This window comes from Arthrobacter sp. 05L44 (assembly GCF_056397605.1).
In genome coordinates, this window is the sequence record NZ_JBFTNS010000002.1 from 226282 (window position 1) to 283952 (window position 57671).

At 67.8% G+C, this 57671-nt stretch carries 49 protein-coding genes (2 of these 49 only partly in view); 40 read left to right on the top strand and 9 right to left on the bottom strand.

The genetic code is table 11. The annotated features are described in order from the left end of the window. From ruvB to AC1DHY_RS06350, 5 genes are all read left to right on the top strand, one after another. On the top strand, window positions 1-574 hold the 3' portion of the coding sequence (gene ruvB / locus AC1DHY_RS06330) for a Holliday junction branch migration DNA helicase RuvB (RefSeq protein WP_476903338.1). The gene continues 548 nt to the left of window position 1, outside the view; 574 of the gene's 1122 nt are visible here — the last part of the coding sequence; its start codon lies off the left edge, out of view; it ends in the stop codon at window positions 572-574. A 213-nt stretch (window positions 575-787) separates the two neighbouring features. After that, window positions 788-1222 (top strand): preprotein translocase subunit YajC, encoded by a 435-nt coding sequence (yajC, locus tag AC1DHY_RS06335; RefSeq protein ID WP_476903339.1) that lies wholly within the window; start codon window positions 788-790, stop codon window positions 1220-1222. A gap of 107 nt (window positions 1223-1329) precedes the next feature. Further along, the gene (secD, locus tag AC1DHY_RS06340; RefSeq protein ID WP_476879266.1) at window positions 1330-3090 is read left to right on the top strand and encodes a protein translocase subunit SecD; all 1761 of its coding nucleotides are present in this window, start codon (window positions 1330-1332) and stop codon (window positions 3088-3090) included. Beyond that, a complete protein-coding gene (secF, locus tag AC1DHY_RS06345) occupies window positions 3091-4098 on the top strand; it encodes a protein translocase subunit SecF (protein ID WP_476879265.1) in 1008 nt (335 codons plus the stop codon). A 142-nt stretch (window positions 4099-4240) separates the two neighbouring features. After that, window positions 4241-6634, top strand: coding sequence for a RelA/SpoT family protein (locus AC1DHY_RS06350; protein WP_476903340.1), 2394 nt, complete (start codon window positions 4241-4243; stop codon window positions 6632-6634). 68 nt (window positions 6635-6702) lie between these two features. Here the strand turns inward: AC1DHY_RS06350 and AC1DHY_RS06355 are convergent, their stop codons facing one another. From AC1DHY_RS06355 to AC1DHY_RS06365, 3 genes are all read right to left on the bottom strand, one after another. Beyond that, window positions 6703-7374, bottom strand: coding sequence for a hypothetical protein (locus AC1DHY_RS06355; protein WP_476879263.1), 672 nt, complete (start codon window positions 7372-7374; stop codon window positions 6703-6705). Window positions 7375-7489: 115 nt separating this feature from the next. Then, complete coding sequence (locus tag AC1DHY_RS06360) at window positions 7490-9118, bottom strand: DUF349 domain-containing protein (RefSeq protein ID WP_476903341.1); 1629 nt, start codon at window positions 9116-9118, stop codon at window positions 7490-7492. A 61-nt stretch (window positions 9119-9179) separates the two neighbouring features. After that, entirely contained in the window at window positions 9180-9986 is an 807-nt protein-coding gene (locus AC1DHY_RS06365; protein WP_476880548.1) for a peptidylprolyl isomerase, read from the bottom strand. A gap of 221 nt (window positions 9987-10207) precedes the next feature. Between AC1DHY_RS06365 and hisS the strand changes: the two genes are divergently transcribed. The 3 genes from hisS to AC1DHY_RS06380 all read left to right on the top strand — a co-directional run bounded on the left by hisS (window position 10208) and on the right by AC1DHY_RS06380 (window position 14418). After that, the gene (gene hisS, locus AC1DHY_RS06370) at window positions 10208-11554 is read left to right on the top strand and encodes a histidine--tRNA ligase (RefSeq protein ID WP_476903342.1); all 1347 of its coding nucleotides are present in this window, start codon (window positions 10208-10210) and stop codon (window positions 11552-11554) included. A 162-nt stretch (window positions 11555-11716) separates the two neighbouring features. Then, window positions 11717-13498 (top strand): aspartate--tRNA ligase, encoded by a 1782-nt coding sequence (gene aspS / locus AC1DHY_RS06375; protein WP_476879930.1) that lies wholly within the window; start codon window positions 11717-11719, stop codon window positions 13496-13498. Window positions 13499-13584: 86 nt separating this feature from the next. Further along, window positions 13585-14418: a GNAT family N-acetyltransferase gene (locus tag AC1DHY_RS06380; RefSeq protein ID WP_476903343.1), complete on the top strand. Its 834-nt coding sequence runs from the start codon at window positions 13585-13587 to the stop codon at window positions 14416-14418. A 163-nt stretch (window positions 14419-14581) separates the two neighbouring features. Here the strand turns inward: AC1DHY_RS06380 and AC1DHY_RS06385 are convergent, their stop codons facing one another. Further along, window positions 14582-15229 (bottom strand): acVLRF1 family peptidyl-tRNA hydrolase, encoded by a 648-nt coding sequence (locus AC1DHY_RS06385; protein WP_476879932.1) that lies wholly within the window; start codon window positions 15227-15229, stop codon window positions 14582-14584. 76 nt (window positions 15230-15305) lie between these two features. On the opposite strand from AC1DHY_RS06385, the gene AC1DHY_RS06390 reads away from it, so the two are divergent. From AC1DHY_RS06390 to nusB, 14 genes are all read left to right on the top strand, one after another. Further along, window positions 15306-16730 carry a replication-associated recombination protein A gene (locus AC1DHY_RS06390; RefSeq protein ID WP_476903344.1) on the top strand — a complete coding sequence of 475 codons (1425 nt, stop codon included), beginning with the start codon at window positions 15306-15308 and terminating at the stop codon, window positions 16728-16730. 182 nt (window positions 16731-16912) lie between these two features. Then, window positions 16913-17539, top strand: coding sequence for a 30S ribosomal protein S4 (gene rpsD / locus AC1DHY_RS06395; protein WP_091251848.1), 627 nt, complete (start codon window positions 16913-16915; stop codon window positions 17537-17539). Between the two features lie 145 nt (window positions 17540-17684). Further along, window positions 17685-18059 carry a DUF948 domain-containing protein gene (locus AC1DHY_RS06400; protein ID WP_476879934.1) on the top strand — a complete coding sequence of 125 codons (375 nt, stop codon included), beginning with the start codon at window positions 17685-17687 and terminating at the stop codon, window positions 18057-18059. 25 nt (window positions 18060-18084) lie between these two features. Further along, complete coding sequence (locus tag AC1DHY_RS06405) at window positions 18085-18372, top strand: DUF6167 family protein (protein WP_476879935.1); 288 nt, start codon at window positions 18085-18087, stop codon at window positions 18370-18372. Window positions 18373-18540: 168 nt separating this feature from the next. Further along, window positions 18541-21219, top strand: a complete 2679-nt coding sequence (gene alaS / locus AC1DHY_RS06410) for an alanine--tRNA ligase (RefSeq protein ID WP_476903345.1) — start codon at window positions 18541-18543, stop codon at window positions 21217-21219. A 13-nt stretch (window positions 21220-21232) separates the two neighbouring features. Continuing rightward, window positions 21233-21844, top strand: coding sequence for a Holliday junction resolvase RuvX (gene ruvX / locus AC1DHY_RS06415; RefSeq protein WP_476903346.1), 612 nt, complete (start codon window positions 21233-21235; stop codon window positions 21842-21844). Then, window positions 21828-23543, top strand: a complete 1716-nt coding sequence (mltG, locus tag AC1DHY_RS06420) for an endolytic transglycosylase MltG (protein ID WP_476903347.1) — start codon at window positions 21828-21830, stop codon at window positions 23541-23543. Before ruvX ends, mltG begins: the two co-directional genes overlap by 17 nt. Continuing rightward, window positions 23540-24418 carry a shikimate dehydrogenase gene (locus AC1DHY_RS06425; protein WP_476880217.1) on the top strand — a complete coding sequence of 293 codons (879 nt, stop codon included), beginning with the start codon at window positions 23540-23542 and terminating at the stop codon, window positions 24416-24418. Before mltG ends, AC1DHY_RS06425 begins: the two co-directional genes overlap by 4 nt. Before the next feature lie 26 nt (window positions 24419-24444). Beyond that, on the top strand, window positions 24445-25644 hold the full coding sequence (gene aroC, locus AC1DHY_RS06430) for a chorismate synthase (RefSeq protein ID WP_476880218.1): 1200 nt from the start codon (window positions 24445-24447) through the stop codon (window positions 25642-25644). A gap of 56 nt (window positions 25645-25700) precedes the next feature. Beyond that, entirely contained in the window at window positions 25701-26240 is a 540-nt protein-coding gene (locus AC1DHY_RS06435) for a shikimate kinase (RefSeq protein WP_476880219.1), read from the top strand. Next, a complete protein-coding gene (aroB, locus tag AC1DHY_RS06440) occupies window positions 26237-27328 on the top strand; it encodes a 3-dehydroquinate synthase (protein WP_476880220.1) in 1092 nt (363 codons plus the stop codon). Before AC1DHY_RS06435 ends, aroB begins: the two co-directional genes overlap by 4 nt. Beyond that, window positions 27328-27846 carry a tetratricopeptide repeat protein gene (locus tag AC1DHY_RS06445; RefSeq protein WP_476903348.1) on the top strand — a complete coding sequence of 173 codons (519 nt, stop codon included), beginning with the start codon at window positions 27328-27330 and terminating at the stop codon, window positions 27844-27846. The genes aroB and AC1DHY_RS06445 overlap by 1 nt, the downstream gene beginning before the upstream one ends. 144 nt (window positions 27847-27990) lie before the next feature. Beyond that, window positions 27991-28554, top strand: coding sequence for an elongation factor P (gene efp, locus AC1DHY_RS06450; protein WP_018773146.1), 564 nt, complete (start codon window positions 27991-27993; stop codon window positions 28552-28554). Next, on the top strand, window positions 28554-28964 hold the full coding sequence (gene nusB, locus AC1DHY_RS06455) for a transcription antitermination factor NusB (RefSeq protein WP_476880677.1): 411 nt from the start codon (window positions 28554-28556) through the stop codon (window positions 28962-28964). Before efp ends, nusB begins: the two co-directional genes overlap by 1 nt. Before the next feature lie 71 nt (window positions 28965-29035). Here the strand turns inward: nusB and AC1DHY_RS06460 are convergent, their stop codons facing one another. Then, entirely contained in the window at window positions 29036-30298 is a 1263-nt protein-coding gene (locus tag AC1DHY_RS06460) for a PrsW family intramembrane metalloprotease (RefSeq protein WP_476903349.1), read from the bottom strand. A gap of 166 nt (window positions 30299-30464) precedes the next feature. Between AC1DHY_RS06460 and pyrR the strand changes: the two genes are divergently transcribed. The 14 genes from pyrR (at window position 30465) to AC1DHY_RS06530 (ending at window position 46574) form a co-directional block, all read left to right on the top strand. Next, a complete protein-coding gene (gene pyrR, locus AC1DHY_RS06465) occupies window positions 30465-31067 on the top strand; it encodes a bifunctional pyr operon transcriptional regulator/uracil phosphoribosyltransferase PyrR (protein WP_476880657.1) in 603 nt (200 codons plus the stop codon). Beyond that, window positions 31064-32071 (top strand): aspartate carbamoyltransferase catalytic subunit, encoded by a 1008-nt coding sequence (locus AC1DHY_RS06470; RefSeq protein ID WP_476903350.1) that lies wholly within the window; start codon window positions 31064-31066, stop codon window positions 32069-32071. The genes pyrR and AC1DHY_RS06470 overlap by 4 nt, the downstream gene beginning before the upstream one ends. Then, complete coding sequence (locus tag AC1DHY_RS06475) at window positions 32071-33456, top strand: dihydroorotase (RefSeq protein ID WP_476879865.1); 1386 nt, start codon at window positions 32071-32073, stop codon at window positions 33454-33456. The genes AC1DHY_RS06470 and AC1DHY_RS06475 overlap by 1 nt, the downstream gene beginning before the upstream one ends. Beyond that, entirely contained in the window at window positions 33456-33974 is a 519-nt protein-coding gene (locus AC1DHY_RS06480; protein WP_476879864.1) for a PH-like domain-containing protein, read from the top strand. Before AC1DHY_RS06475 ends, AC1DHY_RS06480 begins: the two co-directional genes overlap by 1 nt. Before the next feature lie 34 nt (window positions 33975-34008). Then, window positions 34009-35250, top strand: coding sequence for a glutamine-hydrolyzing carbamoyl-phosphate synthase small subunit (carA, locus tag AC1DHY_RS06485; RefSeq protein ID WP_476879863.1), 1242 nt, complete (start codon window positions 34009-34011; stop codon window positions 35248-35250). After that, the gene (gene carB / locus AC1DHY_RS06490) at window positions 35250-38600 is read left to right on the top strand and encodes a carbamoyl-phosphate synthase large subunit (protein WP_476903351.1); all 3351 of its coding nucleotides are present in this window, start codon (window positions 35250-35252) and stop codon (window positions 38598-38600) included. Before carA ends, carB begins: the two co-directional genes overlap by 1 nt. Beyond that, a complete protein-coding gene (gene pyrF, locus AC1DHY_RS06495; RefSeq protein WP_476879861.1) occupies window positions 38593-39471 on the top strand; it encodes an orotidine-5'-phosphate decarboxylase in 879 nt (292 codons plus the stop codon). The genes carB and pyrF overlap by 8 nt, the downstream gene beginning before the upstream one ends. A gap of 281 nt (window positions 39472-39752) precedes the next feature. After that, window positions 39753-40070: an integration host factor, actinobacterial type gene (gene mihF / locus AC1DHY_RS06500; protein ID WP_476880617.1), complete on the top strand. Its 318-nt coding sequence runs from the start codon at window positions 39753-39755 to the stop codon at window positions 40068-40070. Between the two features lie 39 nt (window positions 40071-40109). Continuing rightward, entirely contained in the window at window positions 40110-40679 is a 570-nt protein-coding gene (gene gmk, locus AC1DHY_RS06505) for a guanylate kinase (RefSeq protein ID WP_476880618.1), read from the top strand. 44 nt (window positions 40680-40723) lie between these two features. Then, the gene (gene rpoZ / locus AC1DHY_RS06510) at window positions 40724-40987 is read left to right on the top strand and encodes a DNA-directed RNA polymerase subunit omega (protein WP_138769242.1); all 264 of its coding nucleotides are present in this window, start codon (window positions 40724-40726) and stop codon (window positions 40985-40987) included. A 26-nt stretch (window positions 40988-41013) separates the two neighbouring features. Continuing rightward, window positions 41014-42303 carry a bifunctional phosphopantothenoylcysteine decarboxylase/phosphopantothenate synthase gene (locus AC1DHY_RS06515; RefSeq protein ID WP_476903352.1) on the top strand — a complete coding sequence of 430 codons (1290 nt, stop codon included), beginning with the start codon at window positions 41014-41016 and terminating at the stop codon, window positions 42301-42303. Window positions 42304-42382: 79 nt separating this feature from the next. Next, window positions 42383-43618: a methionine adenosyltransferase gene (gene metK, locus AC1DHY_RS06520; protein WP_476903353.1), complete on the top strand. Its 1236-nt coding sequence runs from the start codon at window positions 42383-42385 to the stop codon at window positions 43616-43618. A 147-nt stretch (window positions 43619-43765) separates the two neighbouring features. Beyond that, complete coding sequence (locus AC1DHY_RS06525; RefSeq protein ID WP_476903354.1) at window positions 43766-45913, top strand: primosomal protein N'; 2148 nt, start codon at window positions 43766-43768, stop codon at window positions 45911-45913. 55 nt (window positions 45914-45968) lie between these two features. Then, complete coding sequence (locus tag AC1DHY_RS06530) at window positions 45969-46574, top strand: NUDIX domain-containing protein (RefSeq protein ID WP_476878911.1); 606 nt, start codon at window positions 45969-45971, stop codon at window positions 46572-46574. Here the strand turns inward: AC1DHY_RS06530 and AC1DHY_RS06535 are convergent. The 4 genes from AC1DHY_RS06535 to AC1DHY_RS06550 are packed head-to-tail and all read right to left on the bottom strand — an operon-like array spanning window position 46551 to window position 50464. Continuing rightward, window positions 46551-47636 (bottom strand): glycosyltransferase family 4 protein, encoded by a 1086-nt coding sequence (locus tag AC1DHY_RS06535; RefSeq protein ID WP_476878910.1) that lies wholly within the window; start codon window positions 47634-47636, stop codon window positions 46551-46553. The two genes, AC1DHY_RS06530 and AC1DHY_RS06535, sit on opposite strands and share 24 nt — an antisense overlap. Next, window positions 47633-48562, bottom strand: a complete 930-nt coding sequence (locus tag AC1DHY_RS06540) for an alpha/beta fold hydrolase (protein WP_476878909.1) — start codon at window positions 48560-48562, stop codon at window positions 47633-47635. Before AC1DHY_RS06540 ends, AC1DHY_RS06535 begins: the two co-directional genes overlap by 4 nt. 11 nt (window positions 48563-48573) lie before the next feature. Continuing rightward, window positions 48574-49443 (bottom strand): aldo/keto reductase, encoded by an 870-nt coding sequence (locus tag AC1DHY_RS06545; protein ID WP_476878908.1) that lies wholly within the window; start codon window positions 49441-49443, stop codon window positions 48574-48576. A gap of 58 nt (window positions 49444-49501) precedes the next feature. Beyond that, the gene (locus AC1DHY_RS06550; protein ID WP_476878907.1) at window positions 49502-50464 is read right to left on the bottom strand and encodes a sugar-binding transcriptional regulator; all 963 of its coding nucleotides are present in this window, start codon (window positions 50462-50464) and stop codon (window positions 49502-49504) included. Between the two features lie 125 nt (window positions 50465-50589). Between AC1DHY_RS06550 and AC1DHY_RS06555 the strand changes: the two genes are divergently transcribed. From AC1DHY_RS06555 to leuS, 4 genes are all read left to right on the top strand, one after another. Continuing rightward, window positions 50590-52374, top strand: coding sequence for a glycerol-3-phosphate dehydrogenase/oxidase (locus AC1DHY_RS06555; protein ID WP_476903355.1), 1785 nt, complete (start codon window positions 50590-50592; stop codon window positions 52372-52374). Window positions 52375-52526: 152 nt separating this feature from the next. Then, window positions 52527-53276 (top strand): MIP/aquaporin family protein, encoded by a 750-nt coding sequence (locus AC1DHY_RS06560; protein WP_476878905.1) that lies wholly within the window; start codon window positions 52527-52529, stop codon window positions 53274-53276. 77 nt (window positions 53277-53353) lie between these two features. Beyond that, window positions 53354-54868, top strand: a complete 1515-nt coding sequence (gene glpK / locus AC1DHY_RS06565) for a glycerol kinase GlpK (RefSeq protein WP_476878904.1) — start codon at window positions 53354-53356, stop codon at window positions 54866-54868. Window positions 54869-55212: 344 nt separating this feature from the next. Further along, on the top strand, window positions 55213-57671 hold the 5' portion of the coding sequence (gene leuS / locus AC1DHY_RS06570; RefSeq protein WP_476878903.1) for a leucine--tRNA ligase. The gene runs 76 nt beyond the window's last position; only the first 2459 of its 2535 coding nucleotides appear in the window; its start codon is at window positions 55213-55215; its stop codon lies off the right edge, out of view.

Below are 57671 nucleotides of genomic sequence, written 5' to 3' on the forward strand. Positions count from 1 at the left end.
CTCCGTCGAGGAACTCGAACTGGTGCTCCGGCGTTCGGCCGGCCTGCTGGACCTGAAGGTGAACTCCGCAGGTTTCAGCGAGATCGCCGGCCGGTCCCGGGGCACACCCCGCATCGCCAACCGCCTTCTGCGCCGCGTCCGGGACTGGGCGCTGGTGCACGGTGTCGACCAGATTGACGCCCGTTCCGCCTCCGCAGCCCTGGACATGTACGAGGTCGACAAGCGCGGCCTGGACCGCCTGGACCGGGCAGTGCTTGAGGCGCTGATCACCAAGTTCGGCGGTGGCCCGGTGGGGCTGTCCACCCTGGCGATCGCCGTTGGCGAAGAAACCGAAACCGTGGAAACCGTCGCCGAGCCCTACCTCGTCCGCGAGGGCCTGCTGGGCCGGACGCCACGGGGCCGGATCGCGCTGGCGCCGGCATGGACCCATCTTGGATTCGCTGTCCCCGCCGGTGTCTTCGGGCAGGACCCGCTGGACCTGTTCCAGGCCGGCGAGCCGGACAGCGGGCCGGCCGGAAGCGGGGAGTACGCTGCGCCCGCCGCGGACCCGGAATGGATCCGTAATAGTCAATAGCACTCGCTCGTGACCTTTTCCCTTTAGACTGGTATGACGCTCGGCACGTTCGGGCCTTCGTTTCCGTGTGCGGCTACCACTAGCCGCTGCTGGCAGGGCATGGTCTTTCTGCCCCGCCAACTGCCGGGTCCCTACCGGGCGGTTCCGGAACGAGGCGGACGTTGCTGTGAAACCAGCTTGCAAGTACAGAACGGAACTTTCCCCTTGGATCCAATGACAATTCTCCTGTTCGTCATGCTCGGCGTGTTCGTCTTTATGATGTTCCGCCGCAACAAGAAGACGCAGCAGCAGCAGGCGGAGCTCCAGTCGAAGTTCAGCCCCGGTGTTGAGGTAATGACCAGCTTTGGCCTCTTCGGCCGCATCGTCCAGATCGACGACGCCGAGAACAAGGTTGTCCTGGAGCTCTCCCCGGGCAACACCGCCACCGTGCACCGCCAGGCCGTGACCAAGGTCGTCGAGCCGGTAGTTGCTGCCGAGGAGCCCACGGTCGTTCCCGACGACGCTTCCTCGCTGACCCACGAGCCCGCCGAGACCGTGAGCCCGGTTGACAACGTCGACGGCGCCGCCGTCGCCGGCGACCCGCTCCGCAACGAAACGCCGGATGAAACCCTGCGCCGCCTCAACGACGAAGGCAAAAAAGACAGCTAGTCTGCCTCCTGAGCTAACCCGCGGCGCTACGGTGCGCGGGCATCCGCCGGTGCAGGCCTGAGAGCCCGCACCGGCGGTTTCCTCCGTAAACAATAGAAAGATCGACAATGGCACGAACTGGCCCCAAAAACTCAGCCCTCCGGGTGCTGGTCTGGCTTGGCGTTATTCTCGCCGTCTTGACTGCCGTCCTGGCCGGCGGCAACATCGCCGGGCAGGCGAGCTGGGCTCCGAAGCTGGCCCTGGACCTTGAAGGCGGCACCCAGATGATCCTGGCGCCCAAGGTGGAGGGCGGTTCTGGCATCAACGAAGAACAGCTCAACCAGGCCGTCGCGATCATCCGCCAGCGTGTTGACGGTTCCGGCGTCGCCGAAGCCGAGATCAGCACCCAGTCCGGCCGCAACGTGGTGGTCAGCCTTCCGGGTACCCCGTCGAAGGAAACCCGTGCCTTGATCCAGGCCTCGGCCGATATGAACTTCCGTCCGGTGATCCAGGCCGGGGCCGGAGCAGCCGTTCCGGTCGCCTCCCGTACCCCGGCGAACAAGCTGCCCAAACCTACCGCGGCCCCCGCGAACAGCAGCGACGAGAACTGGATAACCGCCGACGTCTACGAAAAGTACGAGGCGCTGGACTGCGACAACCCCTCCCAGGAAAAGCAGGAGCGCTCCGACCCTGCCAAGCCCCTGGTCACCTGCGAACCGGCTGCCGATGGCAGGCCCGCGGTGAAGTACATCCTGGGTCCGGTTGAGGTTAAGGGATCCAACATCAAGACCTCGTCCTTCCAGCTCCAGCGCGGCGCCCAGGGTGCCGTCACTAACGAGTGGGCCGTCGACATCCAGTTCGATGAGCAGGGCACCGCGAAGTTCAAGACAATCACCGAGCGCCTGAACAAGTTCTACGTCGCCGCCGGCGGCACCACGGGTTCGGACCCGAAGGCCCAGTTCGCCATCGTCCTGGACGACCGCGTCATCTCAGCACCGCGGTCCCAGGCGGTCATCACCGACGGCCGCCCGCAGATCACGGGCAACTTCACGGAGCAGTCGGCCAAGGCCCTGTCGGACCAGTTGCGCTTCGGCGCCCTGCCGATCAGCTTCGAGATCCAGAGCGACCAGCAGATTTCCGCCACCCTCGGCGGGGAGCAGCTGCGTATGGGTATGCTGGCCGGCCTGATCGGCCTGCTGCTGGTGGTTGTCTACTCCCTGTTCCAGTACCGTGCCCTGGGCCTTGTCACCGTTGCGTCCCTGGTGGTCGCCGGTGCCCTGACCTACCTCGCCATCGCCATCCTCGGCTGGACCGAAAACTACCGCCTGTCGCTGGCAGGCGTGGCCGGTATCATCGTGGCCATCGGCCAGACGGCGGACTCGTTCATCGTCTACTTCGAACGTATCCGTGACGAACTGCGCGAAGGCCGGGGCCTGGTTTCCGCCGTCGAGAACGGCTGGAAGCGGGCCAAGCGGACTGTGCTTGCCTCGAAGGCCGTCAACCTGCTCGCAGCCCTCGTGCTCTACTTCGTGGCGGTCGGCAACGTCCGAGGCTTCGCCTTCACCCTGGGCCTGACCGCCATTGCCGACCTGATCGTGGTCTTTATGTTCACGCACCCGACGCTGCAGGTCCTGGCCCGCACCAAGTTCTTTGGCGAAGGCCACAAGTTCTCCGGCCTCGACCCGAAGCGCCTCGGCGCAGTGCCACTGTACCGCGGCGCCGGCCGGATCCGCACACCGGATGACAAGCCGGTGGCGACTCCGCGCGCCAAGAACACCGGTGCCACGGCCGAAGCCGAACGCCGTATGACAATTGCAGAACGACGCCTCGCCGAAAGGCAGGACCAGCTCGCCGGGTCCGCCAAGAGTGCGTCCAAGGAGGGCAAGTAAATGGCAAGCTTCGCCACATTCGGTAACGAGCTTTACACCGGCAAGCGTTCGTACGACTTCGTCGGTTCCAAGAAGATCTGGTTCCTCATCGCCCTGGTCGGCGTCGCGCTGTCCATCCTGCTGCCGGTCGCCAAGGGCGGCTTCAACCTCGGCATCGAGTTCCGCGGCGGCTCGGAATTCACGGTCTCCAACGTCAAGGACCGCGACGCCGGGCTCGGCGAAAAGGCTGTCCAGCAGGTCGTTGCCGGCAGCCTCCCGCGGGTTGCCAACGTCGCCGGCAACACAATGCGGATCCAGACGGACAAGCTCAACGACGACGAGGTCCTCAAGGTCAAGGACGGCCTGACCAAGGCCTACGGCGTGACCGACAACGAGGTGACCTCCACGTTCGTGGGTCCCACCTGGGGCGCCGACGTGACCAAGCAGGCGCTGTTGGGCCTCGCGGTCTTCGTTGGCCTCGCCGCCGTCCTGATGGCCCTGTATTTCCGGACCTGGAAGATGTCGCTCTCGGCCCTGGCGGGTATGGCCGTGACCATGTTCATCACGGCCGGCATCTATTCTCTGAGTGATTTCGAAGTGACCCCCTCGGCCATCATCGGGTTCCTGACCGTGCTCAGCTACTCGCTGTACGACACCGTGGTGGTCTTCGACAAGATCCGCGAAAACACCGCCGACCTGCAGGCCTCCACCCGGCGCACGTTCGCCGAGGAGGTCAACCTCGCCGTCAACCAGACCCTGGTCCGTTCCATCAACACCATGATGGTGGCCATCCTTCCGGTCGGCGCCATCCTCTTCATCGGTGCGGGACTCTTGGGCGCGGGAACACTGCGGGACCTCTCCCTGGCCCTGTTCGTCGGTATCCTGATCGGCACCGCGGCGACCATCTTCGTCGCCGCTCCGCTCTACGCCTGGCTGCGCCAAGGCGAGCCGGACCTGGTCAAGCAGGCCAAGCGGGTGCAGCAGCGCCGTGCGGAGAACGCCGCGAAACCGGCGCCTGCCACGGCCTAGCCGGCAACCCGCCGAACACCGCCCCACGGGCCGGAGAGCGTCCCCGCGACGCCCTCCGGCCCGTGGCCGTTCGTCCCGGTTATCGACGTAACCCGCTGCGGGAATAGACTTGAATAATTAACGGGTTGTGAGAGGTGCTTCATTGGAAGAACGTGCGACGCCGGCGCCAGTAGCGCCAGCGGATCAGGGTGCCGGCCAGGGTAGCCAGACTGGCGTGGTTGCTGCCGGACGCCCGGATACGGCCGTCCCGGTCGACAACTCGGGAACCCGGCCCACGTTCCCCGGCCGGCGTGAGCGCACCCGCTCCCGGCTGGCGCGCCTGACCGGCCGCGGCACGCCGTCTTACTCGCCCATCCTGGAGCCGCTGCTGCGCACCGTCAGGGCGAACAACCCCAAGGACGACTTCGAGCTCATCCAGCGCGCTTTCGTTGTGGCGGAACGCTGCCACCGCGGGCAGAAGCGCAAGAGCGGCGATCCCTACATCACCCACCCGGTAGCCGTCGCCACCATCCTCGCCGAGCTGGGACTAAGCGGGACCACCCTGGCTGCCGCCCTGCTGCACGACACCGTGGAGGACACCTCCTACACACTGGAGGACCTGAAGGGCGAGTTCGGCCCCGAGGTTGCCATGCTGGTGGACGGCGTTACCAAGCTCGACAAGGTCAGCTTCGGCGAAGCCGCCCAGTCCGAGACCGTCCGCAAGATGGTCGTGGCCATGGCCAAGGACATCCGCGTGCTCATGATCAAGCTCGCGGACCGCCTGCACAACGCCCGGACCTGGCGTTTCGTGTCGGCCGAGTCGTCCGCCCGCAAGGCGCGCGAAACCCTGGAGATCTTCGCCCCGCTGGCCCACCGGCTGGGCATGAACACGATCAAGTGGGAACTGGAGGACCTCTCCTTCGCGGCCCTGTATCCCAAGGTCTACGAGGAAATCGTCCGGATGGTGGGGGACCGCACCCCGGAGCGCGAGAAGAGCCTCGCCGTCATCCGCAACCAGATCACCGAGGACCTGCGCACCGCCAAGATCAAGGCCACGATCACCGGCCGGCCCAAGCACTATTACTCGATTTACCAAAAGATGATCGTCCGGGACAAGGACTTCGACGACATCAACGACCTCATGGGCGTCCGCGTCCTGGTCGACTCCGTGCGGGACTGTTATGCGGCGCTCGGCGCCATGCATTCGCGCTGGAACCCGCTTCCGGGCCGGTTCAAGGACTACATCGCGATGCCCAAGTTCAACATGTACCAGTCACTGCACACCACGGTGATCGGCCCGGGCGGCAAACCGGTCGAGATCCAGATCCGCACCCACGAGATGCACCGCCGCGCCGAGTACGGCGTCGCGGCGCACTGGAAATACAAAGACCAGCCCAACCGCACCGCTGCCGGACCCGGGAGCCCCCGCGACGGCGACATGGGCTGGCTCCGGTCCCTGGTTGACTGGCAGCAGGAAACGTCCGACCCGGGTGAGTTCCTCGATTCCCTGCGGTTCGAGATCAACGCCCGCGAGGTGTTCGTTTTCACCCCCAAGGGCGAGGTCATGGCCCTCCCCGCAGGTTCGACCCCGGTCGACTTCGCCTACGCCGTCCACACCGAGGTGGGCCACCGCACCATCGGCGCGCGGGTCAACGGCAAGCTGGTCCCGCTCAACAGCGAACTGAACCACGGCGACTGGGTGGAGATCTTCACCTCCAAGGCCGAAGGCGCCGGGCCGAGCCAGGACTGGCAGCATTTCGTCAAGAGCGCCCGCGCCCGGAACAAGATCCGGCAGTGGTTCAGCAAGGAACGCCGCGAAGAGGCGATCGACCGCGGCAAGGACCTGCTCACCAAGGCGATGCGCAAGCAGAACCTGCCCCTGCAGCGCCTGATGACCCACGACGCCCTGGCCGCCATCGCGGAGGACTTCAAGTACACCGACATCTCCGGGCTGTACGCGGGAGTCGGCGACGGCCACACCTCGGCGCAATCCGTGATGGAGCGGCTCGTTGAAAGCCTCGGCGGCAACGACACACCCGAGGATGACCTCACCGAGGTCTCCATCCCCACCCAGGTCACCAAGGCCCGCTACTCGGACTCCGGTGTGGTGGTCCGCGGGGTCGACGACGTCTGGGTGAAGCTGGCACGGTGCTGCACCCCGGTGCCACCGGACCCCATCCTGGGCTTCGTCACACGAGGCTCCGGCGTGTCCGTGCACCGGACGGACTGCACCAACGTCTCCGGCCTGATGGACCAGCCGGACCGGATCGTCGAGGTGGAGTGGGCACCGACCCAGTCCAGTGTCTTCCTGGTGGAGATCCAGGTTGAGGCGCTGGACCGCAAATCGCTGCTGTCCGACGTCACGCGCATCCTCTCGGAGAACCACGTCAACATCCTCGCCGCCAGCGTTCACACCTCCACCGACCGGGTGGCGATCTCCAAGTTCGCCTTCGAGATGGGGGACCCGAAGTACCTCAGCCACGTCCTCAGCGCCGTCCGTCGCATCGACGGGGTCTTCGACGTCTACCGCACCACGGGTAACCGCCGCCGCAGCTGACCGCGGTACAGGGGTCCGGTAACGAGGGTCTCGTGCCCGGATAGGCGGCACCCGGACAGGCTGTGACGTTATGGACCGCGGGCCGTGCGGCCGCCCTGATCGGCCTGCAATTGCGCCAGCGTGGCCAGCGCCGACTTCTTGTGGGGCACCCGCGGCGTGGACTCCACCGCGCGGATCAGCAGCCGAAGCCGGACCCCCAGGCCCGGCGCTGAGACCAATGCTGCCAGGGCCGGCAGTGCGCGTTCGGCCTCCACATGCATGGCGATGTCCACCGCGGTCCGCAGCGGGCTGGTGACCATCAGGCCGCCGAGGCTGACGACGTCGAACGGGCCGAGCCGCACCTCGTGGAAAGTGCACCCGCGCAGGGCCCGCAGGCTGGAAACCCGCCGGTTGGCATCGACCAGCAAGGCCAGTCGGTCCGGTTCCGGGCTGCAGCCGTAGATCCAAGCCGCCGTCATCCGCCCCGCCACTACCCGTTGCCGGACAGGCCCGGGAACGGCGCAGGCCGCCGCCCGCGCACGCAACTGGGGACTCGGCGCGGCCCCGGGCGGCAGGTAGCCGCGCTGGGAGAGCCGCGTCAGCACGCCGTCGGACGCCATCGCCTGCAGCTCGGACCAGGAGAAGAGGGTACCGGGGGAGTAGAGCACCGTAGGCGCGCCCGGAGCGCCCGCACCAGGCGGGCCGGTGCCGGGGGCGGCGGGCGTGAAGCCTGTGGCGGTGCGGCCGGGCGTCTGCGTCATTCAGCCATCGTGCCGTCCAGTCACGGACATGGAACAGGCCCCGCCGCGGTCATGTGGATAACCGCGGCGGGGCCTGTCGGGCCGCTTGGGGCCGGCCGATGCTACGTGGTGCTGCCTAGGACAGTTCGCTCGCTGAGCGCTCCAGCTGCTCCAGCCAGGCCTGCCGTGCCTCCAGCGCTTCGCGGGCGGCCTTGATCTTCCGCTCGTCCCCGGCCTTCTCGGCCTTGGCAAGGTCTTCCTTGAGGCCGGCGATGGCCGACTCAAGCTGCGAGAGGGCGCTGTTGGTGCGGGCCTTCGTTTCCGGGTTGGACCGCTTCCAGTTCTCGTCCTCCGCGTGGCGGACGGCGTCCTCGACCTTCCGCAGCCCGGCTTCGATCCGGCCCATGTCCGCACGGGGAACCTTGCCGGCTTCCTCCCAGCGGTCCCGGATGGACTGCAGGGCCTTCTTGGCCGCTGCGAGGTCCTTGATCGGCAGGAGTTCGTTGGCCTCCACCAGCAGGGCCTCCTTGACCACGAGGTTCGCACCGTATTCCTGGTCGATTTCCTCGTTGGCGGCCTGGCGGTTCGTGAAGAAGACGTCCTGCGCGGCACGGAAACGCGCCCACAGGGCGTCGTCGTCCTTGCGGCTGGCGCGGGGGGAGGCCTTCCACTGGTCCATGAGGCGGCGGTACTCGCCGGCCACAAAGCCCCAGTCGGTGGAGGACGAGAGCGCCTCGGCCTCCGTGATCAGCTTTTCCTTCGCGGCCTTGGCCGCCGAGTTGTTGCTGTCGAGCTGGGAGAAGTACGCCCGGCGGTGCCGGTCGAACACGGTGCGGGCGGCGCGGAACCGCTTCCAGAGCGCATCCTCGTTGCTGCGGCCCAGCCGGACACCACTCTTCTGGGCGGTCTTCCAGCTCTCGAAGAGTTCGTTCATCCGGGCGCTGGAGGTCTTCCACTGGACCTGGGCCGGGTCGTGACCGGCGATGGTCTCGGCTTCGGCGACGATGGCCTCACGGGCGGCGAGTTCAGCGGCGCGGACGGCGTCGTGCTCGGCCTTCTCGGTCTTCTCGAGCTCGGTGATCTGTCCGGAGAGCGTATCGAGGCGTCCTTCAGCGGCGCGGAGGTCACCCACCATGTTCTTCTCTGCCAGGATTTCGCGCAGGTGCGTGACGGTCTTCTGCATGTCCGTGGCGGGAGCCTTGGAGGCTACGCGCTGTTCGAGCAGGACGATCTGGGCGACGACGTCATCGTACTTCCGGGCGAAGTAGCCCAGCGCTTCCTCGTCACTGACGCCCGGATACTGGCCGACAGAGTGTTCCTCGCCATCAATGGTCAGGTAGACGTGACCGTCGCCCTCGACGCGGCCCCAGCGGGCGGCCTCGGCAAGCGAAGCGGCACTGGAGGCGGGCGCGGCGGCCGGTGCCGCAGGCGTCGGCGTTGCCTTGGGGCGTGCCGCGAAGGCGGCAGGCGACGGCGCGGGGCGCGGTGCGGGCGCAGGGGCGGCGGGCGCGGCGGCGGTAGCCTGGGGCGCCGGGGCTGCGGGCGCAGCGGCAGAAGTTGCCTCCGCTGCCGGGGCCTCCTCCGTGGCGGGTGCCTCGGGCGCCTCCGTTGCCGGGGCCTCCTGGACTTCTGCCTCCGGAGCGGCGGGCTCGGCGGCCGGCGTGGTCCCGCCCGGCTCTCCTGCCGTGTCGGTCACCGCAACCTCGGCTTCGGTTTCGTTGGCAGCTGCTGCCACTGTTTCGTCGGATTTCTGACTGTCTGTCACCGCTAGAAGTCTTTCGCTTGGAGGGAAATACCGGCACCGCGGCCGCGAGGGCCCCGGCTGGTTACTTCAGAGAGAACGAGTCTATCGTGACTGGTTCTGCCGGTGCGCCGTCGGTGGCGCTGGCGCCGGCTTTGAGGCCGGCCGCCGCAATCTTGCTGACCACGTCAAGGCCGGACGTGACCTTGCCTACCACGGTGTAACCGCCGGCGGCATCCGCGGGAATCACGGTGTCCTTATAAACAATGAAGAACTGTGTCCCGTTGCCGTAGGCGTTGCCGCCGGTGCGCGCCACCGCAATGGTGCCGGCCGGGTACTTGTTGTCCTTGGGCGTGTTCTCGAGCGGGCCCCAGTTGTAGGCGGGGTCGCCGCTGCCGTCGCCAGACTTGGAGCCGCACTGCAGCACGCCGAAGGAATCGGCGGTGGTGAGCCGGTGGCAGGCCAGGCCCTTGTAGAAATTCTGGTCCGCGAGGGACTTGAACACGGCGGCGGCCTGGGGCGCCTTGGTGCCGTCGAGCGCGACCCCCAGGCTGCCCCGGTTCAGCGCCAGTGTGCCGGTGAAGGTCTTGCCGGCGGCCGTCTCCGGTTTCGGAATATTCGCGCCGTTGCTGGTTGCGGGCGACGGCGTCGCGGACGCCGTCGGGCTCTCCAGGCCGGCCTCGGCGGCCTTGAACTCATCCTCAGTGGGGTTGCTGGAGAAAACTGTCAGCTGCAGCACTATCGCGAGAACCAGGGCGGCCGCGCCCCCGGCGGTGGCGAGGACGTTGTCCCGTTTCCGGCGTTTGTCCTGCTCCCGGCGCAGCTCACGCTTCGCCTCCATCTGCTGGACGCGCCGCTTGGCTTCGCGGGCGCTCCGTGAACTGGCCGCCAAAAGTCCTCCTGGTTGTAAGGCCGCAACCCGGGCCGCGCGGTGGGCATCGATCCGGGTGCAACACGCATGCTGCGGCAGCCGCGCCCGCCGCGGCCGCATTAGAGATGCGCGCGCCGAAAGCATAAACTGACTGCCGCACACAGTTTATGCACGACTGGCCGGTCTGCGCGCGACGCCGCGGCCGCCGGGCCGCCGTCGTTATCAGAGGAGAAAATTCCACCATGGCACGCACCGCCTCCCTGTCCGGATTCCCCGAGTGGCTTCCCGAGGAGCGGATGGTGGAGCTGCATGTGCTGGATACCCTGCGCCGGACCTTTGAACTGCACGGCTTCTCCTCGATTGAGACGCGCGCCGTGGAGACTGTGGGTCAGTTGCTCCGCAAGGGCGAAATCGACAAAGAGGTCTACGGCCTCAGCCGGCTGCAGGACGATGAGGCCGGGACCGACGCGTCCCACAAGGCCGATCCCAACGCCCTGGCCCTGCACTTTGACCTGACGGTGCCTTTCGCGCGGTACGTGGTGGAGAACGCCGGCTACCTGGCGTTCCCGTTCCGCCGCTACCAGATCCAGAAGGTCTGGCGTGGCGAGCGTCCGCAGGAGGGCCGCGCCCGCGAGTTCACCCAGGCGGACATTGACATTGTGGGCGACGGCGAACTGCCGTTCCGCTACGACGTTGAAATCGCGCTGGTGATCGCCGAGGCGCTGAGCTCCCTGCCGATTCCGGACTTCCTGCTCCGGATCAACAACCGCAAACTGGCCGAGGGTTTCTACAACGGCATTGGCCTGACCGACACTGCCGGCGTCCTCCGGAGCATCGACAAGCTGGAAAAGATCGGCCCGGCCAAGGTCGCCGAACTGCTGCAATCGGAGCTCGGCGCCACCGCCGAACAGGCCCAGGCGGCCCTGAAGCTGGCGGCCATCCGAACCGGCGACACCTCGTTCGTGGAGCAGGTCCGCGCGCTCGGCGTCACCAACGAGCTGCTGGAGGAGGGCCTGAACGAACTCGAACAGGTCATCGCCGCAGCCGTCCAGCGGGCCCCCGGCAAGGTCGTGGCCGACCTCAGCATCGCCCGCGGGCTCGACTACTACACCGGCACCGTGGTGGAAACTGTCCTGGTGGGCCACGAGCAACTGGGCTCCATCTGCTCCGGCGGCCGCTACGACGCCCTGGCCAGCAAGGGCAACCGCAAGTTCCCCGGCGTCGGGCTGTCCATCGGTGTGACCCGGCTGGTCTCCCGGATCCTCAGCCAGGACCTCGCCAAGGCCTCCCGGGCCGTGCCCACGGCCGTGCTCGTGGCGCTGGCGAACGACGGCAGCTGGGGAGCGGCCCAGGACGTCGCGGCGCAGCTCCGTGCCCGCGGCATCGCCACCGAAGTGGCGGCAAAGGCAGAGAAGTTCGGCAAGCAGATCAAGTTCGCGGACCGGCGCGGGATTCCCTTTGTCTGGTTCACGGACGACGACGGCAAACACCAGGTCAAGGACATCCGCACCGGTGAACAGGCCGACGCCGATCCCGCCAGCTGGATGCCGGCCGACGAGGACCTCCACGCCCGCGTGACCCGGGCCTGACCCGGCCGAGGCCCGGGGCTTCGTCCCGGGGCCGCCCCGGCCGCGGCGGTGCTGTTCGCTGGCCGTGGCGGGCAGGGCCTCTCCAGCGGGTAAACTCGAACGGGACCGTTCCTGTAGCGGTCCTCTTTAACATCACCCTGTTTTCCTTCTGAAAGGCGAGCTGTGCTGCGCACACACGACCTCGGATCCCTTCGCTCCGAGCACATTGGACAAACCGTAACCCTCGCCGGCTGGGTCGGCCGGCGTCGTGACCACGGTGGTGTCGCATTCGTGGACCTGCGCGACGCTTCGGGCGTCTCCCAGGTGGTCGTCCGCGAAGAAGAGGTCTTCCACAATCTCCGCAACGAGTTCGTGCTTCAGATCATCGGCACCGTCGCCAAGCGTCCCGAGGGCAACGAGAACCCCTCGCTGGCCACCGGCGAGATCGAGGTCATGGCCGAAAAGGTCACCATCCTCAACACCTCGGACCCGCTGCCGTTCCAGATTGACGAGCACGTTGAAGTGGGCGAGGAAGCACGGCTCAAGCACCGCTACCTGGACCTGCGCCGCCCCGGCCCCGCCCGCAACCTGCGCCTGCGCTCCGAGGCGAACCGGGTGGCGCGCGAATTGCTGCACCAGGACGGCTACGTCGAGATCGAGACGCCCACACTGACGCGGTCAACGCCGGAAGGTGCCCGCGACTTCGTGGTGCCCGCCCGCCTCGCGCCGGGATCCTGGTACGCCCTGCCGCAGTCCCCGCAGCTGTTCAAGCAGCTCCTGCAGGTCGGTGGCTTCGAGAAGTACTACCAGATTGCGCGCTGCTACCGGGACGAGGACTTCCGCGCGGACCGCCAGCCGGAGTTCACCCAGCTCGACATCGAAGCCAGCTTCGTGGAGCAGGACGACATCATTGGCCTCGGCGAGAACATCGTTAAGGCGCTCTGGAAGCTGATCGACGTCGAGATCCCCACCCCGATCCAGCGCATCACCTACAACGACGCGATGGCCCGCTACGGCTCTGACAAGCCGGACCTGCGCTTCGGCCTGGAGCTGACCGAACTCACCGAGTTCTTCAAGGACACGAACTTCGGCGTCTTCAAGGCTCCCTACGTCGGCGCCGTCGTGATGCCCGGCGGAGCCTCGCAGGCCCGCCGCGCCCTCGACGCCTGGCAGGAATGGGCCAAGCAGCGCGGCGCCAAGGGCCTCGCGTACGTCCTCTTCAAGGAAGACGGCGAACTCGCCGGCCCCGTAGCCAAGAACCTGACCGAGACCGAACGGGCCGGGCTCGCGGAGGCCGTCGGCGCCAACCCCGGCGACTGCATCTTCTTCGCCGCCGGCGAGAAGACCCCGTCCCGTGCCCTGCTCGGCGCGGCACGTGTGGAGATCGGCCACCGGACCGGCCTGATCAACCCCGCCGACTGGGCCTTCTGCTGGGTGGTCGACGCGCCGATGTTCGAACCCGCCGCCGCCGCAGTGGCCTCCGGCGACGTAGCTGTCGGCGCCGGCAAGTGGACGGCCGTGCACCACGCCTTCACCTCGCCGAAGCCGGAGTTCATGGACAGCTTCGACACCGACCCGGAAACCGCGCTGGCCTACGCCTACGACATTGTCTGCAACGGCAACGAAATCGGCGGCGGTTCCATCCGTATCCACCAGGGCGACATCCAGGAGCGGGTCTTCAAGGTCATGGGCCTCTCGCACGAGGACGCCCAGGAGAAGTTTGGCTTCCTGCTCGAGGGCTTCAAGTTCGGCGCGCCCCCGCACGGCGGCATCGCGTTCGGCTGGGACCGCGTGGTCTCGCTGCTCGCCGGCGTGGACTCCATCCGCGACGTCATCGCGTTCCCGAAGTCCGGCGGCGGCTACGACCCGCTGACCCAGGCGCCCGCGCCCATCACGGCGCAGCAGCGCAAGGAAGCCGGCGTCGACTTCAAACCGGAAACCAAGAAGGACGACGGCTCCAAGTAGCCTGAGTTGACTGGCAGCACGTGGCTCCCCGGGAAACCGGGGGGCCATTGCTGTCGGCGGACTGGATATTGAGGGAAGAGGACCGCATGGGACACGATGCGCCCGCCGCGCTGGAGGCACTCATGGATGCCGCGTGGCCGGCCGCCGACCGGGCGGACACCGCCGGGTGGGTGCTCCGCGCCGCCGCCGGAGTGACGCAGCGCGCCAACTCCGTCTGGCCCCGCGAACCCGGAGCGGACCCGCATGCGCAGCAGGCTGCGCTCCGGGAAGCGCGGCTCTGGTACCGGACTCGCCGCCAGCCCTTGATATTCCAGGTCTTTGACGGCGCAGAGTCCGGGCCGTTGAACACGCTCCTCGACACCGAAGGCTTCACCCGGCAGTCCGAAACCCTCGTGATGGCCCGGCACGGCGCGGGTACAGGCACCGGCGTCGCAGCGGGTGACCGCGGCGCCGTCGAACTCTCCAACGAGCCATCGGGGGAGTGGCTGCGGCTCTGGTGGAGCGTGGACGGCCGGGGCGACGATGCTGCCCTCGAGGTGGCCCGCGGCATCCTGACGGGCTGCCCGGCGCTATACGCACTTGTGCGGGACGACGACGGCGTCCCCGCCGCCGTCGGACGCCTCGCCCTGCCGGTGCTCGCCCCCGGGCGCTCCGTCGACACCCCGGCCGCGGATAGCAGTCAGTGGGGAGGGGTGTACTGCATGGCGACCCGTCCGGACGCACGGTGCCGGGGCTTCGGCGCGCGGGTACTGCAGGCCCTGCTGGACGACGGCAGCCGCATCGGCCTGGCGGGCTACTGGTTGCTCGTTACGGCGGCCAACACTGGCGCGCGGCAACTCTACGGCCGGGCCGGATTCACGGAGTCAGGCCGCTACCTCTACCGGCAGGAACGGCCCAAGCGCCACCTGACCGGCTGCTGACCCGCCCCACCACCCCGGGCCACCACCCGGCGCCATCACTCCGGGCCATTTCGACGGTTCCCTGTGCACTAGACGTATCTTCGCGTCGAGTAGGCACGGAACCGTCGAAACGGCCCGGCCCAGGCGGTGCTCAGGTGGCGCGCGAGGCGTCGCGGGGCGGGGCCTACGACGGCGGGTCGGTGACGTGGATCCGCACTGCGCAAACGTCGGCCGCGGCCTTCTTCAGCACCACCGCGCGCGGGTCCGGGACGTCCAGGAATGCCAGCCGGTCGAGCCCCGCATAACCTTTCAGCACGGGTTCGGCGAGCACCTCGTCGGCCAGGGTACGGTCCCCGCCCGGAGCCAGGTACTCGATGCTGTGGTCCGCGAAAATCCGGGCGGCGTGTGCGGCCACCGCCTCGACCAGGGCGTCCGCCTGGTTTGCCCGGCGCCGCGCAAACCGTTGCTGGGACCATCCGCCCGCTGCGGTGCGGGACTGCACGTGCCGGGTACCGGTCTTGGACGCGAGTACCCGCCCCTCGGAAACCGCCGCCACCGAATACCCGCCGCGGCGCACCAGGACCAGGCCCAGGCGCCGGGGCTGCGACGCCAACGACGCGAGCCGGGCAACCGGACCATCGCCGCGGCCCGGCCTGCCGGCGTCGGGCCACGGGGGCTGCAACAACGCCACGGCGCCGTCGGCCGCCACCAGCTGCAGGCCTGCGTCCAGTGATTCTTCCCGCAAATCGCCATGGCTGGCGCGGAACCTCTCCACCCAGCCGGCCAGCCGGTCGCCGGAGACGAATGCCACACGGGTCTCGGGGCTGGGCATGGCGGGGTCTCCAGTGTGAGGGGAAGGGGCGGCCGCCGTGTCGGGGCGGCCGCGGAACTAGAAGTAGCCTATCTATGTGGATGATCTCTTTGGCGCAGGACAGGACAACGCGTCCGCCAACAACGACGACGCCGACGAGGCCGGCCGGTCCCCGTCGAGCGGGAACTCCACCCCGCGCAGCCCCCTGGCGGTCCGCATGCGGCCGCGGAGCCTCGACGACGTCGTAGGCCAGCAGCACCTCCTGGGCCAAGGGTCGCCACTACGCCAGCTGGCTGCCGGCAGCGACGCCACCGGACCGGCGGGGCCGAGCTCACTGATTCTCTGGGGCCCCCCGGGGACGGGTAAGACCACCCTCGCCCACGTCATCGCCAAGGGTCCGGGGCGCAAGTTCGTTGAGCTCTCCGCGATCACCGCCGGAGTGAAGGACGTACGGCGCGTGATGGACGAGGCGCTCACCGCCCGGGACCTGTATAAAACCACCACCGTGCTCTTCCTGGACGAGATCCACCGCTTCAACAAGGCCCAGCAGGATGCGTTGCTTCCTGGCGTCGAAAACCGCTGGGTGGTGCTGGTCGCGGCCACCACGGAGAACCCGTCGTTCTCGGTGGTGTCGCCGCTGTTGTCCCGTTCGCTGCTGCTGACCCTCAAGCCACTCACCGACGCCGACGTCGAGGGGTTGCTCCGCCGGGCCGCCGAGGACGTCCGCGGCCTCAACGGCAAGGCCGAGCTCGACGACGAGGCCCTGGCCCACCTGGTCCGGCTCTCGGGCGGGGACGCCCGCCGGGCGCTGACGGCCCTGGAAGCCGCTGCCGGCGTCGCCTTCGGGGACGCGGACGACGCCGACGGCACCGCCGCGGAGCCTGCGGTCAGGATCGAGCTCAAGCACACGGAACGTGCCCTCGACGTCGCCTCGGTGCGCTACGACCGGGCCGGGGACCAGCACTACGACGTCGCCAGTGCCTTCATCAAATCCATCCGGGGGTCCGACGTCGACGCCGCACTGCATTACCTCGCCCGGATGCTGGAGGCGGGGGAGGACCCACGGTTCGTGGCCCGCCGGATCGTGATCTCCGCGGCCGAGGACGTGGGAATGGCGGATCCCACCGCGCTGCAGACCGCGGTGGCCGCAGCGCAGGCGGTGCAGCTGATCGGCATGCCCGAGGGCCGGATCATCCTGGCCGAAGCCGTGGTGCACCTTGCCACCGCGCCCAAATCCAACGCCGCGTACATGGGGATCAACCAGGCGATCGCGGACGTCAGGGCCGGGCTTGGCAACGGCATCCCCGCCCACCTGCGGGACGCCCACTACCCGGGATCCAAGCAGCTGGGCCACGGCAAGGGCTACAAGTACGCCCATGACGCGCCGCATGCGGTGGCCACGCAGCAGTACCCGCCGGACGACCTCGTGGGCCGGAACTACTACGAACCGACCGGCAACGGCGCCGAGCGGGAGATCTCCACCCGGCTTGAGCGGCTGCGGAAGATCATCCGGGGCAAGTAGGGATCATGCTAGGATTGTCTGTTGTCTGGCAAGGCACGGACGCACAATCCACCGGTTTTCAGCGGTTGACGCTGATGTGATGGGTTTGCCCTGTGCCCAGTAGCAAAAGGCAGCGGTTGGCCGATGCTCTCCATCGTGGAGGCCAGTAACACTGACACACCGCAGATATTGGAAGGACACAAGTGGCTAACAACACTCGTGCTCGCCGTACCGCACGCCTCTCGCGTGCACTCGGCATCGCTTTGACCCCCAAGGCCGCCAAGTACATGGAGCGCCGCCCGTACGGCCCCGGTGAGCATGGCCGTGCCCGCAAGAAGCAGGACTCCGACTACGCCGTACGTCTGCGCGAAAAGCAGCGTCTGCGCGCCCAGTACGGCATCCGCGAAGCCCAGATGACCCGTGCCTTCGAAGAAGCACGCCGCACCAAGGGCCTGACCGGTGAAAACCTGATCGAACTGCTCGAAATGCGTCTCGACGCCCTCGTGCTGCGTGCAGGCTTCGCCCGCACCATCGCCCAGGCCCGCCAGCTGGTTGTGCACCGCCACATCCTGGTTGACGGCATCCGCGTTGACCGTCCGTCTTTCCGCGTCGGTGAGGGCCAGCTGGTCCACGTTCACAGCCGCAGCGAGACCATGCCTCCCTTCCAGGTGGCAGCGGCCGGCGCACACCGCGACGTTCTGCCCATGGTTCCGGCCTACCTGGACGTCAAGCTCGACGCCCTGCAGGCCCGCCTGGTCCGTCGCCCCAAGCGCTCCGAAATCCCCGTGACCTGCGAAGAGCAGCTCGTCGTGGAATTCTACGCACGCTAGATCCAGCGCGACACCTTACAAAGAAGCCCGTGGCAAGCGCCGCGGGCTTCTTTGTATGTAAGGTACTTGGGGGAGTTCTCCGATTGCCGTCCCGGCGCCGGAGGACCTTGCAGGAATCCACGGAGTTTCAAGGAGATGAACGTCTATGACTGGTGGCGATATTGCCGGCCTGATCGCGGCCGGGGTGTTTGCACTGCTGGTGCTGCTGCTCGCCGTGCCGATCCTGAAGCTCGGGGGCGTCTTTGACGAGGTGCGCAGCACCATCCGTTCGATCAGCGACGGCGCCACCCCCCTCATGGATGAGGTCACTGCCACCGTCTCCACTACCAACCAGCAGTTGAAGAAGGTTGACGGGATCTCCTCCAACGTCTCGGATGCCTCCGCCAACATCTCGGCGCTGTCCTCCCTGGTGGCCGCCACCGTCGGTTCCCCGCTGATCAAGGTGGCCGCGTTCAGCTACGGCGTCCGCTCCGCCTTCACGGCCCGCAAGAAACCCGCCACCGGCCGCCGCAGCCGCTGACCACGCCGACCTGACAGGAACTGACATGAACAGGATCATCTGGATGGGCATCGGGGTCGCGATCGGCGTCATCGCCTTCCGCAAGCTCACCGAGGCGCAGTCAACGCTTGGCCCCGAGGGCCTGAACCGTGCCGTCGGCCGCCTCGCCGACGGTGTGTACGATTTCGCCGACGCCGTCCGCGTGGGCATGCGCGAACGGGAGACCGAACTCCGCACGGCCCTCGGCGTGGACGTCGCGGCCGACGCCGGCGCGGACTCCGCCGCCGAGGCCCCCTACGGTGCCCTGCCGGGCCGGGGTGCGGTCCGGCGCTAGCCGGGAGAGAATGAGAAGCACCGGCGTCCCGCGGGATGCCTGCCGGAACCAGTCCGGTATTTCAAGCCTTCCGGAGGCGGCAGCACGGCGTTTGGCGCCACCACCAGCTGCCGGCCAGCATCCGGGAACCAACTATGCAGTGAATATTGAAGGGTAAGTAACCAGGTTATGAAGTCGCAGGAGATCACCAAGCGCTGGATCGACTTTTTTGTCAGCAAGGGCCACACCGCCGTGCCCTCGGCCTCCCTGGTCTCCAGCGACCCCTCCCTGCTGTTCACGGTGGCCGGTATGGTCCCGTTCATTCCGTACCTGACCGCCCGTGAGGAAGCACCCTACTCGCGGGCCACCAGCGTGCAGAAGTGCATCCGGACCGGCGACATCGAGGAAGTCGGCAAGACGGCCCGCCACGGCACCTTCTTCCAGATGTGCGGCAACTTCTCCTTCGGCGATTACTTCAAGGAAGACGCCATCAAGTTCGCCTGGGAACTGCTGACCACCAGCGTTGACGACGGCGGCTACGGCCTTCCGCCGGAGCGCCTCTGGGTGACGGTGTACGAAGAGGACGACGAAGCCAAGGAGCTTTGGCTCAAGAACACCGGCGTGCCCGCCGAACGCATCCAGCGGATGGGCAAGGCCGACAACTACTGGTCCACCGGCCAGCCGGGCCCGGCAGGCCCCTGCTCCGAGATCTACTACGACCGCGGCCCCGCCTACGGCATCGAAGGCGGCCCGCTGGCCGACGAGACCCGCTACATCGAGATCTGGAACCTCGTGTTCATGCAGTACCAGATTGACAATGTGCGCTCCAAGGTCGACTTCGACATCACCGGCGAGCTCCCCAAGAAGAACATCGACACCGGCCTCGGCATGGAGCGCCTCGCGATGATCCTGCAGGGCGTCGAGAACATGTACGAAACAGACCAGGTCCGCCCGGTTATCGACAAAGCCGCCGCTCTCTCCGGCAAGGAATACACCTCCGCCGAGACCGCGGAAGACCCGCACCACACGGACGACGTCCGGATGCGCGTGGTCGCCGACCACATCCGGTCCGCCCTGATGCTGATTGCCGACGGCGTAACACCCTCCAATGAGGGCCGCGGCTACGTGCTGCGCCGCCTGATCCGCCGGGCCGTGCGCTCCATGCGCCTGCTGGGCGTCGAAAAGGCGTGCCTGCCCGACCTGCTGCCCGCATCCCGGGACGCCATGAAGGGCGTCTACCCGATCGTCGAGACCGACTTCGACCGGATCAGCCGGATCGCCTACGCCGAGGAAAAGGCGTTCCTGCGCACCATCGCCTCCGGCACCGCCCGCCTCGAGGACGCCGTGAAGGAGTCCAAGGCCGCGGGCCAGCCGCTCTCCGGCGCCGACGCCTTCGCCCTGCACGACACCTACGGCTTCCCGATCGACCTCACCCTGGAAATGGCCGAGGAAGCGGGCCTCAAGGTCGACGAGCCCGAGTTCCGCAAACTGATGCTGGAACAGCGCCAGCGCGCCCAGGCCGACGCCAAGGGCAAGAAGGGCGCCCACGCCGACCTCAGCGCGTTCCAGGAACTCCTGGCCGCCGGCGAGACCGTCTTCACCGGCTACACCGAGCTCGCCGGCGAGTCGAAGGTCCGCGGCATCCTGGCCGGCGGCCGCAAGGTCTCGCAGGCCTCCACCGGTGACGAAATCGAACTGGTCCTGGCCGAAACGCCGTTCTACGCCGAGGCCGGCGGCCAGGCCGCCGACACCGGGCTCATCACCGGCGACGGGTTCGTCGTCGAGGTCCTGGACGTCCAGCGGCCCATCAAGGGACTCAGCGTGCACAAGGCGATCGTCCGTGAAGGCGAAATCGGGGCCGACGCCATGGTCCAGGCCGCCGTCGACCGGGAACGCCGCCACGCCGCCGAACAGGCCCACACCGGCACGCACATTGTGCATGCCGCCCTGCACCAGATCCTCGGGCCGGAAGCCCTGCAGCGCGGATCCTTCAACAAGGCCGGATACCTCCGCTTCGACTTCTCCTGGGGTGAAGGCCTCAGCGCCGCCACGCGCTCCGAGATCGAGGAAGTCTCCAACATCGCCATCCGGAACAACTTCCAGGTCCAGACCAAGGTCATGGGACTCGCGGAAGCCAAGGCGCTGGGCGCCATGGCACTGTTCGGCGAGAACTACGGCAACGAAGTCCGTGTTGTGGAGATCGACGGCGCCTGGTCCCGCGAGCTGTGCGGCGGCACGCACGTCTCCAACACCTCCCTCATCGGCAGCCTCTCCCTGTTGGGCGAGCAGTCCGTCGGTTCGGGAAACCGCCGTGTGGAGGCCTTCGTCGGCATGGACGCGTTCCGGCACCTCGCGGCCGAACGCGCCCTGGTCACTGAACTGACGGAAATGCTCAAGGTTCCGTCCGGCCTGCTCACCGAGCGCATCGCAAGCACCCTGACCAAGCTCAAGACGGCTGAAAAGGAACTGGAGCGGCTGCGCAAGGAGCAGCTGTCGGCCGCGGCCGCACAGCTGGTCGGCACCGCCAAGGACGCTGCCGGCGTGAAGGTTATTGCCCACGACGCCGGCATGGTCAGCGGCGCCGATGACCTCCGCGGACTGGCGCTGGACCTCCGGACCCGCCTCGGGTCCGAGCCCGCCGCCGTCGCCGTCGCCGGCGTCAGCAACGACCGCCCGGTCATCCTGATCGCCACCAACGAAGCAGCACGGGCCGCCGGGGTTAAGGCCGGTGCGCTGGTGCGCCTCGCTGCCGGCATCCTCGGCGGCGGCGGCGGTGGCAAGGACGACGTCGCCCAGGGCGGCGGCACGGACGCAGCCAAGGTCGGCACGGCCCTCACCGCCGTCGTGGACGCCATCACCCGGCGCTAGCACGGAACAACGGATGACTGAATCGGCCATACCCCGCGGCTACCCCCGGGGCGTGAAACTCGGGGTAGACGTCGGTACCGTGCGCGTGGGCGTGGCGGTGTGCGACCGGGACGGGATCCTCGCCACTCCGCTGCGTACCCTGACCCGCAACGTGAAGAAGAACACTGATGTGGGAATTCTCGCAAAGCTGGCCGGGGAGCTCGAGGCGGTCGAAATCTTCGTTGGTTTGCCGCGCACCATGAAAGGTGAAGAGCACGCTTCCGCACGAATGGCCACCGAGTATGCAAAGCTACTCGTCGGGAAACTATCCGAGGCCGGTTCCGACGTGCCAGTGAGGCTGGTTGACGAACGGCTGACCACGGTGACAGCCCACCGCAACCTGCACCAAGCTGGCATGAGCAGCAAGGACCACCGTAAAGTAGTTGATCAGGTCGCCGCCGCAGCCATTCTGCAGCACGCGATCGATATGCAAAAGGCCAGGGGAACGGAAGTGGGAAGCCGCGTCAGCGCGGACCTGCCGCCGGGGCCACCCGGCGGCGGCGCTCAGGCCGCCCCGGCAGTACAAACGCATTCTGCACAACGCATTCTGCCCAAACTGGAAGGCTACAGTGAGCCCGGTCAATAATGACGACTCCTCTGGTGATGCCAATAATGGCGCTGGCCGTCCGCTGACGCGTAAAGAGATCCGTGCCCAGGAGAAGTTCCTGGCGACACAGGGTCACGATGTCATCCCGCCCCAGGCTTTCGAGACCGAGTCCGAAGCTTCGGCAGAGCAGCCCGACGCTCCCCGCGAAGCTGCCGCCCCGGACCTTCCCGTCGCAGAGCCGACCGTGCACGAACCGGTTCGCGAGGACCCCGCTGAGCCCACCCGTGAGGATCCCGCGCCCCAGGAACGGGTTCACCACGAGCCCGTTGCCGAGGAGCCGGTTCACCACGAGCCCGTTGCCGAGGAGCCGGTTCACCACGAGCCCGTTGCCCAGGAACCCGTGCACCACGAGCCGGTTCACCACGAGCCCGTTGCCGAGGACCCCGTTTATGAGGAACCGGTCCACGAGCCCGTCCACAACTACGCCGCCGGTATGTCCCGCGAGGAAACCCTGCGCCGTGCCGACGAACTGCAGTACGGCCACAGCGCCCACCACGAGGCAGATTACGATCCCGCCTACGCGGGCCACCACGAGGACGACCCCCACGGCTACGACGAGGAGCCGGGCCACGGCCTGATGGCCGGGGCCGCCGGCATTCCCACCGCGAAGGGCCCCTCCAAGAAGGTCCGCCGGCGCCGCCGCTTCCTCGCTCTGCTCCTGACGCTGACCGTCTTCGTCGTCGCGATCGTCGTCGGCGCCCAGGTCATCAAACCCCTTCTCGGTGGAAACGCCGCAGCAGACTATCCTGGCCCCGGCACCGGCTCCGTGACCATCACCGTGCCGCCAGGCGCCGGGCCCCGGTCCGTGGCCGCGGACCTCGAATCCAAGAAGGTCATCGCCAACGCCGACTCATTCGTCAAGCAGTTCGCGTCCTCCGGGGGAGCGCTAAGCCCCGGCACCTTCACGCTGCGGCAGGAAATGAACAACGCCGACGCCGTCGCGATCCTGCTGAACAAGGGCGCCGACAAGGTGATGTACTTTGCCCTGAGCGCCGGCCTGAGGATCAACGAATCGCTGCAGGCCATCTCCGACGGCACAGGTATTTCGGTGCCGGAACTGAAGGCACTGAGCGATAACCCGAAGCAGTTCGGCGTCCCTGCCAAGGCCAAGAACCTCGAGGGATTCCTGTTCCCGGGTGAATACCGCTTCCCGATCGGGACCTCCGCCAAGGACATCCTGAAGAAACTCAGCGGCAGCGCACTCGACGAGCTCAAGGCCCAAGGCGTCACCGACCCGAACAAGCAGTACGACGTCGTGACGGTCGCCAGCATTGTGCAGGCCGAGGGTGGCCAGGCCGAGTACGGGGACGTGGCAGGTGCCATCTACAACCGGCTGAAGCCGAACAACACCGAGACCAACGGACTCATCCAGTCGGACGCCACGGTGACCTACGGCCTGGGCATCCGCAGCTTCCATATCGACGAGGCCCAGAAGGCCGACAAGTCCAACAAGTACAACACGTACGCCAATGTTGGCCTCCCGGCCGGTCCCATTGGCTCGCCGGGCAAGCGCGCCCTCGACGCGGCCGCCAAACCCAAGAGCAACGACTACCTGTACTGGGTCACCATCAACCTGGACACCAAGGAGACCAAGTTCTCCAAGACCCTGGCCGAGCACAACGGCTACGTCGCCAAGTACAACGCGTGGTGCGAGGCCAACCCGGGCCGTTGCGTGTGACGCTGCGGGCCGCCGTCCTCGGTCATCCCATCAGCCACTCGAAGTCCCCGGCGCTGCACCGCGCCGCCTACGCGCAGCTCGGCGTCGCGATGGACTACGACGCCATTGATGTCACCGTCGACGCCCTGCCCGCCTTTATGGCTGGTGTCCGGGCCGACGGCGGCTGGCGCGGACTGTCCGTCACCATGCCGCTGAAGGCTGCCATGGCCGCGGAGGTGGACGAAGTCCGCGGCGTGGCCCGGGACCTCGGGGTCATCAACACCGTCGCGTTCGAGCGGGCACAGCCGGCCACCGGCGCGCCGGCCCGGCTGGTGGGCTACAACACGGACGTCGCGGGAATCGTGAACGCCCTGCGCTACGCCGGGGCCAGCCGTGAGCCCACCGCCGTCATCCTGGGCGGCGGCGGAACAGCGGCGGCCGCAGTGGCGGCCCTGAAGGAACTCGGTGCCCCCGCCGCCACGGTCTACGTCCGGGACGTCGGCCGCGCCGCCGAAGCCCGGACAGCGGCGGCCGCCGTCGGACTGTCCCTGACGGTCCTGCCCCTGGAGATGGCCGCACCGGCCGTCGCGGCCGCCGACGTCGTCATCTCCACCCTCCCCCCGCGGGCAGCCGACGGGCTGGCGGAACAGCTGGCCACCCTGCCCGCCGGAGCCGCAGCAACCGGCGTGCTCCTCGACGTGGCCTACGAGCCCTGGCCCAGCCGGATCGCCGCGGCCTGGGCGGCCCGGGGCGGCAGTGTGGTGCCCGGGCTGGAAATGCTGCTGTACCAGGCCATCGAACAGGTACGCCACTTCAGCGGCCTCGGCGGCCCCGTCCCGGCCGAAGTCATAGATGTGATGTGTGACGCAGTCGGGGCTCCTCGACGGGTGTTCTAAGTGCCTTGCATGGCAGGATGGATTTTATGTTGCGTTGGTTGACTGCCGGAGAATCCCATGGCCCGGCCCTGGTCGGAATTATCGAAGGCGTCCCCGCCGGTGTGGAGCTCACCAGCGACCGGATCGTCGAGGCACTTGCCCGGCGGCGCCTTGGATACGGCCGCGGCGCCCGGATGAAGTTCGAACAGGACACGGTCTCAGTGCTCGGCGGTGTCCGCCACGGAACCACGCAGGGCGGCCCCGTCGCCATCCAGGTGGGCAACACCGAATGGCCCAAGTGGGAACAGATTATGTCCGCTGACCCCGTGGATCCGGAAGTCCTCGCCGATCAGGCCCGCAACGCGCCCCTGACCCGGCCACGGCCCGGCCACGCCGATTTCACCGGCATGCAGAAGTACGGCTTCGATGAGGCACGGCCCGTCCTGGAACGCGCCAGCGCCCGGGAAACCGCAACCCGGGTGGCCCTCGGCGCCGTCGCCGCCGCCTTCCTGCAGCAGCTCGGCATCGAGCTGGTCTCGCACACCGTCTCGATCGCCAACGTTTCCGTTCCCGAGGGACGGCCCCTGCCGGTGCCCTCGAACGTACTGGCGCTCGACGCCGATCCGCTGCGCTGCTTCGACCGCGAAACGTCCGACGCGATGGTGGCCGAGGTGGACGCTGCCCACAAGGAGGGCGAAACCCTTGGCGGCGTCGTCGAAGTCCTCGCCTACGGCCTCCCGCCGGGACTGGGCAGTTACGTGCACTGGGACCGCCGCCTCGATTCGCGCCTCGCCGCGGCCCTGATGGGTATCCAGGCGATCAAGGGCGTTGAAGTCGGCGACGGCTTCCTCACAGCGGCGCGCCGCGGCTCCGCAGCCCACGATGAAATCGTGAAGGATGCCGACGGCCGGATCATCCGCACCTCCAACCGGGCCGGCGGCATCGAGGGCGGCATGAGCATTGGCGACGTGCTCCGGGTCCGTGCCGCGATGAAGCCCATCGCGACGGTGCCCCGTGCGCTCAAGACCGTTGACGTGAAGACCGGAGAAGCCGCCAAGGCCCACCACCAGCGCTCGGACGTCTGTGCGGTCCCGGCCGCGGGCGTGGTGGCCGAGGCCATGGTGGCTTTGGTGCTTGCCGAAGCGGTCACGGAAAAATTCGGCGGCGACTCCGTGCAGGAGACCGCCCGCAACATCAAGGGCTACCTGGACAACATCCCGGCGTCCCTGGACTCGATCGGGCACTAGTGCCGCCTCGTAATCCACGCAAAGGACAGGACCGCCCGGTCGCACTGATCGGCCCGATGGCGGTGGGGAAGTCGGCCATCGGCCAGCAGCTTGCCCTCCAGCTCGGCGCACCGTTTGTTGACACCGACGCCGAAGTCGTCGCCCAGCACGGGAGCATCGCGGACATCTTCGCCGGCCAGGGCGAATGCGCGTTCCGCGAACTGGAGGCCAGGGCCGTCGCCCAGGCCATCGAAAACGCGGCTGGCAGCAACACCGTCATCTCCCTCGGCGGGGGTGCCGTACTGGACTCGGGGACCCAGCAGCTGCTCGCCAGCTGCACCGTGGTCTACCTCGAATGCGACGCCGCCACCGTGTCCGAAAGGATCGCCCGGAACTCCGGGCGGCCGCTATTGGCCGGCGACGCATTGGAACGCTGGCGGGCCCTGTTCGCCACCCGGCAGCCGGTGTACGAACGGCTCGCCGACCTGACACTCGACGTCCGCACCGGGTCCGTCCAGGACCTCGCGCGCCGGCTTGAAGATGCGCTGGAGCAGTTTACCGACGCCAGTACCGCGGAAACTCCGGCGCCAGCAGCGACTAGGAAAGTTGAAAAGTGAACACCGAATCAACAGTCATTAAAGTCACCGGCACCACTCCGGGGGAAAACTACGACGTCGTCGTCGGTCGGGGCCTGCTGGCCAGCCTCCCTGGACTGCTGGGGGAGCGCGTCCAGCGTGTCCTCGTCATTCACCCGCGGGCGCTCCGGCTGACCGGCGACACCGTCCGTGAGGAGCTGGCCGCCGCCGGCTTCACCGCGCTGACCGCTGAAATCCCGGACGCCGAAGAGGGCAAACACATCGAGGTGGCCTCCTTCTGCTGGCAGGTCCTGGGCCAGAATGACTTCACCCGGTCGGACGCAATCGTCGCCGTCGGCGGGGGAGCGGTGACCGACCTCGCCGGTTTCGTCGCCGCCACCTGGCTGCGCGGAGTCAAGGTCATCCACATGCCCACCAGCCTTCTCGGCATGGTGGACGCCGCCGTCGGCGGGAAAACCGGCATCAACACCGCAGAAGGCAAAAACCTGGTGGGCGCCTTCCACCCGCCGGCCGGGGTCCTCGCGGACCTCGACACCCTGGACACGCTGCCGAAGAACGAGATCATCTCCGGCATGGCCGAGGTCATCAAATGCGGGTTCATTGCCGATCCCGCCATCCTCGACCTGATCGAGAAGGACCCGGCGGCGGTCTCCGATCCCCGCTCCGATGTCCTCCGGGAACTGATCGAACGGGCCATCACGGTCAAGGCCCGGGTGGTCTCCGAGGACCTGAAAGAAACCGGGCAGCGCGAGATCCTGAACTACGGCCACACCCTGGGGCACGCGATCGAACTGGCCGAACGCTACTCGTGGCGCCACGGGGCCGCCGTCTCGGTGGGCATGATGTTCGCCGCGGAGCTCGCCCGCAGCGTGGGACGCCTCAGCGACGCCGACGCCGACAGGCACCGCACCATCCTCGAGAGCCTCGGCCTGCCCATCACCTACCGGCGTGACCGCTGGCAGGCGCTGCTCGACGGAATGCGGCGGGACAAAAAGTCCCGCGGCGACCTGCTGCGCTTCGTTGTGCTCGACGGCGTCGGCCGCCCCGGCATCCTCGACGTGCCGGACACCTCGCTGCTTTTCGCGGCCTACCAGGAAATCGCGTCCTGATGATCAGCGACAACGGCGGCACCACCGAATGGCCCGACGGCGGGTTCCCCGGCATCCGGATCAACCCTGAAACACTGATGCCGCAGGTGGTCAACGAGGACGCGTGCGCCGAAGCCCTGGCCCGGTCCACGGACCCGACGGACCTGATCTTCGTCCGCCTGGTTGAGGGGCACCCGGGCGAGGCCGCGGAGCTGCTGGCAGAGGCGCGGTACAAGGACCCGGACTCCTTCCGGCTCCGGATGTTCGAGGCCGAGGTCCTGCGCGTTTCGCACCGCTTCGACCGCGCCGTTGAGCTCTACCGGCAACTGCTTCCGGAAGCCCAGGGGACCCCGGAGGAGGCCGTCGTCCGGCAGCACCTGGGCCGTTCGCACTTCGCAGCCGGCCACGCCGCCGCCGCCGTCGAGTCCTTCGCCAGAGCGCTCGACCTGCGGGTGGCGGGCTCAGCGGACGCGGCCCTGATCTACTCCTCGACGGTGGCGCTGCAGCGGGCCCGGGACGTGCTCGACCTGGCCTGCTAGGGGACCGTACGGCAGCCTGCCGGCAAAACCGGTAGAATGGTTTTTGGATTTTTGATAAATACGCGCTGGCGGGCCGATTGGCGTGCCCGCCTGGCATAGGCGGCTGGTGGCTAGAACCAGTCCACGAAGAAACCTGAGGATACTGTGGCAACCACGAACGACATCAAGAACGGAACCGTGCTCAAGCTCGAGGGCCAGCTGTGGAACATCATCGAGTTCCAGCACGTCAAGCCCGGCAAGGGTGGCGCGTTCGTCCGCACCAAGATGCGCAACGTGATGTCCGGCAAGGTCGTCGACAAGACCTTCAACGCCGGACTCAAGATTGAGACCGCAACGGTTGACCGCCGCGACTACCAGTACCTGTACCAGGACGGCGCCGACTTCGTGTTCATGGACACCTCGGACTTCGACCAGCTCACTGTTTCCGCCGCGACCGTGGGCGATGCCACCAACTTCATGCTCGAAAACCAGATGGTGAACATCGCCATCCACGAGGGCAACCCGCTGTACATCGAACTGCCCCCGAGCGTCGTGCTTGAGATTACCTACACGGAGCCGGGCCTGCAGGGCGACCGTTCCTCGGCCGGCACCAAGCCCGCCACGCTCGAAACCGGCTACGAGATCCAGGTGCCCCTGTTCGTTGAGAACAACACCAAGGTCAAGGTCGACACCCGCGACGGCAGCTACCTCGGCCGGGTCAACGACTAGTGAGTGCCCGCGGTAAGGCCCGTAACCGGGCCCTGGATGTTCTCTTCGAGGCGGAGCAGCGCTCCACCTCCGCATTCGATGTGCTGCGTGCCCGTCGTGAAAAGACGGATCAGATCATCAACCCCTACACCCTGGAAGTCGTCGAGGGGGTCGTGTCCCACCAGGCCGCGATCGACGAATTCCTCGAAACCTACTCGCAGGGCTGGTCGCTGGAGCGGATGCCCGCGGTGGACCGCATTATCCTGCGGATCGGCACCTGGGAACTGCTCTACAACGACGACGTTCCGGACGGCGTTGCTGTGAGCGAAGCCGTGGCGCTGGCCAAGACGCTCTCCACCGACGAGTCGCCGTCGTTCATCAACGGCCTCCTTGGCCGCCTCCAGCAGCTGAAGCCTTCGCTGCTGGCCTGATGCGCCGTTGACCTCAAAGGACCGGTGTCCGCCTTATGGCGGGCACCGGTCCTTTGCGTTGGGCCACTGCCTCAGTGCAGAACGGCGTCACGCAGGAGCAGGATCTCTGCCAGCTGCCGTTGCTCGTCGAGCCGGTGGGCCGGGACGTCCCGGCCGCTGAGGATCCGCTGGCGGGTCAGGGCCAGCCGGGTGGCCGCCTGCAGGAACGCCCGCATCTGCGGGGTGCGCCCGATGGAGCGCGCCCAGCGCAGGGCCGAGCGGCGCCCGGCCGGTGTTGCCAGCATCGCGACCTCCTGGCCCGAAAACCAGCCGGCTGCCGCATACTCCTGCAACCGCTGGCGGGTCAGCCGGCGTTCGGCGACGCGCAGCAGCACCACCACCAGTACCGCGGCCAGGAAGATCGGGACCTGGACCAGGATGTACTGGGCCAGGAAGTCCTGCCCCATGGAGTTCCAACCGCTGTGCAGCACCATGGCCGGGACCAGCCCTACCGGGAAGGCCAGCAGGCTCAGGCCGGAATGCCAGCGGCGTGCCGCCAGGCCCAGGACGAGGCCGGTGCTGCCGGTGAAGATCGCGTGGGCGAAGGGTGACATCACCCCGCGGAGGAAGAACACCACCGCGAAATCAACGCCCGGGTTGGACGACTCGGCGATGGCCCGGCCGAAGTACAGGATGTTTTCCGTGAACGCGAAACCGCCGGCAATGGTGAAGGCGAAGACCACCCCGTCCACCGGGCCGTCGAACTGCTTGCGGGCAAACACGAGGAGCAGCAACAGTCCCAGGGATTTCGCGAACTCCTCCACCACCGGCGCCTGGACGGTCACGGCAAACGTCTGGTAGTCCAGTCCCGAGGCCGGGCCGGCGGCGAGCGAGAAAACGGGCTGCAGCAGCATGGTCACGGAAATCGACACCAGGGCGCCCCAGCCGAACGCGAACACCAGCAGCCGCTTGGGCTCGGGCTCCCACCGGTCAATGTAGCGGACGGCCAGCAGGACACAACCCAGCGGCAGCAAAGAGGCGATGAAACCCACAACGAAGCCAGCCGGACCGGTACTGCGAAGCACAAAGGGAAGAACCAGGAACAGGCTGACGAATGCCAGGACCCCGCCGCCGAGGACCAGCGCGGCCATTCCTCCGGAAGCCCTTGCCGCGGGCAGCCGGGGATACCCGGGCTGCGGCGGCGGCCGGTACCCGGGCTGCAGTTGCTGCTCGAAGCCCGGCGCCGGCCGGTAATGCTGAGGCTGGATCTGCCCCATCCAGCTGGGGTTGGATTCCTGCAACGGGTCCGGCGTCACATGTGCCGGCCGGCCGGGGCCGGGATCAGGGCTCGTCATGTCATGAGCCTATGGTGCCCGGTCCGGGCGGCCCAACGGCCAGGTTCCGGTGTGACGGACGACGCCTCCGCCGGAGCGGGGCCGCGGCAGCCTGTGTGGTAATTTGAAAGAGCAAATGATCCTTTTTTAATTCCGTCCCGTGAGGCGGGGAAAGGGGAGACGAGCGTTGACTTCTGTTCCAGAAGCACCGGTTCCGGCCGCGGTCCAGCTCAGCAGGGTTGTCCTCAACCAGGCCGACATTGACCGTGCACTGACTCGTATCGCCCATGAGATTCTCGAATCCAACAAGGGCTCCCAGGACCTTGTCCTGCTGGGCATTCCCAGGCGCGGCTATCCACTCGCCAAGCGCCTCGCCGCCAAGATTGCCGCCGCCGATCCCGGCGTGGATCCGGCCGCAATTATCGGCCAGCTGGATGTGACCATGTTCCGCGACGACCTCTCGCGCCAGCCCACCCGGCCGCCGTACCCCACGCAGCTGCCCCGGACCGGGATCGACAACAAAGTAGTGGTGCTCATCGACGATGTGCTCTACTCCGGCCGCACCATCCGCGCCGCACTGGACGCCATCATCGACCTCGGCCGGCCCCGGATTGTCCGCCTCGCCGTCCTGATCGACCGTGGCCACCGCGAACTGCCGATCCGCGCCGACCACGTGGGAAAAAACCTCCCCACGTCCTCCTCGGAGAAAGTCCGCGTCCGGCTCCACGAAACGGACTCCGCCGGCAACGCCGCGGCCGCCGATGAAGTAGTCATCGAGGCCACCGCATGAGGCACCTGCTCTCCACCGAAGACCTGGGCTACGCCGACGCCATCCGCATCCTCGATACCGCCGAAGAAATGGCCGCGGTAGGGGAGCGGGAGGTCAAGAAGCTCCCCGCACTGCGGGGCCGCACGGTGGTCAACCTCTTCTTCGAGGACTCCACCCGCACCCGGATCTCGTTCGAGGCGGCGGCCAAACGGCTCTCGGCGGACGTCATCAACTTCGCAGCCAAGGGCTCTTCCGTGTCCAAGGGCGAGTCCCTCAAGGACACCGCGCAGACGCTGGCCGCAATGGGGGCAGACGCCGTCGTCATCCGGCATTGGGCCTCCGGCGCCCCGCACCGGCTGGCCGCAACCGACTGGATCGATGCCGCGGTGATCAACGCCGGCGACGGCACCCACGAGCACCCCACCCAGGCGCTGCTGGACGCATTCACCATGCGCCGGCACTGGTCAAAGCTCGCGGGGACGCCATCCACCGGCGCCGACCTGCGCGGAATGCGCGTCGCGATCGCGGGTGACGTCCTGCACTCGCGCGTCGCCCGTTCCAACGTCTGGCTGCTGCGCACCCTGGGGGCGGACGTGACCCTGGTGGCGCCGCCCACGCTGCTGCCGATCGGCGTCGAACAGTGGCCCTGCAAGGTCAGCTACGACCTTGACGAGACACTCGCCGGCGGCGTGGACGCGATGATGATGCTCCGCGTTCAGGGCGAGCGGATGAACGCTTCCTTCTTCCCGTCCACCCGCGAATACTCCCGCCGCTGGGGCTTTGACGACAACCGCCTCCGTGCCCTGGACCGCCTGGGCCTGAAGGACACCATCATCATGCACCCCGGCCCGATGAACCGCGGGCTCGAAATTTCCTCATCCGCCGCCGACTCGCCCCGTTCCACCGTCCTGGCACAGGTGCGCAACGGCGTGTCCATCCGCATGGCCGCCCTCTACCTGCTGCTCTCCGGGGACTCCCGCGAGCCAGCCACCCCCACCGCCGCCTACTCCAAGGAGAGCCACTGATGGCATCACAACACCAGGACGCAGGCAGCGCCGGCGCCTACCTCATCCGCGGAGCCTCGATTCTCGGCGGCGCCGCTGAGGACCTGCTGATCCGCGACGGCGTCATCGCCGGCCGCGGCCCCAACCTGGACACGGACCCAGAAGCGGCCAAGGGCGCCACCGTCATCGACGGCGCCGGTCTCATCGCGCTGCCGGGCATGGTGGACATCCACACCCATCTGCGCGAACCCGGCCGCGAGGACGCCGAGACGGTCGAAACCGGCACCCGCGCAGCGGCCCTGGGCGGCTACACCGCCGTGCACGCGATGGCCAACAGCACCCCGGTGGCGGACACCGCCGGCGTCGTCGAACAGGTCCTGACCCTGGGCCGCACCGCCGGCTGGGTGGACGTCCGGCCCGTCGGCGCCGTCACGGTCGGCCTGGCCGGCCAACAGCTCGCCGAGCTCGGCGCCATGGCCGACTCGCGGGCCAGGGTCCGGGTGTTCTCCGACGACGGGATCTGCGTCAGCGACCCCGTCCTGATGCGCCGTGCCCTCGAATACGTCAAAGCGTTCGACGGCGTGGTCGCGCAGCACGCACAGGAACCCCGGCTCACCGCCGGCGCGCAGATGAACGAAGGCGACGTCTCGGCCGTGCTGGGCCTCACCGGCTGGCCCGCCGTCGCCGAGGAAAGCATCATCGCCCGCGACGTGCTGCTCGCCCAGCACGTCGGCTCACGGCTGCACGTCTGCCACGTGTCCACCGCGGGGTCGGTCGAAATTGTCCGCTGGGCCAAGTCCCGCGGCATCAACGTCACGGCCGAGGTCACACCGCACCACCTCTGGCTCACCGACGAACTGGTCCGCAGCTATGACCCCGTCTACAAGGTCAACCCGCCGCTGCGCACCGACGCGGATGTCCAGGCACTGCGGGCCGCACTGGCTGACGGCACGATCGACGTCATCGGCACCGACCACGCACCGCACCCGAGCGAGCACAAGGAATGCGAGTGGGCCCAGGCCGCCATGGGCATGACGGGCCTCGAAACGGCGCTCTCCGTGGTGCAGCACACCATGATCGAGACCGGGCTCATGGGCTGGGACGACTTTGCACGCGTTACCTCCACCACACCGGCAGCCATCGGCCGGCTCGAGGACCAGGGCAGGCCGCTGGAGACCGGCGAACCCGGGAACGTCATACTCGTGGACCCGGCTGCACGCTGGACCGTGGACCCTTCTAAGATGGCAACCATGGGCCGTAACTCTCCGTTCGCGGGCCGGGAACTTCCCGGCCGGGTAGTGGCCACGTTCTTCAAAGGCCACCCCACCGTCCTCGACGGCCAGCTCAACACCCCCTACCGGTGGCCGGCCGACGCCGTCGACGCCGCACCGGCGGGCCGCAACTGATGGACAGGCTGCTCCCCGGGCTGCTGATGCTCGCCGTCGCGGCGGTGGTCATCGCGCTGATCGCTGTCGGCTGGCGCAACCGCCTGCGCCGCCAGGCCGACGTCGAGCCCCTGCCCCCCGTCCCGGACGAACCCGGTGCGCCGCTGGCGTCCGCTGCCGGCCAGTATGTTGCCTCCACCACGGCCGGCGACTGGCTGGACCGGATCGCCGTGCACCAGCTCGGGATCCGCACCAACGCCGAGCTCAGCGTCCACCCCGGCGGGGTGCTGTTCGACCGATCCGGGGCCGTGCCCCTTTTCATCCCGGCCGCCGCACTCACCGGCGTTCGGCAGGAGAGCGGCATGGCCGGCAAATTCGTCGAGAAAGACGGACTCCTGGTACTCAGCTGGCGGCTCGGGCCGCGCGAGCTGGACACCGGTTTCCGCACCCGCCGGGCCGAGGACAAGGTCCTGCTCCTGGCCACCCTTCAAGATTTGATCTCCGCTGCCCCCCAGGCAGACGCCGATAGTGGAAAGTAACAACGTGACGGAATCCAACGCAGTGACAGAAGAAGTGTCAGAGACAGCCGCAGCGGCGGCCACCAACGGGGCGCCGGCAGCACCGGCCCTCGCCGTGCTGGTGCTCGAAGACGGGCGGATTTTCCGCGGCAGCAGCTACGGCGCCACCGGCACCGCACTGGGCGAGGCCGTGTTCGCGACCGGCATGACCGGCTACCAGGAAACCATCACCGACCCGTCCTACGCCCGGCAGCTGGTGGTGCAGACCGCACCGCACATCGGCAACACCGGCGTGAATAAGGACGACGCCGAGTCCCGCCGCATCTGGGTGGCAGGCTACATTGTCCGCGACGCCGCCCGCCGCCCCTCCAACTGGCGCTCGGAACGCAGCCTGGACGAGGAACTCACGGAGCAGGGCATCATCGGGATCCAAGGCGTCGACACCCGCGCCATCACCCGGCACCTGCGTGAACACAAGACCATGCGCGCCGGCATCTTCTCCGGCGACGCGGCAGCCGCCAGCGACAAGGAACTCGTGGAGGCCGTCCTGGCCAGCGCGCCGATGGAAGGCTCACGGCTCGCCGAGGAAGTCAGCGTCGACGAGGCCTACACGGTGGAGCCCGCCGACTGGGGCTGGGAAGGCGAGCCGCTGTTCAGCATCGCCGCGATCGACCTCGGCATCAAGCGCATGACCCCCATCCGCTTCGCCGAACGCGGCGTCCGGGTCCACGTCCTGCCGGCCACGGCGACCCTCGAGGACGTCACCGCGGTCAACCCCGACGGTGTGTTTATGTCCAACGGCCCCGGCGACCCCGCCACCGCCGACAGCCAGGTCACCCTGCTCCGCTCCGTCCTGGACGCCAAGCTTCCGTACTTCGGAATCTGCTTCGGCAACCAGATCCTGGGCCGCGCCCTTGGCTTTGGAACCTACAAGCTCCGTTACGGCCACCGCGGCATCAACCAGCCCGTGATGGACCGCCGCACCGGCAAGGTCGAAATCACCTCGCAGAACCACGGCTTCGCCGTCGACGCCCCGCTGGAGGGCGCCACCCAGGCGCCGGAAGAACGCTTCGGCCGGGTGGAAGTCAGCCACGTCAGCCTCAACGACGACGTCGTCGAGGGCCTGTACTGCCTCGACATCCCGGCCTTCTCGGTCCAGTACCACCCCGAGGCTGCCTCCGGCCCGCACGACGCCGCCTACCTCTTCGACCGCTTCATCGCCCTCATGGGGGAGACCAAGAAGCCTGCCGGCGAGACACAGACTGCCACCGAATCCAACACTGAGGACAAGAAGTAATGCCCAAGAGAACTGACCTTAAGAGCGTCCTGGTCATCGGTTCCGGCCCGATCGTCATCGGCCAGGCCGCCGAATTCGACTACTCCGGCACCCAGGCACTGCGCGTCCTCAAGGAGGAAGGCCTGCGGGTCATCCTCGTCAACTCGAACCCGGCCACCATCATGACCGACCCGGAGTTCGCCGACGCCACCTACATCGAACCGATCACCCCGGAGGTGGTAGAGAAGATCATCGCCAAGGAACGCCCCGACGCGATCCTGCCCACCCTGGGCGGCCAGACCGCGCTGAACACGGCGATCGCCCTCGACAAAAACGGTGTGCTGGAGAAGTACAACGTCGAGCTGATCGGCGCCAACATCGCGGCGATCGAGCTCGGCGAGGACCGCGAGAAGTTCAAGGGCGTGGTGGAGCGCTGCGGTGCCGAATCCGCCCGCAGCCACATCATCCACAGCATGGACGAGGCCCTTACGGCGGCCGAGGACCTGGGCTACCCGATGGTGGTCCGCCCCTCCTTCACCATGGGCGGGCTCGGCTCCGGCCTGGCCTACAACGAGGGCGACCTCCGCCGGATCGTCGGCCAGGGCCTGCAGTACAGCCCCACGTCCGAGGTATTGCTCGAAGAGAGCATCCTTGGCTGGAAGGAGTACGAGCTCGAGATGATGCGGGACAAGAACGACAACGTCGTGGTGGTCTGCTCCATCGAGAACTTCGACCCCGTCGGCGTCCACACCGGCGACTCCATCACGGTCGCCCCGGCCCTGACCCTGACGGACCGCGAATACCAGCGGCTGCGCGACATCTCCATCGCCGTCATCCGCGAAGTCGGCGTCGACACCGGCGGCTGCAACATCCAGTTCGCCGTCGAGCCGGACACCGGCCGCGTTGTGGTCATCGAGATGAACCCCCGCGTCTCCCGCTCCTCCGCGCTGGCCTCCAAGGCCACCGGCTTCGCGATCGCCAAGATCGCCACCAAGCTCTCGCTCGGCTACACGCTGGACGAGATCCCGAACGACATCACGCAGAAGACCCCGGCGTCCTTCGAGCCGACCCTCGACTACGTCGTGGTCAAGGTCCCGCGGTTCGCGTTCGAGAAGTTCCCGGCCGCCGATTCCACCCTCACCACCACCATGAAGTCGGTGGGCGAGGCCATGGCGATGGGCAGGAACTTCACCGAGGCCCTGCAGAAGGCCCTGCGGTCGCTGGAGCAGAAGGGCTCCCAGCTGGACTTCGGTCCCGTCCCCGAATGGGAAGTCCCCGAGCTGATTGAGAAGGCCAAACGGCCCAGCACCGAACGCCTGCACCAGGTCCAGCGCGCCCTGCTCGGCGGCGCCACCGTGGAGCAGCTGTTCGAGGCGACCAAGATCGACCCCTGGTACCTGGACCAGCTCCAGCTGCTGAACGAGATCTCCCAGGAAATCCGCCGCTCCACCGCCCTGACGCAGGAGATGCTGCAGCGGGCCAAGCGGCACGGGTTCTCCGACGCCCAGATTGGTGCCCTGACGCACAACTCCGAGGACGTCGTCCGCGGCGTCCGGCAGGCCCTGGGCATCCGCCCCGTCTACAAAACCGTCGACACGTGCGCGGCCGAGTTCGCCGCGTACACCCCGTACCACTACTCGTCCTACGACGAGGAGGATGAGGTGGCCCTGCACTCCAAGCCGTCGATCATCATCCTCGGATCCGGTCCCAACCGGATCGGCCAGGGCATCGAGTTCGACTACTCCTGCGTGCACGCCTCGATGGCGCTGCGCAAGGCCGGCTACGAGACCGTGATGGTCAACTGCAACCCGGAGACCGTGTCCACGGACTACGACGTCTCCACCCGGCTCTACTTCGAACCGCTGACCCTTGAAGACGTCCTCGAGGTCATCGCGGCGGAGGAACGCACCGGCGGCGTGATGGGTGTGTTCGTCCAGCTCGGCGGCCAGACCCCGCTCAAGCTGGCGCAGCAGCTCGCCGACGCCGGAGTGCCGATCCTCGGCACGTCCCCGGAAGCCATCGACCTCGCCGAACACCGCGGCGCCTTCTCCCGGGTGCTGGACGAGGCCGGCCTGGTCTCCCCGAAGAACGGCACCGCTGTGTCCTTCGAGGACGCCAAGAAGATCGCCGACGAAATCGGCTACCCGGTGCTGGTCCGCCCGTCCTACGTGCTGGGCGGCCGCGGCATGGAGATCGTCTACGACGAACCCAACCTCTCCCGCTACATTGCCAACGCCACCGAGATCACCCCGGACCACCCGGTCCTGATCGACCGCTTCCTTGAGGACGCCGTGGAGATCGACGTCGACGCCCTCTTCGACGGCAAGGACATGTACCTCGGCGGAATCATGGAGCACATCGAGGAAGCCGGCATCCACTCCGGCGACTCGGCCTGCGTGCTGCCGCCGATCACCCTAGGCAACAACGTGGTGGACCGGGTCCGGACCGCCACCCGCGCCATCGCCGAGGGGGTGGGCGTCCGGGGCCTGATCAACATCCAGTTCGCCCTCGCCTCCGACGTGCTCTACGTCCTTGAAGCCAACCCGCGTGCCTCCCGCACCGTCCCGTTCGTCTCCAAGGCCACGGGCGTGCAGATGGCCAAGGCTGCCGCGCTGATCGGCACCGGCGTGACCGTCAACCAGCTCCGCACCGCCTACAAGATGCTGCCGGAAACCGGTGACGGCTCCACGCTGCCGCTGGACGCACCGGTGGCGGTCAAGGAGGCTGTCCTGCCGTTCAGCCGCTTCCGCACCCTTGAGGGCAAGGTTGTTGACTCCCTGCTGGGGCCGGAGATGCGGTCCACCGGCGAGGTTATGGGCATCGACAAGCACTTCGACACGGCGTTCGCCAAGAGCCAGGCCGCGGCGAACAACGCACTGCCCACCGAAGGCAAGGTCTTCGTGTCCGTCGCCAACCGGGACAAGCGCGCCGTCATCATGGCCGTCAAGCGGCTCTCGGACCTCGGGTTCGAGATCGTCTCCACCGGCGGCACCGCCGACGTGCTGCGCCGCAACGGCCTGCAGGCCACCACGGTCCGCAAGGTCGCCGAGGGCTCCAGTGCCGAGGGGGAGGGCACCATCGCCGACCTCATCGTCGCCGGCGAGATCGACATGGTCTTCAACACCCCGTCCGGCGGCGAGGCCCGCGGTGACGGCTACGAAATCCGTGCCGCCGCCACTTCGATCGGCATTCCCTGCATCACCACCGTGGCCGAGTTCAACGCGGCCGTCCAGGCCATCGAGGCCATGCGGACCTACGAATGGTCCGTCACCAGCCTGCAGGAACACGCCAGCGCCCTCGCCGAGTCGCAGAAACGCGACGCCGAGGAACGGGTCGCGCAGGCTGCCGGTACGGTGTCCCAGCATGCCTGAGGCCGCCGGTACCGGCGGCCGCACCGGCCGGGAGTCCTTTGGCTCCCGGCTCGGGCGGGCCATGGCCCAGCGCGGCCCGCTCTGCGTGGGCATCGACCCGCATCCGTCGCTGCTGCAGCACTGGGGCCTGAACGACGACGCCGCCGGGCTGGAGCGCTTTTCGCTGACAGTACTGGAGGCCGTGGGATCCCTCGCTGCCGCGGTAAAACCGCAGGTGGCGCTGTACGAGCGTCACGGGTCGGCCGGGATGGCGGTGCTGGAACGCACCCTCGCCGCTGCGGCTGACTCCGGTGTGCTGACCATTGCGGACGCCAAGCGCGGCGACATCGGCTCCACCATGGCAGCGTACGCGGACGCCTGGCTGCGCGACGGCTCGGCCCTCGCGGCGGACTCGGTCACCCTGAGCCCTTATCTGGGGTTCGAATCCCTGCGGCCGGCCCTGGACCTCGCGGCAGAGAGCGGCCGCGGAGTGTTTGTCCTGGCGCTGACCTCCAACCCGGAAGGCGCCTCCGTGCAGCACGTCGGCGGGGACGACTCCGTCGCACGCCGGATCACCCGGGCCGCCGCCGTCGAAAACCAGCGCTACACCGCTGAAGCAGGTGAACTGGGGTCCGTGGGCCTTGTGGTCGGCGCAACCGTCGGCTCAGCCCTACAGGACCTTGGTCTGGACCTTGCGGCTGTGCGCGGCCCGATCCTCGCCCCCGGATTGGGGGCGCAGGGCGCCACGGCGGCCGATTTGCGGCGCACCTTCGGCAACGCGTACGGGCAGGTTCTGGGCACCTCGAGCCGGGACATTCTCGGCGCCGGACCGCGCGCCGCCGAACTCCGGGACGCGGCCCAGCGGACCCTCGACGGACTCCGCGACTCTTAGACGCGACGCAGCAGTACACCGTTTGCCAGGAATGGCCGCTATAGCCTCGGCTTTGCGGCCATTTCTGGCAAACGGGCGGCGACGGCGGGAGGCCAGCCGGCCGTCCGACGTCGGGCTGGTCCCCAAACATTGATTTCAGGTCCATCGATTTCGGATCCATTGATTTCAGCCGCTCCCAGCGGGTAGGTTCAGGATGAGTCCGCGGCACGGGCCCGGTGCCGCCCGGCTCGTCCGGCCGGGTGGTTATGCATCGCCTGTCCAGTTACGCAGGGAGGACCTCAGTGAGCTTGCGACCCCTCACCCCGCAGGAACGTTCCGCCGCCCTGCACAAGGCCGCCGCGGCCAGGGTGTCCCGGGCCGCCGCCAAGGAACGGCTCAAGACCGGGGACCTGTCAATCGAGGACCTGCTCAGCGCCGGCGAAACGGACGAGGCCATCGCGCGGATGCGGGTGGTGGAGCTGCTGGAGGCCTTGCCGGGCATCGGGCAGGTGCGGGCCGCGGCGATCATGGAGCGTTTCGGCATCGCGCCCTCACGGCGCATCCGCGGGCTGGGAATTCACCAACGCCGGGCGCTGGTAGATTTTATAGACGAGAAATAGTTTGGTCCGCCAGGCTGCCCCACCGCGACAAAGGAATACGTGAGCAAGAAACCCGGACTGACAGTCCTCGCCGGACCGACGGCCGTCGGCAAAGGCACAGTGTCCACCTACATTAGGGACAACTATCCCGGCGTCTGGCTTTCCGTGTCGGCCACGACGCGTGCCCCGCGTCCCGGGGAGCAGGACGGTGTTCACTACTTCTTCAAGTCCGCCGAGGAGTTCGACTCCCTGGTCGAGAACGGCGAGCTGCTCGAATGGGCGGTTGTGCACGGACGGAACCGCTACGGCACGCTGCGCAGCACGGTTGACGCCGCCATCGCCGATGGCCGGTCGGTCCTGCTGGAGATCGACCTGCAGGGTGCCCGGCAGGTAAAACAGGCCGTTCCGGACGCCCAGTTTGTCTTCCTCGCCCCGCCGAGCTGGGACGAAATGGTCCGCAGGCTCGTCGGCCGCGGCACGGAATCGGCCGAAGAACAGCAGCAAAGGCTGGAAACCGCTAAACTAGAACTTGCTGCTGAACCGGAGTTCGACCACACCGTCGTTAATGATGATGTTCGCCGGGCAGCGGACGAGCTTGTTTCACTCATGGGGCTGACCCCGAACCCGTAACCCAGGCCACGGGAAGTATCGGCCCGTAAGAATTTGGAGAATTCGTGTCCACGAACCTTGAAGGCATCATCAACCCGCCGATCGACGAGCTGCTGAAGGCCGCCGATTCGAAGTACGGACTGGTGATTTTCGGTGCCAAGCGCGCCCGCCAGATCAACGCCTACTACGCCCAGCTGCACGAGGGCCTCTTCGAGTACGTTGGCCCGCTGGTTGACACCAAGCTGAACGAAAAGTCGCTTTCCATCGCCCTGCGCGAGATCAACGAAGGCAAGCTCGTTTCCACGCCGATCGAGGCCGCCGCAGAGTAACAACTCTGCTGCTTGACGGAGGTCACGTGCGCATAGTCCTCGGAGTCGGGGGAGGGATTGCCGCCTACAAGGTGGCATCGCTCCTCCGGCTTTTTACTGAAGCCGGTCATGACGTCACTGTTATTCCCACTGAGGCCGCCACCCGGTTCGTAGGGGTGGCCACCTGGGAGGCGCTCTCCGGGCACCCGGTCAGCAACAGCGTCTTCGACGAGGTGCACACCGTTAACCATGTCCGGCTCGGCCACGAAGCGGAGCTGATCGTCGTCGCCCCGGCGACCGCTGACCTGCTGGCCCGCGCCGCGACCGGACAGGCCAACGACCTCCTGACCAACACCTTGCTGATGGCCGGCGGCCCGGTCCTTATGGCCCCGGCGATGCACACCGAAATGTGGCGCAACCCCGCGACCCAGGCCAACGTCGAAACCCTGCGCAGCCGCGGCATCACCGTCCTGGAACCGGTCTCCGGCCGGCTGACGGGTGCGGACTCCGGCCCCGGCCGGTTGCCCGAGCCGCAGGCGATCTTCGACGCCGCACTGGCCCTCGCGGGCGCCGCCGCCACGCCCGATCTAGCCACGCCCGGGCACCCGGACGGTCCGGCGTCGGACGCGCACCCCGCCGCCCACGGGCCGCTGGCCGGGCTCACCGTCACCATCAGCGCCGGCGGCACCCGCGAACCCCTGGACCCGGTCCGGTTCCTCGGCAACCGGTCCTCCGGCAAGCAGGGCGTGGCACTGGCCGCCGCCGCCCGCGACGCCGGCGCCCGGGTCCGCCTGCTGGCAGCCCACATGGACGTCCCCGCCCCCGGCGGCGTCGAAGTGGTCCGGGTGGAAACCGCGCTCGAGCTGCGCAAGGCTGCCCTGCACGCCGCCGCGGACTCGGACGTTATTGTGATGGCCGCGGCCGTCGCGGACTTCCGGCCGGCGGACGTTTCCGGGACCAAAATCAAGAAGCGGGACGACGTCGCGGACCCTGTCATCACCCTCGTCCGCAACCCGGACATCCTGCGCGAACTCGTCGAAATCCGGGACACGGCGGCGCGGAACCAGCTGATCGTGGGTTTCGCGGCCGAGACCGGTGACGACAACGGCGACGTCCTCGAGTACGCCCGGGACAAGCTGCGGCGCAAGGCGTGTGACCTCCTGGTGGTAAACCAGGTGGGACAGGACCAGGTCTTTGGCCAGGACAGCAACGCCGTAGTCATCCTTGCGCGGTCCGGCTCCGAACCCCAAGAGGCGTCGGGTTCCAAAGCCGACGTCGCGGCTGCCGTGATTGACCGCATCAGCGCCGAGTTGAGCCGGGTTGTCCCGCCCGCTTGAGCGCTGGCGTAATCAACGTCTCCTTAGCAGGACGACACACGCCGCCGGACGCCCGTATCCCAACCAGTAAGGTAGTTGAGTGACTTTACCGCTGCACATCCCAGACTTCCACGGGTCCACGCCCGCTTCGCTCCGGCTCTTTACCTCCGAGTCGGTGACTGAAGGACACCCTGACAAGATCTGTGACCAGATCAGCGATTCCATCCTTGACGCCCTGCTGGCCAAGGACCCCGAGTCCCGCGTGGCCGTGGAGACCCTGGCCACCACCGGCCTGGTCCACGTCGCCGGTGAAGTCACCACGGATGCTTACGTCGAGATCCCGCAGATCGTCCGGGAGACCATCCTCGGCATCGGCTACGACTCCTCGGCGAACGGATTCGACGGCGCCCGCTGCGGTGTCTCGGTGTCGATCGGCCAGCAGTCCAACGACATCGCCGGGGGCGTTTTCAACTCCCTCGAAGCGCGCGAAGGACGCCAGGAAGACGACTACGACCTGCAGGGCGCCGGCGACCAGGGCATTATGTTCGGCTACGCCAGCGACGAGACCCCGTCCTACATGCCGGTCCCGATCTGGCTCGCGCACCGCCTTTCCGAGCGGCTCACGGAGGTTCGCAAGTCCGGCCAGCTGGGCTACCTCCGCCCCGACGGCAAGACGCAGGTCACCGTGGGCTACGACGGCGACCGCCCGGTCTCGCTGGAAACCGTAGTAATTTCCAGCCAGCACGCCGAAGGCGCCAGCCTCGATCAGCTCCGCGCTGACCTCGCCGAGCACGTCGTCGACCCGGTGATGGCGCTCTCCAACCTGGACACCTCCCGCTCGCGCAACATCCTCAACCCGGCTGGCGCCTTTGTGATCGGCGGCCCCGTGGGCGACGCCGGCCTGACCGGCCGAAAGATCATCGTCGACACCTACGGCGGCATGGCCCGGCACGGCGGCGGTGCGTTCTCCGGCAAGGATCCGTCCAAGGTTGACCGCTCGGCCGCCTACGCCATGCGCTGGGTCGCCAAGAACGTGGTGGCGGCCGGCCTCGCGAAGCGGGCCGAAATCCAGATCGCCTACGCGATCGGCCAGGCCCGTCCGGTTGGAACCTACGTGGAGACGTTCGGCACCGAGACCGTCGACCCCGCGCAGATCAGCACGGCGATCGCCGAGATCTTCGACCTGCGCCCGCGGGCCATCATCGATGCCCTGGATCTCAAGCGCCCGATCTACGCCAAGACGGCCGCCCACGGCCACTTTGGCCGCGAGGATCCCGACTTCACGTGGGAGCGCCTCGACCGCGTGGATGACCTGAAGGCCTTCTTCAACGCCTAAGAGGCTCCGGTTCCGCTGAATGTCGTAGCTTTGTGATGTGCTGTAGCCAGGCCGCCAACCGGTGGCCTGGCTACAGTTCTTTGCCAGCAGTGCTGTGGCACCGGACCTTGACCACCCGCAACCAGCGATCGAAGGGAGACCGGTACCGTGGCTTCCACCCGTGGCAGCGCGACCGCCCAGGAAGAGCCCCTGCAGCTCTCCCTGCTGCAGGGCTTCCCTGCCTCTGCCGCTGCTGCCGGGCCGGCCCTGGCCGCGGAACTGCCGGTGGCCCGCGTCCTGCTCGAGTCCCCGCTGCCGCATCTCGACCGGCCCTTCGACTACAGCGTGCCGGCGGAGCTGGATGCCGCGGCCCGGCCCGGAGTCCGGGTCAAGGTCAAGTTCAGCGGCCAGGAACTCAGCGGGTACCTGCTTAAACGGGTAGCCGCCTCCGACGCCGGCCATACGCTGGTGCCCCTGCACAAGGTGGTCTCCCCGGTGCCGGTCCTCATTCCGGCCGTGGCCGAGCTTGCAGGGAGGGTTGCGGCGCGCTACGCCGGAACCGTCAGCGACGTGCTGCGTGTTGCCGTACCGCCGAGGATGGCCAAGCTTGAGAAAGAGTACGCCCCGGACGGTGTGCTGGACCCCGCACTGTTCGGCGCTGATGAGGCCACCGCGGCTCCTGCGGTGGCGGGGCACTCCAGCTGGGCGGACTATCACAACGGCCCCGCGTACCTTCAACACCTCGGCGCCGGGGAATCACCCAGGGCCGTGCTGAGTGTCCTGCAGGGGTTCGGCTCCAACAGCTGGCCCCGGATGATCGCCGAGGCCGTGGCTGCTGTCCGCCGGTCCGGCCGCGGTGCCGTGGTGGTGGTACCGGACTACCGGGACCTTGACCGCGTGGAGGCGGCGCTGCTCGAGCTTCTGCCCGCCGGTGACGTGGCACGGCTGACCGCCGACGACGGCCAGACGCCCAGGTACCGGAGCTTCCTGCGCCTGCTCAGTGGCGCCGCGGGCGTGGCCGTCGGCACCCGCTCTGCCGCCTACGCCCCGGTCCGCGAGTTGGGGCTAGTGGTGTGCTGGGACGACGGCGACGACCTCCACATCGAACAACGCGCACCCTACGCCCACGCCCGCGAGGTCCTCCTGCTCCGCGCAGCCCACGAGGGTGCCGCGTGCCTGCTGGCCGGGCACACCCGCAGCACTGAGACGCAGCGGCTGGTGGAATCCGGCTGGGCCAATGCCGTGGAGGCCGGCCGGTCCGTGCTGCGCCGGACAGTTCCCCGCGTCGTCAACACCGCGGACAGTTTTGAGCAGGAACGCGATCCGCTGGCCCGCATCGCCCGGCTCCCCGGGGCCGCCTGGCGGGCGGCAAAAGAAGGCCTCGAGCGCGGTCCGGTCCTGGTGCAGGTCGCCCGCGCCGGCTACGCGCCCTCCCTGGCATGTGAGCGCTGCCGCGAACCTGCCCGTTGCACCGCCTGCAGCGGCCCGCTCGCGATTGCCGGTCCGGCCGGCAGCGCAGCGGTACCCGTCTGCCGCTGGTGCTCTGCGGCGGCCCCCGAGTGGCGCTGCGTGCACTGCAACGGGGTCCGGCTGCGGCGTGGGGCCACCGGAGCCCTGCGGACAGCTGAGGAACTCGGCCGGGCCTTTCCCGGCAAACCCGTGATCACCTCATCCGGCGACCGTGTCCTGGCGGTCGTGCCCGATTCCAAGGCCCTCGTGGTCGCCACGGTGGGCGCGGAGCCGGTCGCACCCGGCGGGTACGCCGCGGCGCTGCTGCTCGACGGCGATTCGCTGCTGCGCCGGGAGAACCTGCGCGCGGGAGAGGACGCCGTCCGCCGCTGGTTCAACGCAGCGGCCTTGGTCCGGCCGGCCTCCGCAGGTGGCCTGGTGGTCATCACGGCCGAGGACGCGGCAGGGGTCGGGGCGTTGCTGCGCTGGGACCCCGCCGGATACGCCGGGCGCGAGTTGGCCCTGCGGCAGGAGCTGTCGCTTCCGCCGGCGGTGCGGATCGCGTCCGTCACCGGCGGCCGGACCGCCGTCGGGCACTTCACCCAGGCCGTTGAATCCGGGCTCGCCAAACAGGGGATTGTGCTGCGGACGGCCGGCCCCGCCCCGGTGCCCGGATCCGGCGCGGGCATGCCGGCGCCGGCCGGGGCAGGCCGGCCCGGGGGAGATGACGTCCGGACGCTGCTGTTTATCCCGTACGCCCAGGCCGCCGAGGTTACCAAAGCGCTGCGTGCCACGAAGGCAGCCGCCGCGGCCAAGCGCAGCGACGACCCCGTGCAGCTTCGGCTCGACGGTGTGGACGTGCTGTAGCGCCTGCGTCCAACGGTGGGGAACCACCCGCATCCGGCAACCACCAGGAGGTTCCATGCAGTACAAGCGTGTTGTGGATGAGGCGCTGCGGGATCTGTCGCTGGCGCATACCGCCGAAGAGGGACTCCAGGAGTGGATCGAATCCATCTGGCGTGCGGACCAGCGACCGCTGGCCGCCGACGTGTGGGTCTTCTCTCCGGACTTCCGCAGGATACTCGTTGTGGAGCATCGTTGGCGCGGGCTGGTGCCGCCCGGCGGAGAAGTCGAGGCGGGGGAGGCGCCGCGGGAGGCCGCCATCCGGGAGCTGGCAGAGGAAACAGGTCTGCGACCGGTTATTGCCGGCCGCCCGGCGCACGCCGCCCTCCGCTCCTACCACCGGGACCTGCCGGAAACTCTGAACGTGTCCTACTGGGCGACGGCGGACCCGGATGCGGAGCTGGTCCCGGAACCGGGCCAACCCGCGCTGTGGGTCGAAGTGGACTCGCCCTGGCGGACGTACCACGCCGACGACGCCGCGGTGATCTCACATTTCGCCGCCAGCCGTTTCGACGCTCGCCGTTTCGACGGTTCCGGGCCCACTCGACGTCCAGTCGCGTCCAACGGGCAGGGAACCGTCGAAGTGGCCGACGGGTGTGGGCTACCGCCGCTTGCGCCGCCGTAGTTCGACGGCCTCTTCGGCGGCAGCGAGCAGGTGCTGCGCGGAGGCGTCCCAGCTGAACTGCGACGCCCGCTGCACGGCCCGGGCGGACCGGTCCTTCCAAAGCGAGGGCTCCGCGAGTTCGCGGACCGCGGCTGCGAAGGCCGACGGCGACTCCGGATCGACGTAGCTGACAGCGTCCCCGCCCACTTCGCGGAAGATGGGGATGTCGCTGGCAATGACCGGTGTGCCGTGCGACATCGCCTCCACCAGGGGCAGGCCATACCCCTCGGCCCTGGAGAGGCTGACAAGTGCCGTGGTCCGGGCCAGCAGGGCCTCATACTCGGCGTCCGTCACCCCGTTGTGGAACACGACGTCGGCTCCCGCCGGCGTCAGCGCCTCCAGCTCGGTCCGGCGCTCCGGCGTGATCCGGCTCAGGAGATGCAGGGTCATGCCGGGCAGTTCCGCCATGCCGCGGACCATGGTTTCGACATTCTTGTACGGCATAAACGACCCCATGTAGAGCACCGTCCGGTCGGAGCCGGCGCCCGGATCACGCGGGGCCGGCACAGGCTGCGGAGCGTTGCCCACAATCCGGACCGGACGCTTGGTCAGGCGGTACTTGGCCATCAGCGCCTCGGTGGTGGCGCTAATGGTGGCGACGACGTCGGCCCTGTTCAGGAGGACCCGCTGCGGCCAGAACGCCTTGTGGTAGAGCCGCCACAGGACCCGGACGGGAGCAGGAAGGAAGCCCGGAGGGGCAGGGTGTTCATAGTAGATGAGGTCGTGCAGGGTCAGCACCAGCGCGTATTTCCGGCCCCAGGTGCCCATGGTCTGCATCGGGCAGACCACCACGTCCGCCCCGAGCGGGTTGATTTTGGCGGCCACGAACAGTTCGGCCGGGGACAGCGGGCTGTTGATCAGCGTGTAGGGGACGTCCGGCAGCAAGGCCAGCTGGCGGGTGTCACTGATCAGCATGGAGACATCGGCCACCTTAGCGGCAGCAGCGATGAGGCTTGAACCGTAGCGGCTGATGCCGTCGTGGTGGCCAATCCGGGTGAAGCGGGCGTCGATGAGGATTTTCACGCGGTGTGGTCCTTCAGGAAGCGGCGGATGAATTCCGCGGCGGGTTCCGGGGTCTCGTAGTGGATCAGGTGCCCGACGCCGGGAATGACCTCGAGGGTTCCGTCCGGCAGCAACGGCAACAGTTTGTACTGGTCGGGAAGGGTGGCGATCTCGTCCTTTTCGCCCGCCACCAGCAGGACGGGCAGGGTGAGCCGCGGCGCCACCTCGGCGACGTTGCTGCCGACAGAAGCCTTGAAGGCCTCAAGCAGGCTGTCCCGGTCCGCGAACGCCGAAAAGTACGCGCTGTGCTGGGCGTGGACGAACTCCCGCAGCGCCTTGTCCTTGGTCTTGGCCATGGTCTCGCTCATCACCCGGACTATCAGCTGGTTGCGCAGGAGCGCGTTCCCGAGCCTGCGCGGAAGCCGGGCCGCCGCCTCGTAATACAGCACGGCCGCCTTCGTCATCAGGCCCTTGGGGCCTTCCAGGGCGGGCGCGGCGATCGGATTGATGAGGATCAGTTCGGCGACGGCGCCGGGGTGGCTGGCCACGAAATGGCTGGCGATGATCGAACCGAAAGAATGGCCCAGGAGCACCGTGTCCGGCCCCAAGCCGAGGGCCGCCATAAAGTCGGCAACGAACCCGCCATAGCCGGCGACGCTGTGCCCCCCGGCACCGAAAGCACCCGATGCGCCGAACCCGGGCAGGTCGGGCATGATGAGGCGCATCCCGTGCAACTGGTCCACCACCCGCAGCAGGCCGTGGTGGTCGCCGCGGAAGCCATGGATGACGAGGATTGTCCGGGTCTCTGGCGATACGTGGGCCGGTTCGTAGCTCCAGTACGCCACCCGGGTGCCGTTGAGGTCGACGGCCGAGGCACTGGTGCGTGAATCAAGTTCCGCGCTGAGCAGTGGACGCGGGGGAGAGGGCTCGGTGGCCACGTGTTCCATTCGTTCGGATCCTAGTTGACGTTGTCAGGGTTCGAGCCGGTGCGGAACCCGCGCTCCAGTCCGGCGAGGACATCCAGGTCGGTGGTGCTGAGGCTGAAGCCGAAGATGTCGTGGTTCTCGCGGATCCGGGCGTAGGAGCTCGCCTTGGGAATGACCACGTTGCCCAGTTCCAGGTGCCAGCGCAGGATGATCTGCGCGGCGCTGCGGCCGTGCGCCTCAGCAAGCTGCAGGACCACCGGGTCCTCGAGGAGCTGTCCGCGGCCCAGCGGACTCCAGGCTTCGGTGGTGATGCCCAGGGAGGCGTGAAGGGCCCGCAGTTCGGCCTGCTGGAGCCACGGATGCAGCTCGATCTGGTTCACGGCCGGCACCACCTCTGCCGACTGCAGCAGCCGGTCCAGGTGCGCGGGCTGGAAGTTCGACACCCCGATGGCGCGGACCCTGCCCTCGCGGTACAGCGTTTCGAGGGCGCGGTAGCTCTCGGTGAAGAGCCCGCGCTGGGCGCACGGCCAGTGGATCAGGTACAGGTCGATGTATTCGAGTCCCAGCTTGGCGATGGACGTGTCGAAGGCCCGGAGTGTCGCGTCGTAGCCTTGGTCGTCGTTCCAGAGTTTGGTGGTGACGAAGATGTCCTCGCGGGCCAGGGCGGGGTGCAGTTCGCCGGAGCCCCCGGCCGAGCCGTCGAACGCGGAGAGGGCCCCGATGGCCTTTCCCACGCCGGTCTCATTCCCGTACATCGCGGCTGTGTCGACGTGCCGGTAGCCGGCCTCCAGCGCCATCGTGACCAGTCCGGCGGCGTCGGCCGGCGGTACCTTGTAGAGGCCGAACCCGAGGCGGTCCATCATCACGCCATTGTTCAAGGTCAGCCGGGGGGAGATTCGCATACCCCGACTCTACCCAGTCCGGCGCCCGGGACGGTGCTGCTGGGGGACGGCAACGCCGTCAGGCCAGGCCCTCGGAACTGACCAGTCGCCGGGCACTGGCCTCGTCCAGTATCAGGTCGGTGGCGAGGCCCGCGGCGAGCGCGCCCCGCAGTCCGTTGATCTTGGAGGCCCCGGACACCACGCAGATCCGGCGCCGGACCTGCCGCAGCTGGGCCAGGTCCGGCCCGGTGGACCTTTCGTTGAGCGTAATACCGTCGGAGGAGCCGTCGGCGCGGAAGAAGACGGTTGCGACGTCGCCGACGACGTCGGAACCTGCCAGGACGCTGAGATCGTCCTCGTCCAGGTAGCCGCCGGCGTACACATGGCTGGGGTAATCGGCGTCGACCGATCCGACGCCGAAAATGGCGATGCTCATCCGGGACTGCAGTTGCAGGATCCGCTGCACACTGCGCTCATTCCACATGGCCTTCTTGGTCTCGGCATGGTCAAAGAAGGCCGGCACGGGGAACTGCTCCACCCGGGCACCGTAGGCGCTGCCGAAGCGCCGCATGATGTCCGAGGCGTAGGTGATGCCGGTGGTCTGCATGTTCCCGGCACCGTTGAGCTGGACGATGATGCTGTCATGGGTGATCTTCCGAGTCAGGTGCCGGCTGACTGCGCTCAGCGTGGAGCCCCACGCGACCCCGATGATGGCGTTCGAGTCCACCAGCGGCCCGATGGTCCGGGCCGCCTGCATGGCCACCCGGTCCAGGGTTTCGGCTTCGTTGAGCGTGTCGACCACCGGAACCACGTGGACGTCCACCTTGTATTCGGCCCGGATCATGCTGGCAAGTTCGGGTCCGGTGTCCAGCGGGCTGCGGATCTGGATCTGCACCAGCCCCGACTCCCGGGCCGCTGAGAGCAGCCGCGAGACGGTCGACCGGGAGGTCCGCAACTCCCTGGCGATGGCGTCCATCGTGAGGTCCTGGAGGTAATAAAGCTGGGCGGCCCGGAGTGCATCGGACGGGCGTGTTGGCGACATGATGATTCCGATCTGCACGTTTGTGCATAGTGCTTGACTCCATTTTCCATTAGTCCAAACAATAGTGATGAACGACGGCGTGCCCTATCGGCGCGTCGCACAGCACCAATCCCTAGGGAGCAGTTTTGGGAAACAAGGTTTCATCCGGCCATCCGGCGTCGAGCGCACCCCGCACATCCGTGCAGGGGCTGCGAAACAGGCCCCACGCGCAAGTGCTGATCATCGGCGGCGGCATCAACGGAGTCGGAACCTTCCGTGACTTGGCGCTCCAGGGCGTCGACGTCGCACTCGTTGAACGCGGCGACTTCTGCCAGGGCGCCAGCGGCGCCTCCTCGCACATGATCCACGGTGGTATCCGGTACCTCGAGAACGGCGAATTCCGGCTGGTCCAGGAGTCCGTGGTGGAACGCAACCGCCTCCTGAAGATCGCCCCGCACTACGTCAAACCGCTGCAGACCACCATCCCGATCTTCAGCACCTTCTCCGGCATCCTCGCCGCGCCGCTGCGGTTCCTGACCCACAAACAGCAGGGTGCGCCCAAGGAGCGCGGCGCCTTCCTGATCAAGCTTGGCCTGAGCATGTACGACTCCTTCTCCCGCGACGGCGGGACCGTTCCGCGCCACCAGTTCCGCGGACGCAAGCGTGCCCTGGCGGAGCTGCCCCGGCTGCACCGCGGCATCAAATACGCCGCGACCTACTTCGACGCTTCCGTGCACAACCCGGAGCGGCTCACCCTCGATGTCCTGCAGGACGGCGAGAAGGTCGGCGAAGCGGGCGGCAACGGAGCCCGCGCCAGCAACTATCTCTCGCTCGTCTCCATGGACGGCGCATCCGCCGGCGGAAAAGCAGGCACCGTCCAGCTCCGCGACGAACTGACCGGCGAGGTCTTCGACTTCAGCGCCGACGTCGTGGTCAACACCACCGGCGCCTGGGTGGACCTGACCAACCAGGCCATGGGTTCCGCGTCCGCCTTTATGGGCGGCACCAAGGGCTCCCACATTGTCCTGGACCACCCCGAGCTGCTGGAGGCCTGCCAGGGCCGCGAGATCTTCTTCGAACACACCGACGGCCGGATCGTCCTGATCTACCCGATGGGTGACAGGGTCCTCGTCGGCACCACCGACATCGACGCCGATCCCGCCGAGGACGCCGTGTGCACCGAGGCTGAGATCGACTACTTCTTCGACCTCATTGGCCACGTCTTCCCGGACGTCGCCGTGAACCGTGAACAGATCGTCTACAGCTTCTCCGGAGTCCGCCCCCTGCCCCGGCACGACGCCACGCAGCCGGGATTCGTCAGCCGCGACTACCGGATCGAACGCCGCGGCGGAGCCGGCAAGTCAGGCGCGGAAACCCCGGTCGTGCTCAGCCTGGTGGGCGGCAAGTGGACCACGTTCCGTGCCCTCGCCGAGCACCTGAGCAACGACGTACTCGCCGAACTCGGCCTGGAGCGGAAAGTCTCGACGGCGAAGCTCCCCATCGGCGGCGGTGCCGGCTTCCCGGAGACCGATGACGGCGTCCAGCGCTGGATCAAGTCCCACATGGCCGCCGGCCGCGACGCGGACCGCACCGCCGGCCTGCTGACCCGCTACGGCACACGCGCCGTGGACGTTATGGCCTATCTTGACGCCGGACAGGACCGGGCCTTGCACTCCACCCGGGAACTGAGCGTCCGTGAATTGGAGTTCATGGCCCACAACGAGCAGGTCGGCCACCTGATCGACGTCCTGGTCCGCCGCACCTCACTGGCATTCCGCGGGCTGGTGACCGGCGAACTCCTCAATGAGGTGGCCGGAATCCTGGCCGGACCGCTGGGCTGGGATGCGCAAAAGCGCAGCGCCGAGATCAACCACGCCCAGGAGGTGCTGCGGCGGAACCACGGCGTCCAGGTCCACAGCCTGGTCGCCTAAGAGCTTGTGCGACCGGACGGGTTTGTCCGGGAGCAAAGACTGCGGCTCCTTCCGGGGCGTCGCAGTGGCCGGCCGGCAGCGCGAAACCGCTGCCGGCCCAACGGCCCTTCAAACTCGCGAAGGGCTGACAACAGAAAATAGAGGAGTCAAAGATGTCTCTTGGAATAGTTTTCCTGTCCGAAGTATTCGGCACCGCAATGCTGACCCTGCTGGGTTGCGGCGTTGTGGCCAACGTTGCGCTCAAAGGCACCAAGGGCAACAACGGCGGGTTCCTGATGGTCACGTGGGGATGGGGCATTGCTGTCTTCTGCGGTGTCTTCGTTGCCGCCAAGTCCGGAGCGCACCTAAACCCGGCCGTCACCTTCGGCCTGCTGCTCAACGGCAAGAAGGAATACGCCCCCGGTGTCGCGGTGGACTTTGGTTCCACCCTGACCTACTTCGGCGGTGAACTGCTTGGTGCCTTCCTCGGCGCCGTCGTGATGTGGCTGGCCCACAAGCAGCACTTCGACGCCGAACCCGAGCCCGCCAGCAAGCTCGGCGTGTTCTCCACCGGCCCGGCCATCCGCTCCACCCCCTGGAACCTGATCACCGAGATCATCGGCACCTTCGTCCTCGTTTTCGTCATCCTGACGTTCGGCGGGACCCCCTCGGGACTTGGCCCGCTGGCAGTCGCCCTGCTCGTTGTCGGTATCGGTGTCTCCCTCGGTGGCCCCACCGGCTACGCCATCAACCCTGCCCGTGACCTCGGTCCGCGCATCGCCCACGCGCTGCTGCCCATCAAGGGCAAGGGCGCGTCGGACTGGAGCTACTCCTGGATCCCGGTCGTCGGCCCGCTCGTTGGCGGCGGACTCGCCGGCATCGTCGCAGCCATCGTGCCGATCATCGCCACTGCGGCCGCGTAGCCCCGCCGATCCAACCGTATTAGCCCGCTCGAATCGCATCACTTCAACCGTCAGGCCCACAAGACAAGGACGTCAGCATGAACCAGTATGTAATTGCCATTGACCAGGGAACCACGAGCACCCGTGCCATTGTGTTCGACCACAGCGGCAACATCGTTTCCTCCGGCCAGATGGAGCACGAGCAGATCTTCCCGCAGGCAGGCTGGGTTGAGCATGACCCCGCGGAGATCTGGAACAACACCCGCGAGGTCATCGCCTCGGCGCTGTCCAAGGCCAACCTCACCCGCCACGACATCGCCGCCGTCGGCATCACCAACCAGCGTGAGACCGCGGTGGTCTGGGACAAGACCACCGGCAAGGCCGTCTACAACGCGATCGTCTGGCAGGACACCCGCACACAGTCGATCGTTGACGAACTTGCCAAGGACGGCGGGCCGGAGCGCTTCAAGCAGAAGGTGGGCCTGCCGCTGGCGACCTACTTCTCCGGCACCAAGATCAAGTGGATCCTGGACAACGTCGAGGGCGCCCGCGCCAAGGCCGAGGCCGGGGACCTTGTCTTCGGCAACACCGACTGCTGGGTGCTCTGGAACCTGACCGGCGGTACCGACGGCGGCGTGCACGTAACCGATGTCACAAACGCCTCGAGGACCATGTTCATGGACCTTGAAACGCTGTCCTGGGACCAGGAAATCCTGGATGCCTTCGGTGTCCCGGCCTCGATGATGCCGGCCATCAAGTCCTCCTCCGAGGTCTACGGCAATGTCCACACCTCCCAGCTGCTGCGTGAGGTTCCGGTCGCCGGCATCCTCGGCGACCAGCAGGCGGCCACCTTCGGCCAGGCGGCGTTCGATACCGGCGAGGCGAAGAACACCTACGGCACGGGCTGCTTCCTGATCTTCAACACCGGTGAGGAAATCGTCCACTCCAAGAACGGCCTGCTCACCACCGTCGGCTACAAGCTCGGCGACGCCAAGCCGCACTACGCCCTGGAAGGCTCGATCGCTGTCACCGGTTCGCTGGTGCAGTGGCTGCGCGACAACCTCGGCATGATCGGCAGCGCCCCGGAGGTCGAGACCCTGGCCGCCTCCGTCGAAGACAACGGCGGCGTGTACATCGTTCCGGCGTTCTCCGGCCTCTTCGCACCGTACTGGCGTTCCGACGCCCGCGGCGCGATTGTCGGGCTGACCCGCTTCGTGAACAAGAACCACATCGCCCGCGCGGCCCTGGAGGCCACGGCCTTCCAGACCCGCGAGGTCCTCGACGCCGTGAATGCGGACTCGGGGGTTCCGCTCACGGAGCTGAAGGTCGACGGCGGTATGGTCGCCAACGACGCCCTGATGCAGTTCCAGGCCGACATCCTCGGTGTGCCGGTGATCCGGCCGAAGGTCGTCGAGACCACCTCCCTGGGTGCGGCCTACGCGGCCGGCCTGGCCGTCGGGTTCTGGAAGGATCTGGGCGAGTGCTCGGCCAACTGGTCCGAGGACAAGCGCTGGGAGCCGCAGATGGATCAGGCCGAGCGTGACCGCCAGATGCGTCTGTGGAAGAAGGCCGTCACCAAGTCCATGGAGTGGGTCGACGAAGACGTGAAGTAGGCCACAGCTCTGACGAGGGAGGCCGCACCCGCCCCGCCCGCTTCGCGGTGCCCACCACACCCTGGCGGGGTGCGGCCTCCCTCTTCTCAGCGTTCCGATCCAGCCGCTCGTGGCGACTTACCTTGGGGGCGGCGGGCTTTGCGCTAAAGTAGTCGTATGCGTGCGATCCTCCTGCTTAGTTAGCCGCCCGGCATCCCGACGAACAGCCGGATTGCCGAGCGGCAGCCCCTCCGTGTCGAGGGGCTTTTGTGTGTCCGGGGCAATTACCGGGCAGCAGCAGGGGACCTGGGATCAGGCAGGACAGTCCTGATCCGACAAGATCGAAAGAACAGAAGAGGCCAGCAGTGAGCGTTCAGCCGGAGACAGAGACCGGAACAGCAGCAGCCATCGCAAGCGAAGGCCCCGAGGAGGGCGCCTACAGCTTCGCAGCCATGGAGGCCAAGTGGCCGCAGGTCTGGGAGGACCTCAAGGTCTTCACGCCGCTGGATGACGGGTCGAAGGAACGCCGCTACGTGCTGGACATGTTCCCGTACCCCTCCGGTGACCTGCACATGGGCCACGCCGAAGCGTTCGCGATGGGCGACGTCGTCGCCCGCTACCTGCGCCAGCAGGGCTACGACGTGCTGCACCCGATCGGCTGGGACTCGTTCGGCCTGCCGGCCGAGAACGCCGCCATCAAACGCAACGCGCACCCCAGCGAGTGGACCTACGCGAACATCGACACCCAGGCGGCGTCTTTCAAGCGCTACGCCATCTCCGCCGACTGGTCCCGCCGGCTGCACACCTCCGACGCCGCGTACTACCGCTGGACCCAGTGGCTCTTCAAGCGGTTCTACGACCGCGGCCTGGCCTACCGCAAGAACTCGCCGGTCAACTGGTGCCCCAAGGACCAGACCGTGCTGGCCAACGAACAGGTCGTCAACGGCGCCTGCGAACGGTGCGGGACCGCCGTGACCAAGAAATCGCTGAACCAGTGGTACTTCAAGATCACGGACTACGCGGACCGCCTGCTCGATGACATGGACGAACTGCGCGGCCACTGGCCCGAGCGCGTGCTGGCCATGCAGAAAAACTGGATCGGCCGTTCCGAGGGTGCGCACGTCAATTTCGTCATCGAAGCCGACGCCGGCAAGCCCGCCAAGGACGTCACCGTCTTCACCACCCGTCCGGACACCCTGTACGGCGCGACGTTCTTCGTGGTCGCCGCGGACGCCCCGCTCGCCGTCGAGCTGGTCACCGACGAGCACGCCGCAGCCCTGGACGCCTACCGCGAACAGGTCAAGGCGCTGTCCGAAATCGAACGGCAGTCGACCGAACGGGAGAAGACCGGCGTCTTCACCGGCCGGTACGCCACCAACCCGCTGAACGGCGAAAAGCTGCCCGTCTGGGCCGCCGACTACGTGCTGGCGGACTACGGCACCGGCGCCATCATGGCCGTGCCGGCCCACGACCAGCGCGACCTCGACTTCGCCAAGACGTTCGACCTGCCCGTCCGGGCGGTGCTGGACACCGGCGAGGAGGACCCTGCCGTCTCCGGCACGGCGACCTCCGGCGAGGGCACCCTGATCAATTCCGGCGCGCTGGATGGCCTGCCCAAGGCCGAGGCCATCCCGGCCGCCATCGAGATCCTGGCCCAGCAAGGAACGGGCGAGAAATTCGTGAACTTCCGCCTGCGCGACTGGCTGCTGAGCCGCCAGCGCTTCTGGGGAACCCCTATCCCGATCATCCACTGCCCGTCCTGCGGCGAAGTGCCGGTCCCGGATGACCAGCTCCCGGTCACCCTGCCCGAGGACCTGCGCGGCGAGGACCTGTCCCCGAAGGGCACCTCCCCGCTGGCCGCCGCCGAGGCCTGGGTCAACGTCGAATGCCCCACCTGCCACGGCCCGGCGAAACGGGACACGGACACCATGGACACCTTCGTGGATTCGTCCTGGTACTTCCTGCGCTTCGTTTCCCCGGACTACACCGAGGGACCATTCGACCCGGCCAAGATCAACGACTGGATGCCCGTGGGGCAGTACGTCGGCGGTGTGGAGCACGCCATCCTGCACCTGCTGTACGCACGCTTCTTCACGAAGGTCATCCACGACCTCGGACTGATCGAAGCCGACGAACCCTTCCGTGCCCTGCTCAACCAGGGCCAGGTTCTCAACGGCGGCAAAGCCATGAGCAAGTCCCTGGGCAACGGTGTGGACCTGGGTGAACAGCTGGACAAGTACGGCGTCGACGCCGTGCGCCTGACCATGATCTTCGCCTCCCCGCCGGAGGACGACGTCGACTGGGCCGACGTATCGCCGTCGGGCTCCGCGAAGTTCCTCGCCCGCGCCTGGCGGCTCGGCCAGGACGTTACGAGCGCACCCGGCGTCGACTTCTCCACCGGCGACCGGGCCCTGCGCACGGTCACCCACCGCACCATCGCCGACGCGCAGGCCCTGCTCGACCACAACAAATTCAACGTGGTGGTTGCCAAGCTCATGGAGCTGGTGAACGCGACCCGCAAAACTATCGACGCTGCAGGGGGCGCCGGCGGTGCGGATCCGGCGGTCCGCGAGGCTGTGGAAGCTGTTGCCGTCATCCTGAGCCTCTTCGCCCCGTACACGGCCGAGGACCTCTGGAACGTGCTGGGACACCCGGCGTCCGTCGCCAACGCCGGCTGGCCCACGCATGACGAGGCCCTGCTGGTGCAGGACTCTGTCACCGCCGTCGTCCAGGTCCAGGGCAAGGTGCGTGACCGGCTGGAGGTTTCGCCGGACATCACCGAGGACGAACTGCGCGAACTGGCCCTGGCGTCCGAGAACGTCCA

Excerpts from the sequence above, each read along its gene's own strand:
- yajC (WP_476903339.1), top strand. The coding sequence starts at position 788 with ATGACAATTCTCCTGTTCGTCATGCTCGGCGTGTTCGTCTTTATGATG.
- secD (WP_476879266.1), top strand. The coding sequence starts at position 1,330 with ATGGCACGAACTGGCCCCAAAAACTCAGCCCTCCGGGTGCTGGTCTGG.
- secF (WP_476879265.1), top strand. The coding sequence starts at position 3,091 with ATGGCAAGCTTCGCCACATTCGGTAACGAGCTTTACACCGGCAAGCGT.
- AC1DHY_RS06355 (WP_476879263.1), bottom strand. The coding sequence starts at position 7,374 with ATGACGCAGACGCCCGGCCGCACCGCCACAGGCTTCACGCCCGCCGCC.
- hisS (WP_476903342.1), top strand. The coding sequence starts at position 10,208 with ATGGCACGCACCGCCTCCCTGTCCGGATTCCCCGAGTGGCTTCCCGAG.
- AC1DHY_RS06380 (WP_476903343.1), top strand. The coding sequence starts at position 13,585 with ATGGGACACGATGCGCCCGCCGCGCTGGAGGCACTCATGGATGCCGCG.
- AC1DHY_RS06385 (WP_476879932.1), bottom strand. The coding sequence starts at position 15,229 with ATGCCCAGCCCCGAGACCCGTGTGGCATTCGTCTCCGGCGACCGGCTG.
- AC1DHY_RS06400 (WP_476879934.1), top strand. The coding sequence starts at position 17,685 with ATGACTGGTGGCGATATTGCCGGCCTGATCGCGGCCGGGGTGTTTGCA.
- AC1DHY_RS06405 (WP_476879935.1), top strand. The coding sequence starts at position 18,085 with ATGAACAGGATCATCTGGATGGGCATCGGGGTCGCGATCGGCGTCATC.
- alaS (WP_476903345.1), top strand. The coding sequence starts at position 18,541 with ATGAAGTCGCAGGAGATCACCAAGCGCTGGATCGACTTTTTTGTCAGC.
- ruvX (WP_476903346.1), top strand. The coding sequence starts at position 21,233 with ATGACTGAATCGGCCATACCCCGCGGCTACCCCCGGGGCGTGAAACTC.
- aroC (WP_476880218.1), top strand. The coding sequence starts at position 24,445 with ATGTTGCGTTGGTTGACTGCCGGAGAATCCCATGGCCCGGCCCTGGTC.
- AC1DHY_RS06435 (WP_476880219.1), top strand. The coding sequence starts at position 25,701 with ATGGCGGTGGGGAAGTCGGCCATCGGCCAGCAGCTTGCCCTCCAGCTC.
- AC1DHY_RS06445 (WP_476903348.1), top strand. The coding sequence starts at position 27,328 with ATGATCAGCGACAACGGCGGCACCACCGAATGGCCCGACGGCGGGTTC.
- AC1DHY_RS06460 (WP_476903349.1), bottom strand. The coding sequence starts at position 30,298 with ATGACGAGCCCTGATCCCGGCCCCGGCCGGCCGGCACATGTGACGCCG.
- AC1DHY_RS06470 (WP_476903350.1), top strand. The coding sequence starts at position 31,064 with ATGAGGCACCTGCTCTCCACCGAAGACCTGGGCTACGCCGACGCCATC.
- AC1DHY_RS06475 (WP_476879865.1), top strand. The coding sequence starts at position 32,071 with ATGGCATCACAACACCAGGACGCAGGCAGCGCCGGCGCCTACCTCATC.
- AC1DHY_RS06480 (WP_476879864.1), top strand. The coding sequence starts at position 33,456 with ATGGACAGGCTGCTCCCCGGGCTGCTGATGCTCGCCGTCGCGGCGGTG.
- carB (WP_476903351.1), top strand. The coding sequence starts at position 35,250 with ATGCCCAAGAGAACTGACCTTAAGAGCGTCCTGGTCATCGGTTCCGGC.
- pyrF (WP_476879861.1), top strand. The coding sequence starts at position 38,593 with ATGCCTGAGGCCGCCGGTACCGGCGGCCGCACCGGCCGGGAGTCCTTT.
- AC1DHY_RS06530 (WP_476878911.1), top strand. The coding sequence starts at position 45,969 with ATGCAGTACAAGCGTGTTGTGGATGAGGCGCTGCGGGATCTGTCGCTG.
- AC1DHY_RS06540 (WP_476878909.1), bottom strand. The coding sequence starts at position 48,562 with ATGGAACACGTGGCCACCGAGCCCTCTCCCCCGCGTCCACTGCTCAGC.
- AC1DHY_RS06545 (WP_476878908.1), bottom strand. The coding sequence starts at position 49,443 with ATGCGAATCTCCCCCCGGCTGACCTTGAACAATGGCGTGATGATGGAC.
- AC1DHY_RS06550 (WP_476878907.1), bottom strand. The coding sequence starts at position 50,464 with ATGTCGCCAACACGCCCGTCCGATGCACTCCGGGCCGCCCAGCTTTAT.
- AC1DHY_RS06560 (WP_476878905.1), top strand. The coding sequence starts at position 52,527 with ATGTCTCTTGGAATAGTTTTCCTGTCCGAAGTATTCGGCACCGCAATG.
- glpK (WP_476878904.1), top strand. The coding sequence starts at position 53,354 with ATGAACCAGTATGTAATTGCCATTGACCAGGGAACCACGAGCACCCGT.